A 43,630-nucleotide genomic window follows, 5' to 3' on the forward strand; every position below is an offset into this window, starting at 1 on the left:
CGCGGCGGCCGACGGCTGCGAGCGCGTACGGAACACCGAGGATCAGCAGGGGCAGGCCGTACAGGGTGCTTATGGTCGCCATCGCGATGCCGCCGAGGACGAGTAGGACGAAGCCGACGCCGAAGCAGGAGAAGGCGCGGGACACCTGGAAGACGAACACGGAGAACGCGCGCAGGAACCGCCAGGCGATACGGCCCGGCTGCGCGTACCAGTAGCCGAGCAGCCCCGACCAGGCGTGGCCGCCGACGTGGTGGCCCAGCTCGTGGGCCATGACGGCGGCGAGTTCGCCGTTGGGCAGCTCGTTCATGGCGAAGCGGGTGACGCCGACGATGTGGCCGGCGGCGGCCACCGCGTTCAGGCCGTCGCTGTCCTCGACCCAGAGTTCGTAGTTGCGGCCCTCGACGCCCGCGCGGGCGGTGACCTCGCGCCAGACCGGTTCGAGTTTGGCTCGTTCTTGCGGCGTGGGGTGGCGCAGGTGAAGCAGACGGCGCGCGAGCGCGCTTTCGGTGGGCTTGTGGAAGACGAGTGCGCCGCTCAGGATCCAGGCGATGATCACGAGGAAGGCGAGGTCTCCGAAGAAGAGGGAGAACATGCTGACGACGAGGAGGCTGCAGAGGAAGTTCGGCAGGTAGAGGAGGAGGTTGCCCACGGCGGTGGCGTCGGTACGGCGCTGGTGGGCGGCGATGTGGACGCGGCCGCGGTCGGTGGAGATGTGGTGGGGGTGCTCGGTGGAGTCCGGGACGGGCGGACCGGGCGGGCTGGGGGTGCCGGGGTCGGCCGGGGGCCGCTGAGGGGGCGCGTACTGCGGGGGGATGGGCTGGGCGGTGGCCTGCGGGTACGTCGGTGGAGGCTGGGCCGGGGCCGCGCCCGGGTAGACGGGTGGCTGCTGGGCCGGGTCCAGGGGTGAGCCCGGGTAGGCCGGGGGCTGGGCGGCGTCGGGGTACGGGGGTGCCTGGGCGGCGCCCGGGTACGAGGGCGGCTGGGCCGGGCCCGGGTACGGGGGTGCCGTTGCGGCGCCTGGGTACGGCGGCGGTGCCTGCGCGGGCTGAGCGGCCTGCGGGTGGAAGGGGGAGGGTTGCCCGGGATACGCGGGAGCGGACTGCTCGGGGTACGCGGGGCCGGACTGCGAGGGGTACACGGGAGCGGACCGGTCGGGGTATTCGGGGTATGTCGGCGGGATTGATGGCCGGTCCGCTGCCGGCTCGGGGTACGACGGTGGGGCCGAGCGCCGGTCCGCTGCCGGCTCGGGGTACGGCGGCGGATACAGGGGCTGTTCGGAGGGCTCGGGGTGTTCCGGTGGGGACGACGGTGGGTGGGTCATGGTCTTCCTTCAGGTGCCGGGGTGGTGGCTGAGCGGTCCGAACCTGTTCAGCCGATGAGCAGCGAGGCGGGGAGGAGGAGCGTGCCGGCGCAGAACGAGATCAGGCCGGTACGGATCCACTGGTGCTTGCGCGCGGCGATACGGCTCGTCTCGGTGAGCGCCGAGGTGAGCGCGGCCGTGGGATCGCGCTGGGTGTCGGCGAGCGCGGCCTCCAACTGGCCCAGCCGTACGGCCTGTTGGATGTCGCCGAAGTAGGACAGGGGCTGGCCCGGCGTCCAGGGTTCGGAGCGGTAGCGGGGCAGGACGGCAAGGAGCAGCGAGAACAGGGACAGCACCAGGGACGCGGCCCCGGCGCTCCAGACGACGGTGCCGAACGTCGTCAGCGCGGCCGGGTTCCAGTTCCGCCCGGCGAGCAGTCCGCTGAACACCCCGGCGGTCATCCCGAGTGCGGCCACCAGCACGGATGCCTTGCTGTCGGCCCGGGCGATCTCGGTACGGAGGTCCACGAGGAGGCGCTCGCAGAGCTGGATGCGGTCGGTCGGCGCGGCAGGCCCGGCGGGGGCGGCAGGGGTGCCTGGTGGGGGTGGTGCCGGGTTGGTGGCGGGGTCGAGCGTCGTCACGTGCCGCTGCCCGCCCTGTCTTCCTCCTCCTTGAGCCCGGCACCTGGGTCCTCGGCCGGACCGTCCGCCGGCGCGGTCTGCTGCTCGGGGAGGGTCGGGGTGCTGCCGTAGCCCGGGGGCGGCTGCCAGGCGGGGGCGGCGGCGCCGGGGGTCTGGGGAGCGGGCGGGGTGTACGGCTGCTGGTACGGCGGGGGAGTGGGCGGGGCGTAGGCGGGGATCGTGGGGGCGCCGGGGAAGCCGCCGGGGCCCGGGGTGCCGTATGCGGGGGCTGCTCCGTAGGGCGTGGCGAGGCCGGGGCCGGCGGGCTGCGGATGGGCACCCGGGGCCGGGGTGGCCGGCGGCGTCGCCGGCTGGGCGGGGGGCTGGGTGCCCCAGGCGGGGGCGGTGGCCGGCGGCTGGCCCGGAGCGGCACTCGGAGGCGTCGGGGGCTGGGCCGCCTGGGCCTGCGAGGTGGCGCCTGGCCGCTGATCGGCGGGCTCGGCGGCGGGCCGGCCGAAGGCGTGGCCGGGCTGGGCGTGCGAGGGGGCCGGGCTGACGGGGGTGTGGCCGGGTGAGGCGTACGAGGAGTCGAGGCCGCCTGGGACGGGCGGGCCCTGGACGAATCCCGGCTGGCCTGGCTGGCTCGGCGGGATTCCCGGCTGACCCGGCGGGATTCCCGGCTGACCCGGGGGGATTCCCGGCTGGCCCATGGCGTAGCCCGGGTGCGGCGGGAAGCCGGGGGTTCCGGGGGCCCCGGGGATGCCCTGCCCGTACGCCGGGTCCGTCGGGTCGGTGCCCGGCAGCGGGGGCGGGGTCTGTGGGACTCCCGGAAGGCGCTGGTTCAGGATGTCGCTCACCGTGCGCAGCGCCAGCTGCTTCGGTCCCTCCAGTTCGAACTTCTCCGCGTTGTCGCCGTGCAGCAGGTCCTTCACCAGGTCCATCTGGGCCTGGATCATGCGCAGCTGGTCGTCGCGCATGCTCGTCATGACCAGGCGGGAGTCCTCCGGGTGCTGGGCCAGATGGAGGGCCCACTGCTGGACTCCGCCCTGGGACAGGTGCCACTGGTAGTAGGCGACCTTCTCCGCCTCGATCTTCTGCAACTCCAGTTCCTGGTGGCCCTGTTGGATGGAGAGCTGGTGCTGCTGGCTGCTCTGCAGGGCCGCCTGTTCGTAGTCCCAGCGCTGCTGCTGGAGTGCCAGGTGCTGCTGCTGGGCGCCGTACGACATCGAGCGTTCGATCTGGAGTGCGTCCTGCTGACGGTTGCGGCGGTCCACCTCCACGTCGACCTCGGAGCCGCGCTGGGCCGCCCGTACCTGCTCGGTCGCGCTGTGGTCGATCGCCTGGAGGCGGCGCTGGTGGTCGATGTTCTCCTGGTCGCGGCGCAGCCGCAGGGTCCAGGTCGCCTGGAGGCCGGCCGGGGCGCCCAGCGGGCCCAGGACGTTGATCGCCTGGAGAAGCTCCCCCTCCGCCGCCGCGCTCTCCGCGATCGGGAAGCGCCGGCTCACCGGGCGGGCGGCGCGCTGGAGCTCGCCGATGAGCAGGCCGGGCACGTCCCGGTGCCCGCTCTCCACGAACCGGGCCGGGTCGACGACCTGCCAGGACATGTCGATCTCGGCCGAGAACTCGAACGCGTCGTTGTCACTGGGGAGGGTCAGCGTGCCGGAGAACGGGTGCACGCCCATGTCGATCTCGTACACCGCCGTGTAGTGGCGGGCGGCGATCTCGCTGCGGGTCGGGCGGCGGGGCGGGAGGTAGGACTCGTAGCCGCCCTTGGCGGTCGCGAAGACGAGCGCGTGGTCGATCCGGACCGTCGACTTCAGGGACAGTTCGAAGCGCGACAGCTGCCGCACGGTGAGGACCGGGTCGATCAGCTGGGTGTGCCGGTCCGCGGTCTGCTGCCACTCGGGCGGGCGGTTGAAGGCGGGCATCGTGCGTTGCTCCTCGGTGAGCGGGGACGTGACTTACTGGCGGACGGGGAGCGTCGTGAGGAGGCGGGCTGCCACCGCGGGCGGGGCGGCGCCGTCCTCGCCCGGCATCGTCCGCAGGAGGTGGCCCAGGCGCTGGTACTCCGCCGGGGTGGTGACCAGGGTCGGGAGAAGGGCCGCCAGGGCCCATTCCGTGGTGGTGGAGCGGTCGGCGACGAGGACCCACTCGCGCAGCACGTCCAGGGCGTGCCGGGTCGCGTTCGGGTCGCCCAGCGCCGCCCGCCACAGGAACGGGATGCCGTGGGCGGCGGCCGAGCCCTCGGTGGCCGACCGCGCGTACCAGTCGAGGACCAGCGGATGGCCGTACCGCTCGTCGTCCTGGGTGTGGCGGCAGGCGCTGACGAAGCCGTCGATGGTCAGGTCGTGCACCGGGCGGTCGTCGGGCAGGTGCAGCCGCAGTTCCGCGAGGACGCGGTCGCCGGCCTCGGAGAGGAGCAGCAGGGCGACCGCTTCGGCGAGTTCGCGGGCCATCTCGCGGTCGAAGGCGTCCTGGTCGGCGAGGCCCCGGTACAGGCTGCGGGCCGCGGCGCGCAGGGCGGCCAGGGCCTGTTCGGGACGTTCGGCACCGATCAGCGCGTACGCCCGTACGGCCACCCAGCGCAGCCGCCGGTCCTCGCCCTTGGACCACTCGTCGAGGATGCGCGGGATGTTCGGCGTGTCGATGAGGTGGGCGAGGGTGAGCGCGTTGACGGCCACCAGGCGGTGCCGGAAGCGGTTGGAGATCGCCCAGGGTTCGATGACGAGGGCCATGGCCGAGGGCAGATCCGTGCGGGCGAGGACGGCCACCGTGGACGCGGCCCGGGTACGGACGAGAGGGCGGCCGTCGTCGGCCAGCCGGCGCAGCCAGTCGATCAGCGCGGGGCGCGCGGAGGGGTGGCCCGTCCAGACCTCGCGCAGGAGTACGAGGGAGGCGCGGTCGTCGACGAACGCGGCCTTCCGCTGGGTGACCGGGCCCCACTCGGTGTTCTCGTCCTCCTCGTACAGCCGGGCGCGGGCCAGTTGGAGGCGCTTGCCTATGTGGGTGCCGAACACCGGGACGTCGGCGTGCGTGGCCGGGGACTGGGTCTGCTGGAGGAAGCGGTAGAGCAGGTCGCTGAGCTCGGCGGTGAGGGCGTACGGACCGCCGTCGAACGAGGCCAGCGCGACCAGGAACGCCTTGTCGCGCAGATGGACCGACGCCTCGTCCTCCTCGAACCACTCCTGGACCTGGTTCTCCAGCGAGATCAGGGAGAACTGGCCGACGGCGTCCTCGGTGACCTCGCCGGCCGCGAACCGGCCGAGCAGCTGTGCGAAGGCGGCGACCTCGCGGAGCTGGTGACTGCGGCCGAGGAACTCGGTGACGTAAGGGAGTTCGAGCAGTTTCGCGGCCGTGTCGTTGTCGTCGACGCGGCTGCGGAGATGTGCGGCGAGCACCTCGGCCGGAGGCGGCGACCGCCATTCGACGACGGGTACGTCCTCCAGTACGGCGGTGTGGCCGACGGTGACGACGAGGTACGCGTCCCGCGCGGCCAGCCGGTCGCGGGCGGCGAGGAGGTGGTGCTCTCGGAGAGGGCGGTCACGGCGGGTGGCGAGGTCGGCGAGGACATAGCCGCGGGGCTGGTTCCCGGGTTCCTCCGCGGTGTCCGTCGGCGCGGTGAACCTGTCCGCCAGCCCGCTCGGGTCCGTGTCGCGGTCGATCGTGTGTACGGGGGCTGCGCCGAGCCGGTGCAGCAGGGTCAGGGCCGCCGTACGTCTGCCGGTGAAGCGGGCGCCGGACAGGACGAGGACGCGGTCGCGGCGCAGCCGGGCGAGCAGGTCCTCGACGGTCGCCTCGGCGGCGACGAACGAGGCGGCGAGCCGGTCGAGCGTGGACTGCGGGACCTCGCCGGAGGCGGTGGACGGCGCGGAGAACCCGGGTATCGACCACTGGTGGATCTCCGTCTTGGTACCCATGATCACGTCACCGGTGACCCGGCCCCCGCTGACACCGTGCTGGTCGCCGCCGACCAGGCTGCCGCCGAAGCGGGCACGGTCGCCGACGTTCATGCTCCGGGGGCTGTGGTGGATCAGGTCACGCCGGGCCGACCAGGCGGTCTGGGGCCGCTCCTGTTCCTCCGAGCCCTCGGCGCCCTCGGACTCCTTCGCGTCCTTGGCGGCGCCCTCTCTGCCGTCCTTGCCGTCCTTGCCGTCGTCGGAGGCGGGCGGGTCCTCGGGCCCGGAGCGGACGGGGGCCGGTGCCTCCGGGGTGCTCATGAGGCGTCACCCTTGTTGCTGCCGCCCATGTTGACGTCCCCGGTGACTTGACCGCCGCTGACACCGTGCTGGTCGCCGGCCACCACACTGCCGCCGACGTTCACGGCGCCGTTGAAGTTGAAGACGGCGCCCGGCGCGGGGCGGCTCTCCGGCGCCGGGGAGGTGCCCTGCGCGGGGACCCTGGAGGACTCCGCGGCATCCGGGGCGTGTGGCGTCCGCGGTGTCTGCCGTGTCTGTGGCGCCGGGCGGTCCCCCGAACCGCCCGGCGCCTCCCCCGCCCCCGTGTCACGGTGGTCCTGGTCGGCCGTACCGGCCGGCGCCGCCTGGTGGCCGCTGGGCGGCGGGCCGTGCAGCCACGCCCTCATCGGGCCGTTCTTGGTGTCCACCCCGACCGGGTGGAACTCGCCGGCCGGGATGCCGGGGTGGTCGTGCCGTACGACGCCGGTGTACAGGGCGTCCGACACGATCAGGGCGAGGTCGTCAGGGCGTTCGCGCAGCGCCGCCCGCAGCAGCTGGGCGTCCAGCAGCCTGCAGGCGTCGTTCAGGTCGGTGCCGACCCAGCCGTCGTGCTCGTCCACGGCCACGTAACCGGTGGCCACGACCCCGCGCAGCCGGATCTGGGCCGAGCTGGACGCCATCCGGTTGACGACCTTCAACTGTGCCGGGACGTCCACGAGGAGGGCCCGGAGCAGGGCGGTGACCGGGGCGTTCGCGTCGATGAGCTCCATCACGGAGTCGCCCCGGTCGGCGCGCAGACGGCGGGTCTCGTCGATACCGGCGCTCTCCAGCGCGCGGTCGGTGATGTCGTACAGCATGCGCCGCAGGTACGCCTGCTCGACGTCGTCCCGGTCGCTGAACCTCTCGATGTCCAGCAGCAGGATCGTGCGGCTCAGGGGGTCGGTCATGGTCGCCCTTCGACAATGTGCGGGGTGCTTGCAGCAGCGTGGTGGGTGGGGGTGGTGGGGTGTGAGGGCGGATGACGCAGTCGGAGTGTGACGGTGTGCACATACGCTCCGCGGGGCGGGGGGAGTTGGTGTGGGCGCCGATCCGGGGGCTGCCGCCCCCGGACCCCCGCTCCGGCCCTGAACGGGCCTTGTCCTCAATCGCCGGACGGGCTGAGTTGCCCGCACCGGCGCCAAGAAAGCACCCGCCCGCAGAAGCCACGGCATGCAGCCCCTGCACGGACGCCACGGCATGCAGCCCCCGCACACGGAGGCCACCGCACGAAGCCCCCGCACGGAGGTGCGCCGTACGGAAGCCGCCGGACGGAAGCCCCCGCACGCAGCGGCCCGCACGGAGGTGCGCCGCGCGGAAGCCGCCGCACGAAGCCCCCGCACGGAGGTGTGCCGCGCGGAAGCCGCCGCACGAAGCCCCCGCACGGAGGTGTGCCGCGCGGAAGCTGCCGGACGGAAGCCCCCGCACGCAGCGGCCCGCACGGAAGCCCCCGCACGCAGCGGCCCGCACGGAGGTGCGCCGCGCGGAGGCCACCGCACGAAGCCCCCGCACGGAGGTGTGCCGCACGGAAGCCCCCGCGCACAGCGGCCCGCACGGAAGCCCCCGCACGCAGCGGCCCGCGCGGAGGTGCGCCGCACGAAGCCGCCGCGCCGAGCGCGCCCCCGTATCCCGGCTCACCCCTTCTCATCCCTCCGCCGCGGCGATCCTTCGCAAGATGTCCGGTCTGCGTATCAGCAGTGCCCGCCTCCCCGTCTCCACCGCCTCCTTCTCTCGCAGTTCCCTCAGCAGTCGTTGGACCATCTCCCTCGACGCGCCCACCGAACCCGCCAGTTCCTGCTTGCTCAGGGGGACCGAGAGTTCGATTCCCTCGGGGGTGCGGCGGCCGTGGGTGCGGGCCAGGTCCAGGAGGAGGATCGCGAAGCGTTCTCGGACGTTCATGGACGCGAACTCCAGGCGGCGGCGGTCCGCGGCTCGGGTGCGGTCGGCCGTCAGGCCCAGGAGTGCGAACGAGACGGCTGGTGAACGGCCCAAGAAGTCCTTGAACCGTTCGTGTTCGACCGCCACCGCCCGTACCGCCTCCAGCGCGGTCACCGTGGCCGAGCGGGGGCGGCCGGTGAGCGCCGCCGACTCGCCGACTATGTCGCCGGGGCCACGCAGTGAGAGGAGCGCCTCGTAGCCGTTGGCGGCGGAGGCCGTCACCTTCGTCCAGCCCTGGACGAGGAACAGGACGTGGGAGGAGGGCTCGCTCTGGTGGATCAGGGCGACCCGGGTGGCGAAATTCAGCTCCCGGCCCAGGGACAGGAGCGCCGTGCGGTCGTGCTGTTCGAGGCGGGCGAGGAAGGGCACCCGGTCGTCCAGGCCCCCGTCGTCCAGTGAGTACGCGGCCGTCCTCATCACGCTCTGCCCCCGAATCGTCGCAGCGGACGGATCAAGGTACTGAACGGGCAGCTCCCCGGAGCTGTAAAGGGCGCGATTCAGCCACCTCGGCTCGCAAGCGGCCAAAAGCAGGCGCAAGCTGGCACAAGCAGTCAAAGAAGGGTTCGGAAGTGGCCTCGGGCCCGGCGTGTCGTAGCGGCCTTCATTTGTTTTGACCGAAGTCGTTGAGGTAGGTACGCTCAGACCTTGTGCCTGGGGTGTGCCCTGGCCCTCGTGCGTGCCTTCGAACCGCACGGGGAGCCGTAAGCGGCCACCGCGATCTGCGCCCTTTCCGCCTCGCGGCGGGAATCCGCAGTATCCGACACACCCGACCGCGTGGGTCGGCGACGTTCCAGGTTAGCTTCACCATCGGCACACAGAAACCGGAGAAGTAGTGCCTACGATCCAGCAGCTGGTCCGGAAGGGCCGGCAGGACAAGGTCGAGAAGAACAAGACGCCCGCGCTCGAGGGTTCTCCCCAGCGCCGTGGTGTCTGCACGCGTGTGTTCACGACCACCCCGAAGAAGCCGAACTCGGCCCTGCGTAAGGTCGCGCGTGTGCGTCTGACCAGCGGGATCGAAGTCACCGCTTACATTCCGGGTGAGGGACACAACCTGCAGGAGCACTCCATCGTGCTCGTGCGTGGTGGCCGTGTGAAGGACCTGCCCGGTGTTCGCTACAAGATCATCCGCGGCTCCCTTGACACCCAGGGTGTCAAGAACCGCAAGCAGGCCCGCAGCCGCTACGGCGCCAAGAAGGAGAAGTAAGAATGCCTCGTAAGGGCCCCGCCCCGAAGCGCCCGGTCATCATCGACCCGGTCTACGGTTCTCCTCTTGTCACGTCGCTGATCAACAAGGTGCTGCTGAACGGCAAGCGCTCCACCGCCGAGCGCATCGTGTACGGCGCCATGGAGGGCCTGCGCGAGAAGACCAGCAACGACCCGGTCATCACGCTGAAGCGCGCGCTGGAGAACATCAAGCCGACCCTCGAGGTCAAGTCCCGCCGTGTCGGTGGTGCGACGTACCAGGTTCCGATCGAGGTCAAGCCCGGTCGCGCCAACACGCTCGCGCTGCGCTGGCTGGTCGGTTACTCCCGCGCCCGTCGCGAGAAGACCATGACCGAGCGTCTGCTCAACGAGCTTCTCGACGCTTCGAACGGCCTCGGAGCGGCCGTGAAGAAGCGCGAGGACACCCACAAGATGGCCGAGTCCAACAAGGCCTTCGCGCACTACCGCTGGTAGTCGCTACCCCCATCGAGACCGAGAGAAGACCGAAGCCTTATGGCTACCACTTCACTTGACCTGGCCAGGGTCCGCAACATCGGGATCATGGCCCACATCGACGCGGGCAAGACGACCACCACCGAGCGGATCCTCTTCTACACCGGCGTCAGCTACAAGATCGGTGAGGTCCACGACGGCGCCGCGACCATGGACTGGATGGAGCAGGAGCAGGAGCGTGGCATCACGATCACCTCTGCTGCGACCACCTGTCACTGGCCGCTGGAAGACGTCGACCACACCATCAACATCATCGACACCCCCGGGCACGTCGACTTCACCGTCGAGGTGGAGCGTTCGCTCCGCGTCCTCGACGGCGCCGTCACCGTGTTCGACGGCGTCGCCGGTGTCGAGCCGCAGTCCGAGACGGTGTGGCGTCAGGCCGACCGTTACGGCGTGCCGCGCATCTGCTTCGTCAACAAGCTCGACCGGACCGGCGCGGAGTTCCACCGCTGCGTGGACATGATCAAGGACCGCCTCGGCGCGGTTCCGATCATCATGCAGCTGCCGATCGGCGCCGAGATGGACTTCAAGGGCGTTGTGGACCTGGTCCGCATGAAGGCGCTCGTGTGGTCCGCCGAGGCGGCGAAGGGCGAGATGTACGACGTCGTCGACATCCCCGCCACGCACGCCGAGGCTGCCGAGGAGTACCGCGGCAAGCTGGTCGAGACCGTCGCGGAGAACGACGACGAGATCATGGAGCTGTTCCTGGAGGGCCAGGAGCCCACCGAGGAGCAGCTGTACGCCGCGATCCGTCGTGTCACCATCGCGTCCGGCAAGTCCGACGGCGTCACCGTCACCCCGGTGTTCTGTGGCACCGCGTTCAAGAACAAGGGCGTCCAGCCCCTGCTCGACGCGGTCGTGCGCTACCTGCCGACCCCGCTCGACGTCGAGGCCATCGAGGGTCACGACGTCAAGGACCCCGAGGTCGTCGTCAAGCGCAAGCCGTCCGAGGACGAGCCGCTGTCCGCGCTGGCGTTCAAGATCATGAGCGACCCGCACCTCGGCAAGCTCACCTTCGTCCGGGTTTACTCGGGCCGCCTGGAGACCGGCACCGCGGTGCTGAACTCCGTCAAGGGCAAGAAGGAGCGCATCGGCAAGATCTACCGCATGCACGCGAACAAGCGTGAGGAGATCGACGCGGTGGGCGCCGGCGACATCGTCGCCGTGATGGGTCTGAAGCAGACCACGACCGGTGAGACCCTCTGTGACGACAAGAACCCGGTGATCCTGGAGTCCATGGACTTCCCGGCGCCGGTCATCCAGGTCGCCATCGAGCCGAAGTCCAAGGGTGACCAGGAGAAGCTGGGTGTCGCCATCCAGCGTCTCGCGGAGGAGGACCCCTCCTTCCACGTTCACTCGGACGAGGAGACCGGCCAGACCATCCTCGGTGGTATGGGCGAGCTGCACCTCGAGGTGCTGGTCGACCGTATGAAGCGCGAGTTCCGCGTCGAGGCCAACGTCGGCAAGCCGCAGGTCGCCTACCGTGAGACGATCCGCAAGGTCGTCGAGCGCGTGGACTACACCCACAAGAAGCAGACCGGTGGTACCGGTCAGTTCGCCAAGGTGCAGATCGCGATCGAGCCCATCACCGAGTCCGACGGCCCGGCGTACGAGTTCGTCAACAAGGTGACCGGTGGCCGTATCCCGCGGGAGTACATCCCGTCGGTGGACGCCGGTGCGCAGGAGGCCATGCAGTTCGGCATCCTCGCGGGCTACGAGATGACGGGCGTCCGCGTCACGCTTCTCGACGGTGCCTACCACGAGGTCGACTCCTCCGAACTGGCGTTCAAGATCGCCGGCTCGCAGGCCTTCAAGGAGGCCGCCCGCAAGGCGTCCCCCGTGCTCCTCGAGCCGATGATGGCCGTCGAGGTCACCACGCCCGAGGAGTCGATGGGTGATGTCATCGGCGACCTCAACTCCCGCCGTGGCCAGATCCAGGCCATGGAGGAGCGCAGCGGCGCCCGCGTCGTGAAGGGCCTCGTGCCCCTCTCGGAGATGTTCGGCTACGTCGGTGACCTCCGCAGCAAGACCTCGGGTCGCGCAAGCTACTCGATGCAGTTCGACTCCTACGCCGAGGTTCCCCGGAACGTCGCCGAGGAGATCATCGCGAAGGCCAAGGGCGAGTAACACACCCCGTTTACACGCTTTAGGCTTGACACCGACCGCCGGGGGAAACCCGGGAGGGAAAACCCCGGCGGGCGGCATCCCAGCAAAGATCACCTGGCGCCGATGAGTAAGGCGTACCAGAACCACTCCGCAGGAGGACCCCAGTGGCGAAGGCAAAGTTCGAGCGGACTAAGCCGCACGTCAACATCGGCACCATCGGTCACATCGACCACGGTAAGACGACCCTCACGGCCGCCATTACCAAGGTGCTGCACGACAAGTACCCCGACCTGAACGAGGCCTCGGCCTTCGACCAGATCGACAAGGCTCCTGAAGAGCGTCAGCGCGGTATCACCATCTCCATCGCGCACGTCGAGTACCAGACGGAGGGTCGTCACTACGCCCACGTCGACTGCCCGGGTCACGCGGACTACATCAAGAACATGATCACCGGTGCCGCCCAGATGGACGGCGCGATCCTGGTCGTGGCCGCCACCGACGGCCCGATGCCGCAGACCAAGGAGCACGTGCTCCTGGCCCGCCAGGTCGGCGTGCCGTACATCGTCGTCGCCCTGAACAAGGCCGACATGGTGGACGACGAGGAGATCCTGGAGCTCGTCGAGCTCGAGGTCCGTGAGCTCCTCTCCGAGTACGAGTTCCCGGGCGACGACCTGCCGGTCGTCAAGGTCTCGGCGCTCAAGGCGCTCGAGGGCGACGCCGAGTGGGGTCAGTCGGTTCTCGATCTCATGCAGGCCGTCGACGACGCCATCCCGACCCCCGAGCGTGACGTCGACAAGCCGTTCCTCATGCCCGTCGAGGACGTCTTCACGATCACCGGTCGCGGTACGGTCGTCACCGGCCGTATCGAGCGTGGTGTCCTGAAGGTCAACGAGACCGTTGACATCATCGGCATCAAGCAGGAGAAGACCACCACCACGGTCACCGGCATCGAGATGTTCCGCAAGCTGCTCGACGAGGGCCAGGCCGGTGAGAACGTCGGTCTGCTCCTCCGTGGCATCAAGCGCGAGGACGTCGAGCGCGGCCAGGTCATCATCAAGCCGGGCTCGGTCACCCCGCACACCTCGTTCGAGGCGCAGGCCTACATCCTGTCCAAGGACGAGGGCGGCCGTCACACGCCGTTCTTCAACAACTACCGCCCCCAGTTCTACTTCCGCACCACGGACGTGACCGGCGTCGTGACCCTCCCCGAGGGCACCGAGATGGTCATGCCGGGCGACAACACCGAGATGAGCGTCGAGCTCATCCAGCCCATCGCCATGGAAGAGGGCCTGAAGTTCGCCATCCGTGAGGGTGGCCGGACCGTGGGCGCCGGCCAGGTCATCAAGATCAACAAGTAATCGCTTGTTGGCTTGACAGCCTGACCCGGTAGCTCTCACGAGCTTCCAGAGGAGGCCCGTACGACTTCGGTCGTGCGGGCCTCTTTGCTGTTACGAAACTATTCGGCGCGCACGACCCGTTCCCCCCGCTGGTCACTCCCTTCACTATTTGTCATGCCACTGACCAAATTCGGCGGAGGGGTGGGTACGTTCATGTCTGGGTCCGTCAGCCGCAGGGCTGTGCTCGGTGTGGGGGCCGGTCTCGCGGCGGTGCCGGTGCTGTCGGGGGTCGCGCGGGCCGGGGAGAGTGCGGCGCGGCGCACGGACTCCGGTGCGTACATCTCGTTCACCGGCGGCGCGTTCGCGGTCGTCGGGGCGCCGGTCGTCGTCAGCGCCGAGGACCACCCCGGAGTCGTACGGGTCGCCGGTGACCTGCGGGACGACATCGAACGCGTCACGGGGATACGTCCGGGCGCGACCGTCGCCCGTGAGGTGATCCTCGTCGGCACCATCGGCCGCAGCCCGCTGATCGACGGTCTGATCCGCTCCGGCAAGCTGGACGTCACGGGCATCGCCGGGCGCTGGGAGACCTCGCTGCAGACGGTCGTGGAGCGCCCGATGCCCGGGGTTGAGCGCGCACTTGTCATCGCGGGCAGCGACCCGCGCGGCACGATCTTCGGCGCGTACGACGTCTCGTACGGCATCGGCGTCTCGCCCTGGTACTGGTGGGACGACGTGCCGCCGGTCCACCGCGACGCCGTGTACGTCCTGCCGGGCAGGCACACGCAGGGCACCCCGGCCGTGAAGTACCGCGGGATCTTCATCAACGACGAGAACCCGGCGCTCGGGACCTGGGCGCCGAGGTTCTTCGGCCCCGGAAAGGCCCCCGGCCACCCCGGAGGCTTCAACTCCGCCTTCTTCTCCCGTGTCTTCGAGGTGCTGCTGCGCCTCAAGGCGAACTATCTCTGGCCGGCCGTCTGGGGCCGGGCGTTCGCCGAGGACGACCCGGAGAACCACGCCCGCGCGAAGGCGTACGGCATCGTCATGGGCACCTCCCACGAGGCGCCGATGATGCGGGGCATCGAGGAGTGGAACCGGCACGCGGTACCGGCCGTACGCGACAGCGCGGGGAATGTGGTGACTCCGGGCCGGGACCCGTACGGGGGCACCGGCGAGTGGTCGTACCGCCGCAACGCGGAGGCGATCCGGGCGTACTGGCGCGACGGCATCCGGCGGATGGTCGACCAGGACTTCGAGGGCGTCGTCACCCTGGGCATGCGCGGCAACGGCGACACGAGCCTGCCGGACGGCGACGGCATCGAGCTGATGCGCGAGATCATCGAGACCCAGCGCGGGATCATCGCCGAGGTGACCGGGAAGCCCGTAGGGGAGACCCCGCAGGTGTGGACCCTGTACAAGGAGGTCCAGCGCTACTGGGACCGCGGGCTACGCGTCCCCGACGATGTCACCGTCGTCCTGACCGACGACAACTGGGGCAACATCCGCAAGCACCCCAACCCGGCGGAACCGGCGAGAAGCGGCGGCTACGGCCTCTACTACCACTTCGACTACGTGGGCGTCGGCCGCAACTACAAGTGGGTGGACACCACCAACCTCCACAACCTCTGGGACCAGCTCCACCAGGCCCACGCCTACGGCAACCACGGCCTGTGGGTGGCCAACGTGGGCGACCTGAAGGGCAACGAACTCCCGACCGAGTTCTTCCTGAACTACGCCTGGAACCCGACCCGTTGGGATCTGTCCGACCTGGAGGAGTGGGAACGCCGGTACGCCCGCCAGAACTTCGGCGCCGAGCACGCGACGGCGATCGCCTCCGTCCTCGCCGAGTACGGGCGGCTCCAGGCCCGCCGCAAGCCGGAGCTGCTGAACCGCCGGATCACCCTGAACCCGGCGAAGGACCCGACGAAGGACGAGTCGGCGATCGTCTACGACGACCAGGAGACCCCTTTCGCCTTCGGGCACCGGGAGTTGGAGCGGGCGACGGAGGACTGGCGGCGGCTGGGGAAGGAGGCCGAACGGGTACGCAGGCGCCTGCCCGCCCGGCTCCAGGACGCGTGGTACGAGCTCGTCGGGTACGCGGTGGAGGCGTCCGTCAACCTGTACGGCCTGCGCGAGGCCGAGTTCAAGAACCTGCTGTACGCGGCCCAGGGGCGCGCGGCGACGAACGACCGCGCGGCGGAGGCGGAAGCAGGCCTGGAACGGGACTTCGCACTCGCCGCCCGCTTCAACCACCAGGTGGCGGGCGGCAAATGGGAGGGCTTCCAGACGCAGCCGCACATCGACTACGGGGACGTCGAACGGTACGGACCCAACGCGCCCTGGCAGCAGCCCGAGAAGAACAACGTGGCGCTCCCGGACGTGCTGTTCCCGGCGGTGCGGCGGCTGGAGCTGCCGGAGAGCGCCGAGTTGGGGGTCTCCGTCGACGGGTCCGAGGACTCGGGGGAGTGGTGGCCGGGGGGTTCCTCGGCACCGGCCGCGCTCCCCCTGTTCAGCCCGTACCAGACACGCCCCGACCAGTACATCGAGGTGTTCAACCGGGGGCGTACGCCGTTCGAGTACCGGGTGGAGTCGTCGGCGCCGTGGCTGGTGGTGGACCGGCCGAGGGGGCGGGTCGAGCAGCAGGTGCGGCTGCGGGTGTCGGTGGACTGGGCCCGGGTGCCGGACGGCCGTACGGAGGCCGCGTTGACGGTGTCGGGTGCGGGTGCGGGGGCGTCGGTGACGGTCGCGTGCGTGGCCCAGAAGCCGTCGCGGAGGGAGCGCCGGGGACTGCGGGGGTTCGTGGAGGCCGGGGGTTATGTGGCGATCGATGCCGACAACTACTCGCGGGCGAAGGGGACTTGGCGCCGACTGGACCGCATCGGCCGTACGGGGGCCGGGATGACCCCCTGGCCGGTGACGGCTCCTCGCCAGACCCCCGGTGGGGCATCGGCGGCACGGCTGGAGTACGAGGTCAGCCTGCTGTCGGCGGGCGAGGTGACGGTGTGGGCCTACCTCTCGCCGCGCAACCCGACGCTCGCGACGGGCGGGCTGCGCTACGCGGTCTCGTTCGACGAGGCCGAGCCGCGGCAGGTCGACATCCACGCGGTGACGGGTGCGGACGACGGCCTGATGAACAAGCAGTGGGCGCGCCACACCTCCGACAACGTGAACGTGACGGCGACCAGGCACACGGTGACGGCGCCGGGCGTCCACCGGCTGAAGTTCTGGGCGGTCGACCCGACGGTGGTGGTGCAGCGGCTGGTGATCGACACGGGCGGGCTGACACCGACGTATCTGGGACCGCTGGAGAGCCACCGCGTCCGCTGAGCACGGCAGGCAGTACACCCATATGACAAGTAGTGAGGGGACCCGTACATGAACGTCTTCCGCATGCCCGTTTCCATGGCGGTGCTGGGTGCGACGCTGGCGATCACCGGCGCGGCTGCGCAGCCGGCCTCCGCGCACCCGGATCCCGTCCCGCTGAGGGCGCTGGCGGCCGGCACCGGCGTACGCATCGGCACTGCCGTGGACATGGCGGCGCTGGCCGACGACACGACGTACCGGAGGACGACGGCCCGGGAGTTCAACTCGGTGACCGCCGAGAACGTCATGAAGTGGGAGTCGGTGGAGCCGACCCGGGGGACGTACGACTGGCGGCCGGCGGACGACCTGGTCCGCTTCGCGCGGGCGCACGGGCAGGCGGTACGGGGGCACACGCTGGTGTGGCACAACCAGCTGCCGGGATGGCTGACGACGGGGGTCGCCGACGGCTCGATAGGGGCGCGGGAGCTCCGAGGCATCCTGCGGGACCACATCACCAAGGAGGTGAAGCGGTACAAGGGCCGGATCTACCAATGGGACGTGGTGAACGAGGTGTTCGAAGAGGACGGCTCCCTCCGGAACACGATCTGGCTGCGCGAACTGGGTCCGAACTACATCGAGGACGCCTTCCGCTGGGCCCACGCGGCCGACCCCAAGGCCAAGCTGTTCCTGAACGACTACAACGTGGAGGGCGTCAACGCGAAGTCGACGGCCTACTACGACCTGGCGAAACGCCTCCGGGCGGCCGGGGTCCCGGTCCAGGGCTTCGGCATCCAGGGCCACCTGGCCATCCAGTACGGCTTCCCGGGCCTGGTCGCCGAGAACCTCGCCCGCTTCGAGAAGCTGGGCATGCAGACGGCGTTCACGGAGGTGGACGTACGGATGATCCTGCCGGTGACCGAGGAGAAACTGGCGACGCAGGCGACGTACTTCCGGGGCCTGCTGGACGCGTGCGTCCAGGCGCGCCGGTGCACGTCGTTCACGGTGTGGGGGTTCAGCGACAAGTACTCGTGGGTGCCGGGCGTCTTCGGCGGCCAGGGCGCGGCGACACTGATGGACGAGGGGTACGGACGAAAGCCGGCGTTCGCGGCGGTGGGGGAGGGGTTGGGGGGTGCTTCGCTAAATTCCCGGTAATGATTCACGATCCCCTCTCCTGTGGAGCAGGTTCTGTGTGGCGTGGACGTAGGCCTCCCCGATAACTTCGGTGTCTTGATCGCACTGTTGTTTCACGTGTTCCACGGGGGAACCTCCATGAGTGACCTGCGTCTCGACGACACCATATTCGCGGACCTGAAGAAGACCTTCTCCTCGATAAGCGACCGCGTGGAGGCGACCCGGCGCAGCCTGCGCAGCGCGGACGCCTCGTGCGTCGGCGAGAGCGGGCTGGTCGAGGACGTGCAGGACTTCGCCGACGACTGGGGCTACGGCATCAAGCAGCTCGGCAAGCACACGCAGGGCGCGGTGAAGATGATCAACAAGATCGCCGAGACCTTCGACGGGCTCGACCTGGAACTGGCCGAGTCCCTCAAGGCCGCCAAGGCCTCCAAGAAGGGCAAGTGACGTGGCGGGAACGCGGGTTGTCCCGCCGAGCATAGGTTGGGACCCCACCCCGGGAGACGTCGAGGACACCCGGGAACTCGCCAGGCGGCTCGGCAAGCTGGCAACCGAACTTGGTACGGCGCTGGGGGAGTTGGAGCGGATCGAGTGCGGCGCCTGGAAGGGCAAGACCGCGATCGCGTTCACGGAGTACATCGGCGAGGACGTCACCCCGCTCATCCGCAAGAGCCATGACTCCTTCGACAAGGCCTCGCGTGCACTGCATCGCTGGGCGGGCGAACTCCAGGAGTTCCAGGAGGAGACGGCCCGCCTGGACAAGTCGGCCAAGGAGAAGCTCGAGGCCAAGTCGACGGCCAAGGAGGGCACTGATGAGTACGGCAAGGCCTCCGGTGACGTCAACGGGGTCATCCAGAAGGTCCACGAACTGGAGGAGCGTTACCGGAGGGCCGCCGGCCACATCAGCAAGGAGCTGGACAAGGCCGCCGACATCGCCCCCGACGAGCCCGGCTTCTGGGACAAGCTGGGTACGGGTATCGCCGATGCGTGGGGTGCTACGGGGGACTGGCTCAAGGAGCACGCCGACCTGATCAAGACGATCGGTGACGTGCTGGGCGACGTCACCGCGGTGCTGGGCATGCTGGCCATCGTCACGCTTCCCTTCCCACCCCTGGCGGCCATCTTCGGCACGGCGGCGCTCATCGGCGCGGGGCTGACGCTGGCGGCTCATGGCATCGCCAAGGCGGCGGGGGCGGATGTGAGCTGGATGCAGCTCGGGCTTGATTCTTTGGGGTTGTTGCCGGGGATCGGGATGTTCGGGAAGGGGGTCAAGGTGGTCGGCGAGGCCAAGGCCATTGCCACTGCGGCCAAGCTCGGAAAGGGCTTTGAGGCCACCAAGGTCGCCGGTAGTTCGCGGGTCCTGATGGCTTGGGGCAAGGATGCCACCGCGGGACTCACGGGAGGGCGTGGGTTGGGCAACCTGGTTCGGATCGGGGGTTCTTCTCGCGAGGTGTACGAGGTCGCGCATGCAGGTAGCGGCTTGATGTCCCGTATGGGGGGGCTTTCCGTCGCGGGATATCACCAAGGCCAGTTGATCGGCACCAAGGGGGCCGGCGTCCTGGGGATGAAGCTTGACCCGTTCGGAGCCGGAGGCATAGCTCTCGACGCAGGACTCAAGATTGCGCCCAAGATCTACGCGCACGTGACGGGTGACTAGTGCGTTGGACGCTGTGTGGCAGGGTGACGCGTGGAAGCGCCGTCCCCGTGGTCGCGTCGAGGGAGGACTCGTACGGATATGAGCATCTGGCAACCTGAAGCGGACGAGACGCTGATCGCTCGCGCGCCCGTCGCCTTCGCTACCGGCGAGGCCACGCCTGTCAGTGGAATGCGCTGGTTTCGGGACAACCAGCGCAATGACATTCAGGATGAACTCGCCGGCTGGCCCAAAGGACCTACGTTCACGGCCCGTTCGGCGGGTGACACGGCGGCCCGGAATACCGCCAAGGGAGTCTTGGCGGCCGCAGGCGTTGCCATCAAGGGCTTTCTCTCCTCCCACGGAGGGAGTATCGGCGGCACCCCCGGCCTTGCGGGCAACGGTACGGACATCTCGCACGACCACGCGGATGAAATCGACGACTTCCCCGTCATGTGGGCTGCGCCAGGCACGATCGCCCGCACTCTGCCCTGGCAATTGGACCCTGCCCGCTCCTCCGAGAAGCACTACCGGACACACGCGGTCATCACTGACCGTCGACTCGCGATCGTCGGCTTCCCTTATATCAAGGGCAACGACAGCCTGATTGACGATGAATTGCTGTGGGAGACGCCTCGGTCGAGCATTGAGAGAGTCGAGCTGCGAGATTTCAAGCTCGGACGCGACGCGAAGATTGTCTTTGGTGACGGCTCATGGTGCAGGCTGAAAAGTGTCAACCGAGAACGGCTCACTCGATACCTCATCGAGTCCCTCGACTTCTTTCCACTGGACTCCCTCACCCCGGCGCAGCGGAACACCGCCGAAGCTTTCGCGGCGGCCCAAGCACCGGATGCCGAACTGCCGTTGGTGAAGCGGAATCCGTGTGGATGTTTCCGGATCGAGGTTGTGGCGCTGAGCACGGTTGACGCGTTCTTCGGCCACTCCGGTATCCGCACCGTCATGGATGAGAGCGGTGCCGAAGTCAAGCCCATGGAGCGCCATCCAGAAGACCTGCTGACCTGACACTCCGCCGCACTCGATCAGAACGGCCCTCAACGCCAGATGCTCCCCTCCGCCGACTCCACGAACGCCCAGCACGTCAGTCCCGCCAACGGCGACCTCCCGCCCCTCTGGTTCCTGGCCCCGGAGGGTTTCTTCGCCCTGCCCGTCGCAGCCACCCCCGAAGAACGCGCCGCCCGCGCCCACTCCTTCGTGCGAGAGCTGTACTCCCGGGGCGACGAGAACATCTGGGAGCCCGCCGCCCCGTACTACGAGGCGATAGCCGAGATGATGGGCAACACCGGTGTCTCGTACGCCGCGATGGGTCTGTTCTCCACGGCCGAGGAGGACGACTCCGACGGGACCAGGTACGAGCCTTCCGAAGGCGTCGCCCAGTGTGCCCTCACCGTGGCCATCTCCCCGACAGACCAAGCACCCGGCGACACCGACACGGTCGCCCAGGGCATCCTCGCGACGCTCTCAAACGACCCGTACAACGACGCCATCTGGCTCGACCTGCCGTGTGGACCGGCGGTCTCGTGCATCACGGTGCGCGAGTACGACCTCAACCCGGACATGACGGCCGACGGCCAGGAGGCGAAACTCCTCACCGGACAGATACAGGTCCATGTTCCTTTTCCCACGGGCCCGTTCACCGCGGTTTTCACTCTCTACACGGCATCCATGGACCACTGGAATCAGATCTACGGACTCATGACGGCCATTCTCCAGACCCTCTCGTTCGTCGACCCGGTTGCGGAGCCGGTGGAGAAGAACTGAGGTGCTCATGGACTGGAATCCCCCCGCCGACGAAGACCAGCTCTACCGAATTACCGTCAAGTTCGCGACCGGTGTGGCTCCCGCGGTCTCCGGCAGCAGATGGTTCCGGGACCCCGAGCGCAACGACATCCAGGGTGAACTGACCGGATGGCCTGCGGGCCCCGTTTTCACTCCGCGTACGGCGGGCGATCAGACCGCGCGTCGTGTCGGACGTGGCTTCCTCTCCGCGATCCCCGTGATCGCGAACATCATCGCCAACATCGGCGGAGCCGGCGGCTCGCCCTTTGGCAGCGGTGCTGGATCGGGCAAGCCGGAGGAACCGGAGAACGAGGTCGACGACTTCCCCGTAATGTGGGCCGCCCCGGCGCGCTCGCCCGCGCGGTGCCGTGGGAGCTTGATCCCGGGCGTCGCCCGGAGGGGTACCTCACTGATCTCGTGCTGACCAGTCGGCGACTGCTCTTCCTGGACGAAGTCGGCGTCTTGGCGGAATTTCCACGGGAATCCATCGCCGGGGCCCGGAAAATGGAGTACAGCCGACTCGGTGCGGATATACGGATCACATTTGCCGATGACTCCTGGATTCGCCTCTTCACGGGTAACCCGACAAACGCTGAGAGACTCGCCGGGATTCTCAGCGGAGCGGTACAGGCAGTTCCCGAAAGCGCCCTCACGGAGGCGCAGCGCGAACGGGTGTCCCGCTTCATGGCCAACCTGCGCCGCCCCACACAGCCGCCTGTGTACACCAGGTACCCCAGCGGAATCGTCCGCGTCGAAGTCTGTCTCCGTTCCAAAGCCGGTAAGGATCTCGTCGACGTGACGGGGATCCTGATGGACGACGACGGCGAACCGGCTCCGCCGAAGCCGGGCGATTTGTAGGCGCCCTCACCCCACCCCACACTCCGCCCAAACCGTCTTCCGAGGCCGCGGCCCCAGCTCCACCCCCCACCGCTCCGCCAACGCCCCCACGATCACCAGCCCCCGCCCCGACTCACTCTCCGGCCCCACCACCCGCACCCCCGGCAACACGTCGTCCCGCGTATCCGTCACCTCGATGCGCAGGGTGGCGCCGACGACGTACAGCGCGAGCCGGAAATCGCGGCCCGGTACGCGGCCGTGGGTCACCACGTTCGCCGCGAGTTCGGCGACGAGGTGCTCGGCGGGGTCCAAGGGGAGTCCCCAGTCACGGAGTTGCCGCACGGCGAGTGGGCGGGCCTGCCGGGCTCCACGGGGCGTGGGCGGCAGGAGGGCGCTGAAGTTGCGGAGGGGGCCGGTGCGTTGGGTTCGGTGATCGGCGATTTCTTGGTTCATGTCACTCAGCGTGGCCGATCGTGCTTGCCTTGACGTGCGGTGACGCCGGTGCGTATCCGTGCTGTCCGGTTCTTGTCTCGCACTGTCTCGGCTGTCTCGGGTGACGTGCGGGTACGGGTGCGCGTTGGAGGTGGGTGGGCATGAGCAACGAAGGTATGGACGAGGCTGGCTGGGACATCGAGCCCGGAGACGACAGTGCGCCCTTGATGGAGGGGCTTGGGCGACTCGTCAAGTTCTGCCGGGAGCAGGCCGGGATGCGGGTGGCCGACTTCGCCCAAGCCATGGGGTACGGCGAGGACATGATCCGCAAGATCGAGCGTGGGGCACGGATTCCAAGGGTGGAGTTCCTGGATCATGCTGACGATGTTCTGAACGCGCACGGGCATCTGAGGTCCTTCAAGGAGGACGTGGAGAAGGCTCAGTACCCGAAGAAGGTGCGCGAGCTGAAGAAGATGGAGGACCGGGCCGTCGAGATGTTGCTGTACAGCAACCACAACATCCATGGCCTGTTGCAGACACGGGAGTTCGCGCAGGCGCTGCTCGGGACATGGCGGCCCAAGCTCTCGACGCAGGACCTGGATCGGGCGGTCGCTGGGCGCATGGCGCGGCAGACCGTGTTCCAGCGGGAGCCTGCTGCGGAGCTCAGTTTTGTCCAGGAACAGGTGACTCTCGAACGTCCCATCGGCGGGACAATGGTGCTGCGGCAACAGCTGGAACACCTGCTGGAGGTCGCCCAGTTGCCGAACGTCGAGTTCCAGGTGATGCCGACCGCACGTGCGGATCACCCGGGAACGGGCGGTCGCATCCAGGTGCTGAAATTCGGGGACGGTACGGGAGCGGGGCGCACCGACGACGAGTTCGGCGGACGGCCGGTCTCCAGCCCGAGGCAGCTCCAGATCCTCGAACTGCGGTATGGCATCATCCGAACTCAGGCGCTCTCCCCGGGGGAGTCGCTGGCCTTCATCGAGCAAGCGCTGGGAGCACTATGAGCGCCACGGAACTCAACTGGTTCAAGAGCAGCTACAGCGACAGCAGCAACCCCAGCGACTGCATCGAGATAGCCACCACCCCCACCCTCATCCACATCCGCGATTCCAAATCCCCCCAGGGCCCCCATCTCACCCTCGCCCCCACCGCCTGGGCCGAGTTCATCGATCACACCGCTGTACCCTTTCCGCTCCCATAGGACATCGGAGAGGTGTGCACGAACGCACGAATACGCAGCCGAAGACGGACCGCCGCCGCGATCGCGACAGCCGGAGTCCTCGCGCTCTCGGTGCTCAACGCGCCGGCCGCGCAGGCGAGGGACACGGGCATCGTGCTGTCGGGCCTGGTGATCAACAACGGCAAGCCGATCGTGGTCGGGAATTCGCGGGTGGTGGAACCGCCCACCCGCTTCAACATCGCACTGCCGGCCGGGTACAGCACGGACAACCCGTCCCGCTATGAGGCGCACCCCTTCCTCTACCGGGGAAACATCACGCACGCGGCCGACAGCGGAGACAACTACCTGGGGCCGGGCGGGTACATCTGTTACGAGCTCGACGCCCACAGGGCCCGTTGCGAGGGCGCGATGTACATCGACCCCCCGGCGCGTGACACGATCGCCGACAACAACGACGACGCCACCAAGTGGAAGACCGGGGTGGCCCTCCGTCTGTTCCCGGCCGGCGATGGACCTGTCATCGCCCAGGAGTACGAGACAAGGCCCGGCAGCGTCTCCCTGAGGCGGGCCGCGAAGGTCACCGTCGATGCCACGCCGGAGCCGGTGGCCAAGGGCAGGAAGATCACCGTCAAGGGCAAGCTCACCCGGGTGAACTGGACCACCGGCAGGACCGGCCCCTACGCCGGCAGCACGGTCAGTCTCCAGTTCCGCGCCAAGAACGCCACGACCTTCAAGACGCTCAAGAAGGTCACCACCAACAGCGCGGGTGCCCTTCGCACCACGGTCACGGCCTCCACGGACGGGTTCTTCCGGTGGGTGTTCCTCGGGAACACGACCACCGGGACCGCGACCAGCGGCCAGGACTACATCGACGTGCGCTGAACCAACGACCGACCAACTGGGTGCACCGTCTGTTGAAGCCGCGCCATGTGTGTGCGGCTCCGACAGACGGCGCGCTGCGGTCGGCGGGACTTCGGTTACTGGTCCGCGAAGAGGTCCGCAGCGGAAGTGGCGGTGAGGGCGCGGGTGAGCCAGGTGCGCAGTGTCTCAGTGTCGTCGCAGCTGGTGATCCGGTCACGGATCTCATCGGTCACGTCGACGCCGCGCTGCTCCAGGACGAGCAGTATGGCGGCGGCCTGGCCTTCGGCCTGGCCCTGTGCTCGGCCCTGTGCTCGGCCTTCGTCGCGGATCTCTTCCGCGATGTAGGACTTGTAGAAGGAGAGGTCCACGGCCACCAGTTTCCTCCAGTACTGCCTGGCCGGGCGGTCGCCCATGCCTTGTGCGATGAATTCGATGATCGGGTCGGCGATGTCCTCGGGCTCGCCCTGTAGGGCGGTGGACAGGGCTTTCAGTATGGCAAAGATGTCCGGATCGGTCGCGTGCGTGATGGCGGACAAGGTGGCCAGTGCCAGGTCGGCGCGGGCCTCGGCCGGGTCGGTGACGACGGGGATGTTGTGCGGTCCCACCACGAGGGGCGTGAGGGTGAGCGTGGGCAGTCCGGGCGGGCCGCTGGTCACCGGTTGCTGGGCCCATTTGGCCACGGCGTGGTCCTGGCACACGACCATGAGCGCGGTGGGCAGCTTGTACGTGGTCCACAAGTACGACGTGTAGTACGCCCAGCTCGCGGGCTTGGCGGGGTTCTTCGTCCGCTGGGACTCGATGGCGAGGAGGTAGGAGCCGTGTTCGGCGCTTTTCAGCCGTAGGAGGGTGTCCACGCGGCGTTCGACGGGGTCGGTTTCGGTGAGGTCGGTGGGCATGACGGTGACTTCCACCGGGGTGGGGAGGGAGAAGCCGAGCACTTCGGAGAGGCGGCTGAAGAGGCGTGGATCGTGCTGGAAGATGCGGTGCATCGCCTCGTGGGGCGCGCTGACCATAAGGGTTCCTGGGAGTGTGAGGTCGTACGAGCCATGCGTTGAGAAATTGCCTTTGGCATGTGCCGAGGTGGATCTGGCTGTGAGCGTAGGAGTCCAACAGGGGCTGGCAGCAGCCAAGTTGGTGATGTTCACCCTGACGGGTGGCGGACTCCGAGAGCCGGTCCGCCGTCGAGTTGACGGCCTTCGCCGCATCTGCCGGGCTTCGGACCGCGGAAGGCCCGCTCACAGTCGTCGCAGTTCTGGAGTGGATGCCGGACGGGCGGCGCATGCCCTTCGGCTGGAAGGTCGGAGGTGGCGGAGGCGAGGTGTGCGGAGCGGATCTCCTGCTCATGCCACTGAGCGACGCCGAGGCGCGGCGGACGGACAGACGAGCCGGGGGGCGTCCTCACGTATGCGCGGGCTCCTCCAGCAACAGGCGTACCAGCAAGTCGAGTTCCTCAGCTGCGAGGGAACTGCGGGATCTCGTACGCTTCCGGCGTTGATCGAGCAGCTACCGGAAGAAGGTGTGCATGAACGCAGGTATACGGGGCCGAAGACGTACCGCCGCCGTGATCGCGACAGCCGGAGTCCTCGCGCTCTCGGTGCTCAACGCCCCGGCAGCGCAGGCCAAGGACACGGGCATCGTTGTGTCGAACCTGGTCATCAACAACGGCAAGCCGGTTGTAGTCGGTACGTCGCGGGTGGTGGAACCGTCGTTCACCTTCGATATCGCCCTGCCTCCGGGGTACGACACGAACCACCCGCTCAACTATGACGCGCAGCCCTTCCTGTACCGGCGAAGCGTCATGTCTCCCGAGATAGAGCTGGGCGTCAGAACCTGCTACGAAGTCACTCTCAAGAAGGCCCATTGCGAGGGCACGCTGTTCATCGACCCCGATCCTTCGCAGGGGCAGATCGTCTCCAACAGCGACGCCATCAAGTGGAAGATCGGCGTGGCGCTCGCGCTGTTCAAGGGCAACGGCGAACTCGTCGCCCAGGAGTTCGAGACAAGGCCCGGAGGTGTCTCCCTCAGGCGTGCCGCGAAGCTCAGCGTCGCCGACGCCACCCCCGAGCCTGTCGCCAAGGGCAAGAAGATCACGCTCAACAGCATGCTCACCCGGGCGAACTGGACCACCCACAAGAACGGCCCCTACGCCGGCAGCGCCGTGAGACTCCAGTTCCGCGCCAAGGGTGCCACCACGTTCAAGACGCTCAAGTGGGTCACCACCAACAGCGCGGGTGCCCTTCGCACCACGGTCACGGCCTCCACGGACGGGTTCTTCCGGTGGGTGTTCCTCGGGAACACGACCACCGGGACCGCGACCAGCGGCCAGGACTACATCGACGTGCGCTGATCGTCGTACGACGTCAGCAGGGGCTTATGGGGACACACAGTCAGTGCGTGAGTCGTGGTCCCAGCAGGGGGAGCAGCCGTTCCCGTAGGAGTCCTCGGGCCGGGTCCCAGGACATCCACAGGAGTTTGTGGCGGGTGCCGTCCGTCATGACCACCTCCAGACCGGAGGTGGTCACCCCGCCGTGCAGGCGGGCTGTGGCAATCCTCGAGAACGGGATCAGTTTGTTCGTGGGGTGAGCGGCCAGGACCGTCGTCGGGTCGTGGGCAATGAGTCGGTAAGGTTCCCGGGCCGTCAGGCCGGAGCCGTGGGCGTTGGCCACCGTCTGTATGAAGCCGCTGCGGATGCGCAGCAGCCCCTCGGGGAGCAGCCACAGTTCGCCGTGGATCCAGTCCAGCCAGCCGGTCGTGCAGGTACTGGTCAGCAGGCGGGCCTGCACCAGGCGTACGCGGGAGGCGCGGGCCACCGACTCCGTCAGCAGCGTGCTCCACGCGTCGAGGGACGAGACCCGGTGGCCTTCCCCGACGGAGTCGGCCTGTCCCAGGAAGAGGACATGCGCCCGGCCGGCCCCGAACAGCTGGACGACGAGCTGGACCTGCCAGGACGGAGAGGTGATCCGTAGGTCCAGTGCGGCCAGGTCCGCCGACCACAGGCCGTCCGCGACCTGTAGGCCCTCCGCCCGCCAGGCGCGTATGTGGGATTCCAGGCGGATCGCGGCGGTGTTCAGGTCCATGTCATGCGTCACGTCAGAATCATGGTCGATGCGCCGGCCGGGGGACATGCCTGGCTTCGGTTTGACCTTCGTCACCCTGCGGGTATTCTCTCCGGCTCGATTGGCGGAGCCCCTGCCCCGTATGGCAGACTGTCGGAGTTGCTCGGTCGAGTGTTGATGCTGCGCGCCTCCCGCCGGGAGGACCGAAAGCGAGTCCCACAGTACTCGTCGCCCTATCTGCCGTAAGGCAGCGCTGGGGCGGACGTACGGGAATCTTTCGGGAAGTGTCAGTGCGGCGCCGGCCAGGCACCCGGTGGGTCCGCGTCAGGAACGTCTGGCGCAGTCGCCCTCGGCCTGCGGTTCCGGAAGGGCCGTGTTGTGTCACCCCGTGCAGGGACGTCTCGGATGGGACATCCATGTCGGTGAGAGCGCGACACACCCGACCGCGTGGGTCGGAGAAGCAGGGCGGCGAAGCAGTACGGGACACCGGGTTCCAGAGCGTACGAAGAGACAGGACTACTGAGTAGCCATGGCGGGACAGAAGATCCGCATCCGGCTCAAGGCCTACGACCACGAGGTCATCGACTCCTCGGCGAAGAAGATCGTCGAGACGGTGACGCGCACTGGTGCGTCGGTCGCGGGCCCGGTGCCGCTGCCCACTGAGAAGAACGTGTACTGCGTCATCAAGTCGCCGCACAAGTACAAGGACTCGCGCGAGCACTTCGAGATGCGCACGCACAAGCGCCTGATCGACATCCTCGACCCGACGCCCAAGACCGTTGACTCTCTGATGCGACTCGACCTCCCGGCCGGTGTCGACATCGAGATCAAGCTCTAGGGGACGGTGATCTGAGAATGGCTAAGCAGATCAAGGGCATCCTGGGCGAGAAGCTCGGCATGACGCAGGTGTGGGACGAGAACAACCGTGTTGTTCCGGTCACCGTCGTCAAGGCCGGCCCGAACGTCGTGACCCAGGTCCGTACGAATGACTCCGACGGCTACGAGTCGGTCCAGATCGCCTTCGGCGAGATCGACCCTCGCAAGGTGAACAAGCCCCTCAAGGGTCACTTCGCCAAGGCTGACGTCACCCCCCGCCGCCACCTCGTCGAGATCCGTACCGCTGACGCCGGCGAGTACACCCTCGGCCAGGAGATCACCGCCGAGACCTTCGAGGCCGGCGTCAAGGTGGACGTGACCGGCAAGAGCAAGGGCAAGGGCTTCGCCGGTGTCATGAAGCGTCACAACTTCAAGGGCCTCGGCGCCGGCCACGGTGTCCAGCGCAAGCACCGCTCCCCCGGCTCGATCGGTGGCTGCGCCACCCCCGGCCGTGTGTTCAAGGGCGTCCGCATGGCGGGCCGCATGGGCAACGAGCGGGTCACCACCCAGAACCTGACCGTCCACGCCGTTGACGCGGAGAAGGGTCTGCTGCTCATCAAGGGCGCTATCCCTGGTCCGAACGGCGGCCTCGTCCTGGTCCGCACCGCGGCCAAGGGGGCCTGAGGTACCGATGAGCACTGTTGACATCCTTTCGCCCGCTGGCGAGAAGACCGGTAGCGTCGAGCTCCCCGCGGAGATCTTCGACGTAGAGAAGATCAGCGTCCCGCTGCTTCACCAGGTCGTCGTCGCACAGCTGGCCGCTGCCCGTCAGGGCACGCACAAGACCAAGACCCGCGCCGAGGTCCGTGGTGGTGGCCGCAAGCCGTACCGCCAGAAGGGCACCGGCCGCGCGCGCCAGGGTTCGACCCGCGCCCCGCAGTTCGCCGGTGGTGGCGTCGTGCACGGTCCCGTGCCGCGTGACTACTCGCAGCGGACCCCGAAGAAGATGAAGGCCGCGGCCCTGCGCCACGCCCTCACCGACCGGGCCCGCAACGCTCGCATCCACGTCGTCACCGGCGTGATCGAGGGCGAGACCCCCTCCACCAAGGCCGCGAAGAGCCTGCTCGCCAAGATCAGTGAGCGCAAGAACGTGCTGCTGGTCATCGAGCGCTCCGACGAGGCCGGGCTGCTCTCCGCCCGCAACCTGCCCCAGGTGCACATCCTGGAGCCGGGCCAGCTGAACACGTACGACGTTCTCGTCTCGGACGACGTGGTCTTCACCCAGGCCGCTTTCGAGTCCTTCGTGTCCGGCCCCAAGGCCACTGACACCGAAGGGAGCGAGGTCTGATGGCCATCCGTCACCCCGCCATTGCCTCCAAGGCGGCCAAGGCCGCCAAGGCCGCGCGCGTCGCCAAGGCGAAGCGCCACGAGGCCGAGGGCAAGAACACTGTCGTCACGCCGGCCAGCAAGTCGTACACGGACCCCCGTGACGTCCTGCTGAAGCCCGTCGTGTCCGAGAAGAGCTACGCGCTCATCGACGAGAACAAGTACACGTTCATCGTCGCGCCCGGCAGCAACAAGACCCAGATCAAGCAGGCCGTCCAGGCGGTCTTCTCGGTCAAGGTCACCGGGGTCAACACGATCAACCGCATCGGCAAGCGCAAGCGCACCAAGAGCGGTTTCGGTAAGCGCGCTGACACCAAGCGCGCGATCGTGACCCTCGCCGAGGGCGACCGTATCGACATCTTCGGCGGTCCGGCCGCGTAAGCGGGTCGGATCGTCCGATATCGGACGAGGACTGAGAAATGGGAATCCGCAAGTACAAGCCGACTACGCCGGGCCGCCGTGGCTCCAGCGTCGCCGACTTCGTCGAGGTCACGCGGTCCACGCCGGAGAAGTCGCTGGTTCGCCCCCTGCACAGCAAGGGCGGCCGTAACAATTCCGGTCGTGTGACCGTTCGCCACCAGGGTGGCGGACACAAGCGCGCCTACCGCGTGATCGACTTCCGTCGTCACGACAAGGACGGCGTGCCGGCGAAGGTCGCGCACATCGAGTACGACCCCAACCGCACCGCGCGCATCGCGCTGCTGCACTACGCGGACGGCGAGAAGCGCTACATCCTCGCCCCCCGCAACCTGTCGCAGGGTGACCGCGTCGAGAACGGTCCCGGGGCCGACATCAAGCCGGGCAACAACCTGGCGCTCCGCAACATCCCGGTCGGTACCACGATCCACGCGATCGAGATCCGTCCCGGTGGCGGCGCCAAGTTCGCCCGCTCCGCCGGTGCCTCGGTGCAGCTGCTGGCGAAGGAGGGCACGATGGCCCACCTTCGTATGCCCTCCGGTGAGATCCGCCTGGTCGACCAGCGCTGCCGCGCCACGGTCGGCGAGGTCGGCAACGCCGAGCAGAGCAACATCAACTGGGGCAAGGCCGGCCGCAAGCGCTGGCTGGGCGTCCGCCCGACCGTCCGCGGTGTGGCGATGAACCCGGTTGACCACCCGCACGGTGGTGGTGAAGGCAAGACCTCCGGTGGTCGTCACCCGGTCTCGCCGTGGGGTCAGAAGGAGGGTCGTACTCGTTCGCCGAAGAAGGCTTCGAACAAGTACATCGTCCGCCGCCGCAAGACGAACAAGAAGCGCTAGGAGCGGGTTTAGATGCCGCGCAGTCTCAAGAAGGGGCCCTTCGTCGACGACCACCTGATCAAGAAGGTGGACGCCCAGAACGAAGCCGGTTCCAAGAACGTCATCAAGACCTGGTCCCGTCGCTCGATGATCATCCCGGCCATGCTCGGCCACACGATCGCGGTGCACAACGGCAAGACCCACATTCCGGTGTTTGTCACCGAGTCGATGGTCGGCCACAAGCTCGGCGAGTTCTCGCCGACGCGCACCTTCCGGGGTCACGTCAAGGACGACCGGAAGTCGAAGCGCCGCTAACGCGGGGTGGAATCGACCATGACAGACACTGGAAGGACAACCATGGAAGCCAGGGCCCAGGCGCGGTACATCCGCGTTACGCCCATGAAGGCCCGCCGCGTGGTGGACCTTATCCGTGGCATGGATGCCACGGAGGCTCAGGCGGTCCTGCGTTTCGCCCCGCAGGCCGCGAGCGTGCCGGTCGGCAAGGTGCTTGACAGCGCCATTGCCAACGCCGCGCACAACTACGACCACACCGACGCCGACAGCCTCTTCATCTCCGAGGCGTTCGTCGACGAGGGCCCGACCCTGAAGCGGTTCCGTCCGCGTGCCCAGGGCCGCGCCTACCGGATCCGCAAGCGGACCAGCCACATCACCGTGGTCGTCAGCAGCAAGGAAGGTTCCCGGTAATGGGCCAGAAGGTAAACCCGCACGGGTTCCGACTCGGCATCACCACCGACTTCAAGTCGCGTTGGTACGCCGACAAGCTGTACAAGGACTACGTCGGAGAAGACGTCGCCATCCGTCGGATGATGACGTCCGGCATGGAGCGCGCCGGTATCTCGAAGGTTGAGATCGAGCGCACCCGCGACCGCGTCCGCGTCGACATCCACACCGCGCGTCCGGGCATCGTCATCGGCCGCCGCGGCGCCGAGGCCGACCGTATTCGTGGCGACCTGGAGAAGCTGACCAAGAAGCAGGTCCAGCTCAACATCCTCGAGGTCAAGAACCCGGAGACGGACGCTCAGCTGGTGGCCCAGGCCGTCGCCGAGCAGCTCTCCTCCCGCGTCTCCTTCCGTCGGGCCATGCGCAAGAGCATGCAGTCCGCCATGAAGGCCGGCGCCAAGGGCATCAAGATCCAGTGCGGTGGCCGTCTCGGCGGCGCCGAGATGTCCCGCTCGGAGTTCTACCGCGAGGGCCGTGTGCCCCTGCACACGCTCCGCGCGAACGTCGACTACGGCTTCTTCGAGGCCAAGACGACCTTCGGCCGTATCGGTGTGAAGGTCTGGATCTACAAGGGCGACGTCAAGAACATCGCCGAGGTCCGCGCCGAGAACGCCGCTGCCCGTGCGGGTAACCGCCCGGCCCGTGGTGGTGCCGGTGGCGGCAGCGACCGTCCGGCCCGTGGTGGTGGCCGTGGTGGCGAGCGTGGCGGCCGCGGCCGCAAGCCGCAGCAGGCTCCCGCTGCCGAGGCCCCCAAGGCCGAGGCCCCGGCGGCTGCCGCTCCGGCTGAGAGCACCGGAACGGAGGCCTGACCGAAATGCTGATCCCCCGTAGGGTCAAGCACCGCAAGCAGCACCACCCGAAGCGTCGTGGCATGTCCAAGGGTGGTACGACGGTCGCGTTCGGCGAGTACGGCATTCAGGCCGTCACGCCGGCGTACGTGACCAACCGCCAGATCGAGGCGGCCCGTATCGCGATGACCCGCCACATCAAGCGTGGCGGCAAGGTCTGGATCAACATCTACCCGGACCGCCCCCTCACCAAGAAGCCTGCCGAGACCCGCATGGGTTCCGGTAAGGGTTCCCCCGAGTGGTGGATCGCGAACGTGCACCCCGGTCGGGTCATGTTCGAGCTGTCCTACCCCAACGAGAAGATCGCCCGTGAGGCCCTCACTCGCGCAGCCCACAAGCTGCCGATGAAGTGCCGGATCGTCAAGCGCGAGGCAGGTGAAGCGTGATGTCGGCCGGTACCAAGGCGTCCGAGCTGCGCGAACTGGGTGACGAGGAGCTTCTCGCGAAGCTCCGCGAAGCCAAGGAAGAGCTGTTCAACCTCCGCTTCCAGGCGGCGACCGGTCAGCTCGAGAACCACGGTCGGCTCAAGGCCGTCCGCAAGGACATCGCGCGGATCTACACCCTGATGCGTGAGCGCGAGCTGGGCATCGAGACGGTGGAGAGCGCCTGATGAGCGAGAGCAACGTGACTGAGCAGAGCACCGAAGCCCGCGGCTTCCGCAAGACCCGTGAGGGTCTCGTCGTCAGCGACAAGATGGACAAGACCGTCGTCGTCGCCGTCGAGGACCGCGTGAAGCACGCGCTGTACGGCAAGGTCATCCGCCGTACGAGCAAGCTCAAGGCTCACGACGAGCAGAACGCCGCCGGCGTCGGCGACCGCGTCCTCCTCATGGAGACCCGGCCGCTGTCCGCCACGAAGCGGTGGCGCATCGTCGAGATCCTCGAGAAGGCCAAGTAATACCTCCTGCGGGCATCCCCGCAGGACAGTTCCGCCAGGCTCGGTGGGGGCCTCGTACTCGTCAGAGATATGAGTCCCCCGCCGGGAACCGGCAGACAATCAGGAGATAGACGTGATCCAGCAGGAGTCGCGACTGCGTGTCGCCGACAACACTGGTGCGAAGGAGATCCTTTGCATCCGTGTCCTCGGTGGCTCCGGTCGCCGCTACGCGGGCATCGGTGACGTCATCGTCGCCACCGTCAAGGACGCGATCCCCGGCGGCAACGTGAAGAAGGGTGACGTCATCAAGGCGGTCATCGTTCGCACCGTCAAGGAGCGCCGCCGTCCGGACGGCTCGTACATCCGCTTCGACGAGAACGCCGCTGTCGTTCTGAAGAACGACGGCGACCCTCGTGGCACCCGTATCTTCGGCCCGGTCGGCCGGGAGCTGCGCGAGAAGAAGTTCATGAAGATCATCTCGCTCGCGCCGGAGGTGCTGTAAGCATGAAGATCAAGAAGGGCGACCTGGTTCAGGTCATCACCGGTAAGGACAAGGGCAAGCAGGGCAAGGTCATCGCGGCCTTCCCCCGCGAGGACCGCGTCCTGGTCGAGGGTGTCAACCGGGTCAAGAAGCACACCAAGGCCGGCCCGACCGCTCGCGGTTCGCAGGCCGGCGGCATCGTCACGACCGAGGCGCCCGTCCACGTCTCCAACGTCCAGCTGGTCGTTGAGAAGGACGGCAACAAGGTCGTCACGCGTGTCGGTTACCGCTTCGACGACGAGGGCAACAAGATCCGCGTTGCCAAGCGGACGGGTGAGGACATCTGATGGCTACCACCACCACTCCGCGTCTCAAGACGAAGTACCGCGAGGACATCGCGGGCAAGCTGCGTGAGGAGTTCTCCTACGAGAACGTCATGCAGATCCCCGGCCTCGTCAAGATCGTGGTCAACATGGGTGTGGGCGACGCCGCCCGCGACTCCAAGCTGATCGAGGGCGCCATCCGCGACCTCACCACGATCACCGGGCAGAAGCCGGCCGTCACCAAGGCCCGCAAGTCCATCGCGCAGTTCAAGCTGCGTGAGGGCCAGCCGATCGGTGCCCACGTCACGCTCCGTGGCGACCGCATGTGGGAGTTCCTGGACCGCACCCTGTCGCTCGCGCTGCCGCGCATCCGCGACTTCCGTGGTCTGTCCCCCAAGCAGTTCGACGGCCGTGGCAACTACACCTTCGGTCTCACCGAGCAGGTCATGTTCCACGAGATCGACCAGGACAAGATCGACCGTACCCGGGGCATGGACATCACCGTGGTGACCACGGCGACCAACGACGCTGAGGGCCGCGCGCTCCTTCGTCACCTCGGCTTCCCCTTCAAGGAGGCGTGAGCGAGATGGCGAAGAAGGCTCTGATTGCCAAGGCTGCTCGTAAGCCCAAGTTCGCGGTGCGTGGCTACACCCGCTGCCAGCGGTGCGGCCGTCCGCACTCCGTGTACCGCAAGTTCGGCCTGTGCCGCGTGTGCCTCCGTGAGATGGCTCACCGTGGCGAGCTGCCGGGCGTGACCAAGAGCTCCTGGTAATCCCGTTTTCTAGGGATTCCCGAAGCTCTCGGTAAGCAATGGGTTGGTCAGGTGCCCACCCCTCCATGGCTTAGGCTGGGAGGGTTGGGCGCTTGACGCCCGTACGACTTACTACGCCGTAGGTCCCCCGCACCGCACCCGTCCCGCCACTGAGTGAGTGGGGAGAGGGATGGCGCATCCAGGAAACCCCGGCGAGAGAGGCCGAAGGCCAATTCATGACCATGACTGATCCGATCGCGGACATGCTGACTCGTCTGCGTAACGCGAACTCGGCGTACCACGACAGCGTGGGTATGCCGCACAGCAAGATCAAGTCGCACATCGCGGAGATCCTCCAGCAGGAGGGCTTCATCACGGGCTGGAAGGTCGAGGACGCCGAGGTCGGCAAGAACCTCGTTCTCGAGCTGAAGTTCGGCCCGAACCGTGAGCGCTCCATCGCGGGCATCAAGCGGATCTCCAAGCCCGGTCTCCGGGTGTACGCGAAGTCCACCAACCTGCCGAAGGTGCTCGGCGGCCTGGGCGTGGCGATCATCTCCACGTCGCACGGTCTCCTCACCGACAAGCAGGCCGGCAAGAAGGGCGTAGGCGGAGAAGTTCTCGCCTACGTCTGGTAGCGGAAGGGAACGGAGGAAACAGCTATGTCGCGTATTGGCAAGCTCCCCATCACGGTTCCCGCCGGCGTGGACGTCACCATCGACGGCCGTACGGTTTCGGTGAAGGGCCCCAAGGGCTCTCTCTCCCACACCGTCGCTGCGCCGATCGACATCGCCAAGGGTGAGGACGGCGTTCTCAACGTCACCCGCCCCAACGACGAGCGTCAGAACAAGGCCCTGCACGGCCTGTCCCGCACGCTGGTGGCGAACATGATCACCGGCGTGACCGAGGGTTACGTGAAGAAGCTCGAGATCAGCGGTGTCGGTTACCGCGTGGCGGCGAAGGGCACGAGCCTCGAGTTCGCGCTCGGCTACAGCCACTCGATCACCGTCGAGGCGCCCGAGGGCATCTCGTTCAAGGTCGAGAACCCGACCCGCTTCTCTGTCGAGGGAATCGACAAGCAGAAGGTCGGCGAGGTTGCGGCCAACATCCGCAAGCTGCGCAAGCCCGACCCGTACAAGGCCAAGGGTGTCAAGTACGAGGGCGAAGTCATCCGCCGCAAGGTCGGAAAGGCGGGTAAGTAAGCCATGGCATACGGTACGAAGATCGCTAAGGGCGACGCTTACAAGCGTGCTGCCATCAAGCGGCGTCACATCCGCATCCGTAAGAAGGTCAACGGAACGGCTGAGCGTCCCCGCCTGGTTGTGACCCGCTCGAACCGCCACATCGTGGCCCAGGTCATCGACGACATCCAGGGTCACACCCTGGCGTCGGCGTCGACCCTGGACGCTTCGATCCGCGGTGCCGAGGGCGATGACAAGTCGGCGCAGGCCGGCAAGGTCGGCGCACTGGTCGCCGAGCGTGCCAAGGCCGCAGGTGTCGAGGCCGTCGTGTTCGACCGTGGTGGCAGCCGGTACGCCGGTCGCATCGCCGCCCTGGCCGACGCCGCCCGCGAAGCCGGGCTCAAGTTCTGAGCCGCCCGTCGCGCTTGCGGCCTTGTGCCGCGGCGCAGCGTAGCTAGCGGAAAAAGAGAGAGGTAATCCAATGGCTGGACCCCAGCGCCGCGGAAGCGGTGCCGGTGGCGGCGAGCGGCGGGACCGGAAGGGCCGTGACGGCGGCGCTGCTGCCGCCGAGAAGACCGCGTACGTTGAGCGCGTTGTCGCGATCAACCGCGTCGCCAAGGTTGTGAAGGGTGGTCGTCGCTTCAGCTTCACCGCGCTGGTCGTGGTGGGCGATGGCGATGGCACCGTAGGTGTCGGTTACGGCAAGGCCAAGGAGGTGCCGGCCGCGATCGCCAAGGGTGTGGAAGAGGCCAAGAAGCACTTCTTCAAGGTCCCCCGTATCCAGGGCACCATCCCGCACCCGATCACGGGCGAGAAGGCCGCGGGCGTCGTCCTGCTCAAGCCTGCCTCCCCCGGTACCGGCGTTATCGCCGGTGGCCCGGTGCGTGCTGTCCTGGAGTGCGCCGGCGTTCACGACATCCTGTCGAAGTCGCTCGGCTCGTCCAACGCGATCAACATCGTGCACGCGACCGTGGCGGCCCTCAAGGGCCTGCAGCGTCCCGAGGAGATCGCGGCTCGCCGTGGTCTGCCCCTCGAGGACGTCGCCCCCGCGGCTCTGCTCCGTGCGCGTGCGGGAGCGGGTGCGTAATGGCTCGCCTCAAGGTCACGCAGACGAAGTCGTACATCGGCAGCAAGCAGAACCACCGTGACACTCTGCGGTCCCTTGGTCTCAAGGGGATCAACACCGTGGTCGTCAAGGAGGACCGCCCCGAGTTCCGCGGAATGGTGCACACCGTCCGCCACCTCGTGACGGTTGAGGAGGTCGACTGATCATGGCGGAGAACAACCCGCTCAAGATCCACAACCTCCGTCCCGCCCCGGGCGCCAAGACCGCCAAGACCCGTGTGGGTCGTGGTGAGGCGTCGAAGGGTAAGACGGCTGGTCGTGGTACCAAGGGCACCAAGGCCCGTTACCAGGTTCCGGAGCGCTTCGAGGGTGGGCAGATGCCCCTCCACATGCGTCTCCCGAAGCTCAAGGGCTTCAAGAACCCGTTCAAGACCGAGTACCAGGTCGTGAACCTCGACAAGCTGGGCGCGCTGTACCCGGAGGGTGGCGAGGTCACCGTCGAGGGTCTCGTCGCCAAGGGTGCCGTTCGCAAGAACAGCCTCGTCAAGGTCCTCGGCCAGGGCGAGCTCTCCGTGGCGCTGCAGGTGACGGTCGACGCCGTCTCCGGCTCCGCCAAGGAGAAGATCACCGCCGCCGGCGGTACCGTCACCGAGCTCGTCTGAACACCACAGGCGTCTCGATGACTTGAGCGATCCCTGCCGGGGATACCCCACAAATGGGGTATCCCCGGTTGGTCGTTCCTAGGGAGGCATGGTCGCCGGTAAGGTGGCCAGGCACTGTCAACCTGAGTCCGGTGTGCTGATGAGGAACTCCGGACCCCTCTTGGCTGTTAGTTATCTGTCAACGTATTCGTCGAACCTCAAGACCGTCACCTCTGACGCAGTAGCGCGGGGGTCGCAGGAGGCACCGTGCTTACCGCGTTCGCCCGGGCGTTCAAGACGCCCGACCTGCGCAAGAAGCTGCTCTTCACGCTCGGCATCATCGTGGTTTATCGGGTGGGTACGCACATCCCGATCCCCGGTGTCGACTATCAGAACGTCCAGACGTGCATCGACGTCGCGAAGGGCGGAAGCCAGGGCCTGTTCGGTCTGGTGAACATGTTCAGCGGCGGGGCGCTGCTGCAGATCACGATCTTCGCGCTGGGCATCATGCCGTACATCACGGCGAGCATCATCCTGCAGCTGCTGACGGTGGTGATCCCGCGTCTGGAAGCCCTCAAGAAGGAGGGCCAGGCGGGCACAGCGAAGATCACGCAGTACACCCGTTACCTGACAGTGGCTCTCGCCATCCTCCAGGGCACCGGTCTGGTCGCCACCGCGCGCAGCGGTGCGCTCTTCAGCGGTTGCCAGGTCGCCAGCGAGATCGTCCCGGACCAGTCGATCTTCGTGACCATCACCATGGTCATCACCATGACCGCCGGTACGGCCGTCGTCATGTGGCTCGGTGAGCTCATCACCGACCGCGGTATCGGCAACGGCATGTCCATCCTGATGTTCATCTCGATCGCGGCCACCTTCCCGTCCGCGCTGTGGGCCATCAAGACCCAGGGCGACCTGGCGGACGGCTGGATCGAGTTCGGTACGGTCATCGCGGTCGGCCTCGTCATGGTCGCGCTGGTGGTCTTCGTCGAGCAGGCGCAGCGCCGTATCCCGGTCCAGTACGCGAAGCGCATGATCGGCCGCCGCTCCTACGGCGGTACGTCGACGTACATTCCGCTCAAGGTCAACCAGGCCGGCATCATCCCTGTGATCTTTGCCTCCTCGCTGCTCTACATTCCGGCGCTGATCGCGCAGTTCTCCGGCGGAAACTCCGGCTGGAAGACGTGGATCGAGCAGAACCTGACCAAGGGTGACCACCCGATTTACATCACCACCTACTTCTTGCTGATCGTTTTCTTCGCCTTCTTCTATGTCGCCATCTCCTTCAACCCCGAAGAAGTAGCCGACAACATGAAGAAGTATGGTGGCTTCATCCCGGGCATCCGGGCTGGTCGGCCGACCGCTGAGTATCTGAGCTACGTACTCAACCGGATCACCTGGCCGGGTTCGCTGTACCTGGGTCTGATCGCTCTCGTACCGACGATGGCGTTGGTAGGTTTCGGGGCAAACCAGAACTTCCCGTTCGGCGGGACCAGCATCCTCATCATCGTGGGTGTCGGTCTTGAGACCGTGAAGCAGATTGAGAGCCAGCTCCAGCAGCGCAATTACGAAGGGTTCCTCCGCTGATGCGAATCGTCCTCGTCGGGCCGCCTGGTGCCGGGAAGGGAACGCAGGCCGCGTTCCTGGCAAAGAATCTGTCGATCCCGCACATCTCCACGGGCGACCTCTTCCGGGCCAACATCAGCAAGCAGACGGAACTCGGGAAACTCGCGAAGTCCTACATGGACGCGGGCAACCTGGTGCCGGACGAGGTCACGATCGCGATGGCCAAGGACCGCATGGAGCAGTCCGACGCGGTGAACGGCTTTCTGCTCGACGGCTTCCCGCGGAACGTCTCGCAGGCCGAGGCGCTGGACGAGATGCTCAAGGCCGAGTCCATGAAGCTGGACGCGGTCCTCGACCTGGAGGTCCCCGAGGACGAGGTGGTCAAGCGCATCGCCGGCCGCCGCATCTGCCGTAACGACTCGGCGCACGTCTTCCACGTGACGTACCAGGCGCCGAAGGCCGAGGGTGTCTGTGACACCTGCGGCGGCGAGCTGTACCAGCGGGACGACGACTCCGAGGAGACGGTCCGCAAGCGGCTGGAGGTCTACCACACCCAGACCGAGCCGATCATCGACTACTACAAGGCCCAGGGCCTCGTGGTGACGATCTCGGCGCTCGGCAAGGTGGAGGACGTCACCGGCAAGGCGATGGCCGCGCTGAAGGGCGAGGGCGAGGGCGAGTAGTCCTTCCGGGTCCTTCTGGGTCCTTGTGGGTCCTCTCGGTCCCTCCTGGTCTCTTCTGTTTGTACGTCGGACAGCCGCGGTTTCCCGTCAGGGGACCGCGGCTGCTGCGTGTGCGCCGGGCCCCGTATCGTTGACCCGTTACCCGCGTTCAGCCAGTCCGGTCGGTCCGGTCGGTCCACGAAAGGCCGTAGTCCCCATGGTGCAGATCAAGACCCCCGAGCAGATCGCCAAGATGCGTGAGGCGGGGCTTGTCGTCGCCGCCATCCACGCGGCCACCCGTGAGGCGGCCGTGCCGGGCGCGAGTACGAACGATCTGGACCAGGTCGCGCGGAAGGTGCTCGCGGAGCACAACGCGAAGCCGAACTTCCTCGGGTACGGCGGCTTCCCGGCCACCATCTGCACCTCCGTCAACGAGGTCGTCGTCCATGGCATCCCGTCCGACGAGGTCGTGCTGAAGGACGGGGACATCATCTCCATCGACTGCGGCGCGATCGTCGACGGCTGGCACGGGGACGCGGCGTACACGGCGTTCGTGGGGTCCGGGCACGCGCCCGAGATGATCGAGCTGTCGCGGGTGACGGAGGAGTCGATGTGGGCCGGGATCGCCGCGATGAAGCTGGGGAACCGGCTGGTCGATGTCTCGCGGGCGATCGAGACGTACATCCGGCGCCAGCCCAAGGCGGGGGGCGGGCGGTACGGGATCATCGAGGACTACGGCGGGCATGGCATCGGGACCGAGATGCACATGGATCCGCATCTGCTGAACTATGTCGAGCGCAGGCGGGGGAAGGGGCCGAAGCTGGTTCCCGGGTTCTGTCTGGCGATCGAGCCGATGGTGTCTCTGGGTACGCCGAAGACCGAGGTTCTTGCTGATGACTGGACGGTCATCACCACGGATGGGACATGGTCGTCGCACTGGGAGCATTCTGTGGCGTTGACGGAGGATGGGCCGTTGGTGCTTACGTCTCCCGACGGGGGTAGGGCGAAGCTGGCGGAGCTTGGGGTTACCGCGGCGCCGGATCCGCTGGCGTAGGGCGTTTTCTCGCCCCCGCCGCCCCTACCCGTCCCATCCCGTTCCTGGGGGCTGCCGCCCCCAGACCCCCGCTTCGGCCTGGACGGCCTCGTCCTCAAACGCCGGACGGGCTGATGGTCGCCCGGGTTAAGGATCAGCTCTGTGGGGCATTCTTTCTCGATTCGTCTTTCCGGGTGTGCTGTCGTAGACTGACTCGTCGGCTCTCGTGCACCCGCATGTCCGCATGCGTCCCTCTGGGGAACGCAAGGGAGTCGATCAAGGTAGTCGATTCGAAGGGCGAAGCGTGGCCAAGAAGCAAGGTGCCATCGAGATCGAGGGCACTGTCGTCGAGTCTCTTCCGAACGCCATGTTCAAGGTTGAGCTCCAGAACGGCCACCAGGTCCTGGCACACATCAGCGGCAAGATGCGTATGCACTACATCCGCATCCTCCCTGACGACCGGGTCGTGGTGGAGCTGTCTCCGTACGACCTGACTCGTGGCCGGATCGTCTACCGGTACAAGTGAGCTTGGGCGAGTCCCGTACTTGCCTCGGCGGCCGGGAGGGTCGTCGCCGGACAGGTCTCACCTGTCAAACTCTCCGGAGCGATCCAGGGGAGAGTCTTTCTGATCAGTCGGGAAGAGAACTCCAACGATACAAGTAGATCTTTATTCTCGCCCTCCGTCTGCACCTGGCGTGGGGGCACTGACCCGGAGAACCTCACCCCATGAAGGTCAAGCCGAGCGTCAAGAAGATCTGCGACAAGTGCAGGGTGATCCGCCGTCACGGTCGGGTCATGGTCATCTGCGAGAACCCGCGCCACAAGCAGCGCCAGGGCTGACGCACGACCCCCTTCTGCACCCGCAGAACTTCGCGCGACGCGAGCAGTAGTACATGTTCATACGCAGAGCCCAGGTCTGGAGTTCCCGAGGACCTGATACCCCCGGTCGGAGGCCGGGGACCCAGTTCGTACCTAGTACGGCGGCTGGGAAATGGCTTTGTGGAAGACCTCCGAACGACAACTGGAGCCATTGAATGGCACGCGTTTCCGGTGTTGACATCCCGCGCGATAAGCGTGTGGAGGTCGCCCTCACCTACGTGTTCGGCATTGGCCGGACCCTCTCCCAGCTGACGCTGGCGGAGACTGGCGTGGACCCGAACACCCGTGTTCGGGACCTCTCCGAGGAGCAGCTCGTCGCGATCCGCGAGTACGTGGACGCCAACATCAAGACCGAGGGTGACCTCCGTCGCGAGATCCAGGGCGACATTCGCCGCAAGATCGAGATCGGCTGCTACCAGGGTATTCGCCACCGCCGTGGCCTGCCCGTCCACGGTCAGCGCACCAGCACGAACGCTCGTACCCGCAAGGGCCCGCGTCGCGCCATCGCCGGCAAGAAGAAGCCGGGCAAGAAGTAGTCCTCAGCGGACAACGCTTCATCAGCGGTCTTCGCTGTAGGACCGACCACCTCCCCGTAGGAGAAGTAGATGCCCCCCAAGGGTCGTCAGGGCGCTGCCAAGAAGGTGCGCCGCAAGGAAAAGAAGAACGTCGCTCACGGGCACGCTCACATCAAGAGCACGTTCAACAACACGATCGTCTCGATCACGGACCCCGCGGGCAACGTGATCTCCTGGGCCTCCGCCGGCCACGTCGGCTTCAAGGGCTCGCGCAAGTCCACCCCCTTCGCCGCGCAGATGGCCGCCGAGTCGGCCGCCCGCCGCGCGCAGGAGCACGGCATGCGCAAGGTTGACGTCTTCGTCAAGGGCCCGGGTTCGGGTCGCGAGACGGCCATCCGTTCGCTGCAGGCGACCGGTCTTGAGGTCGGCTCCATCCAGGACGTCACCCCCACCCCGCACAACGGTTGCCGTCCGCCCAAGCGCCGTCGCGTCTGACGCACCGGTTCAGGTTGGCTCGGCTGCTGTCGGCTGGGGGTGTGGGGGTCGTCCCCCACATGGTCGCAGCACGGTTGCCGTCCGCCCAAGCGCCGTCGCGTCTGACGCACGGTTCGCCGGTGCGTCTGATCTGCTGATCTGACGTTCGGGTTTCGCTTGGCGGTTTGAGGTTTTCGGGCGGTATGGCTCTTCGGGGCCGTATCGCCCGTACCCTTGTAGTACTAGTCGGGCATCAAATAGCGGGTGCCCATGACTGAAGGATCACAGCATGCTGATTGCTCAGCGTCCCTCGTTGACCGAAGAGGTCGTCGACGAGTTCCGCTCCCGGTTCGTCATCGAGCCGCTGGAGCCGGGCTTCGGCTACACCCTCGGTAACTCGCTCCGCCGGACCCTTCTCTCGTCGATCCCGGGTGCGGCTGTCACCAGCATCCGTATCGACGGCGTTCTGCACGAGTTCACCACCGTGCCGGGTGTCAAGGAAGACGTCACCGACCTCATCCTCAACATCAAGCAGCTCGTCGTCAGCAGTGAGCATGACGAGCCTGTCGTGATGTACCTGCGCAAGCAGGGTCCGGGTCTGGTCACCGCCGCCGACATCGCGCCGCCGGCCGGTGTCGAGGTGCACAACCCCGACCTCGTCCTCGCCACGCTCAACGGCAAGGGCAAGCTGGAGAT

Annotated in this window: 53 protein-coding genes and 1 pseudogene (1 of these 54 running past the window's edge); 45 read left to right on the forward strand and 9 right to left on the reverse strand. The window is 67.6% G+C overall.

The window, feature by feature from the left end; all coding sequences use genetic code 11:
• From ABZ855_RS03440 to ABZ855_RS03465, 6 genes are all read right to left on the reverse strand, one after another.
• Window positions 1–1,321, reverse strand: the 5' portion of a protein-coding gene (locus ABZ855_RS03440; protein WP_360800133.1) for a M48 family metalloprotease. The gene continues 230 nt to the left of window position 1, outside the view; only the first 1,321 of its 1,551 coding nucleotides appear in the window; the start codon lies at window positions 1,319–1,321; the stop codon falls past the left edge of the window.
• A gap of 47 nt (window positions 1,322–1,368) precedes the next feature.
• Window positions 1,369–1,941 (reverse strand): Pycsar system effector family protein, encoded by a 573-nt coding sequence (locus ABZ855_RS03445; protein ID WP_360800136.1) that lies wholly within the window; start codon window positions 1,939–1,941, stop codon window positions 1,369–1,371.
• Window positions 1,938–3,848, reverse strand: coding sequence for a hypothetical protein (locus ABZ855_RS03450; protein ID WP_360800139.1), 1,911 nt, complete (start codon window positions 3,846–3,848; stop codon window positions 1,938–1,940). Before ABZ855_RS03450 ends, ABZ855_RS03445 begins: the two co-directional genes overlap by 4 nt.
• Window positions 3,849–3,881: 33 nt before the next feature.
• The gene (locus ABZ855_RS03455) at window positions 3,882–6,137 is read right to left on the reverse strand and encodes a hypothetical protein (protein ID WP_360800142.1); all 2,256 of its coding nucleotides are present in this window, start codon (window positions 6,135–6,137) and stop codon (window positions 3,882–3,884) included.
• Window positions 6,134–7,042 (reverse strand): hypothetical protein, encoded by a 909-nt coding sequence (locus ABZ855_RS03460; RefSeq protein WP_360800145.1) that lies wholly within the window; start codon window positions 7,040–7,042, stop codon window positions 6,134–6,136. Before ABZ855_RS03460 ends, ABZ855_RS03455 begins: the two co-directional genes overlap by 4 nt.
• A gap of 733 nt (window positions 7,043–7,775) precedes the next feature.
• Entirely contained in the window at window positions 7,776–8,486 is a 711-nt protein-coding gene (locus ABZ855_RS03465) for a Crp/Fnr family transcriptional regulator (RefSeq protein WP_360800148.1), read from the reverse strand.
• A gap of 415 nt (window positions 8,487–8,901) precedes the next feature.
• On the opposite strand from ABZ855_RS03465, the gene rpsL reads away from it, so the two are divergent.
• The 12 genes from rpsL (at window position 8,902) to ABZ855_RS03525 (ending at window position 21,953) form a co-directional block, all read left to right on the forward strand.
• A complete protein-coding gene (rpsL, locus tag ABZ855_RS03470) occupies window positions 8,902–9,273 on the forward strand; it encodes a 30S ribosomal protein S12 (protein WP_003948652.1) in 372 nt (123 codons plus the stop codon).
• Between the two features lie 2 nt (window positions 9,274–9,275).
• The gene (rpsG, locus tag ABZ855_RS03475) at window positions 9,276–9,746 is read left to right on the forward strand and encodes a 30S ribosomal protein S7 (protein ID WP_005481264.1); all 471 of its coding nucleotides are present in this window, start codon (window positions 9,276–9,278) and stop codon (window positions 9,744–9,746) included.
• A 39-nt stretch (window positions 9,747–9,785) separates the two neighbouring features.
• Window positions 9,786–11,915: an elongation factor G gene (gene fusA, locus ABZ855_RS03480; RefSeq protein ID WP_360800151.1), complete on the forward strand. Its 2,130-nt coding sequence runs from the start codon at window positions 9,786–9,788 to the stop codon at window positions 11,913–11,915.
• A gap of 143 nt (window positions 11,916–12,058) precedes the next feature.
• On the forward strand, window positions 12,059–13,252 hold the full coding sequence (tuf, locus tag ABZ855_RS03485) for an elongation factor Tu (protein ID WP_360800154.1): 1,194 nt from the start codon (window positions 12,059–12,061) through the stop codon (window positions 13,250–13,252).
• A 192-nt stretch (window positions 13,253–13,444) separates the two neighbouring features.
• Window positions 13,445–16,558: a glycosyl hydrolase 115 family protein gene (locus ABZ855_RS03490; protein ID WP_360800157.1), complete on the forward strand. Its 3,114-nt coding sequence runs from the start codon at window positions 13,445–13,447 to the stop codon at window positions 16,556–16,558.
• Window positions 16,559–16,606: 48 nt separating this feature from the next.
• Window positions 16,607–17,686 carry an endo-1,4-beta-xylanase gene (locus ABZ855_RS03495; protein ID WP_360800160.1) on the forward strand — a complete coding sequence of 360 codons (1,080 nt, stop codon included), beginning with the start codon at window positions 16,607–16,609 and terminating at the stop codon, window positions 17,684–17,686.
• 117 nt (window positions 17,687–17,803) lie between these two features.
• Window positions 17,804–18,112 carry a hypothetical protein gene (locus ABZ855_RS03500; protein ID WP_360800163.1) on the forward strand — a complete coding sequence of 103 codons (309 nt, stop codon included), beginning with the start codon at window positions 17,804–17,806 and terminating at the stop codon, window positions 18,110–18,112.
• A 1-nt stretch (window position 18,113) separates the two neighbouring features.
• Window positions 18,114–19,322, forward strand: a complete 1,209-nt coding sequence (locus tag ABZ855_RS03505; protein WP_360800166.1) for a putative T7SS-secreted protein — start codon at window positions 18,114–18,116, stop codon at window positions 19,320–19,322.
• Window positions 19,323–19,400: 78 nt separating this feature from the next.
• Window positions 19,401–20,321: a hypothetical protein gene (locus ABZ855_RS03510; protein ID WP_360800169.1), complete on the forward strand. Its 921-nt coding sequence runs from the start codon at window positions 19,401–19,403 to the stop codon at window positions 20,319–20,321.
• A gap of 39 nt (window positions 20,322–20,360) precedes the next feature.
• Window positions 20,361–21,077 carry a hypothetical protein gene (locus tag ABZ855_RS03515; RefSeq protein ID WP_360800172.1) on the forward strand — a complete coding sequence of 239 codons (717 nt, stop codon included), beginning with the start codon at window positions 20,361–20,363 and terminating at the stop codon, window positions 21,075–21,077.
• Between the two features lie 7 nt (window positions 21,078–21,084).
• Complete coding sequence (locus ABZ855_RS03520) at window positions 21,085–21,519, forward strand: hypothetical protein (protein WP_360800175.1); 435 nt, start codon at window positions 21,085–21,087, stop codon at window positions 21,517–21,519.
• Window positions 21,513–21,953, forward strand: a complete 441-nt coding sequence (locus tag ABZ855_RS03525) for a hypothetical protein (protein ID WP_360800178.1) — start codon at window positions 21,513–21,515, stop codon at window positions 21,951–21,953. Before ABZ855_RS03520 ends, ABZ855_RS03525 begins: the two co-directional genes overlap by 7 nt.
• A gap of 6 nt (window positions 21,954–21,959) precedes the next feature.
• Here ABZ855_RS03525 and ABZ855_RS03530 read toward each other — a convergent pair whose 3' ends face one another.
• Window positions 21,960–22,385, reverse strand: a complete 426-nt coding sequence (locus ABZ855_RS03530; RefSeq protein WP_360800181.1) for an ATP-binding protein — start codon at window positions 22,383–22,385, stop codon at window positions 21,960–21,962.
• A 140-nt stretch (window positions 22,386–22,525) separates the two neighbouring features.
• On the opposite strand from ABZ855_RS03530, the gene ABZ855_RS03535 reads away from it, so the two are divergent.
• From ABZ855_RS03535 to ABZ855_RS03545, 3 genes are read left to right on the forward strand one after another with little or no spacing between them, the layout of a single operon-like run.
• On the forward strand, window positions 22,526–23,374 hold the full coding sequence (locus tag ABZ855_RS03535; RefSeq protein WP_360800304.1) for a helix-turn-helix transcriptional regulator: 849 nt from the start codon (window positions 22,526–22,528) through the stop codon (window positions 23,372–23,374).
• Window positions 23,371–23,571: a DUF397 domain-containing protein gene (locus ABZ855_RS03540; protein WP_360800184.1), complete on the forward strand. Its 201-nt coding sequence runs from the start codon at window positions 23,371–23,373 to the stop codon at window positions 23,569–23,571. Before ABZ855_RS03535 ends, ABZ855_RS03540 begins: the two co-directional genes overlap by 4 nt.
• 12 nt (window positions 23,572–23,583) lie before the next feature.
• Window positions 23,584–24,432: a hypothetical protein gene (locus ABZ855_RS03545; RefSeq protein WP_360800187.1), complete on the forward strand. Its 849-nt coding sequence runs from the start codon at window positions 23,584–23,586 to the stop codon at window positions 24,430–24,432.
• Window positions 24,433–24,527: 95 nt separating this feature from the next.
• On the opposite strand, the gene ABZ855_RS03550 is transcribed toward ABZ855_RS03545, so the two are convergent.
• Window positions 24,528–25,424 (reverse strand): hypothetical protein, encoded by an 897-nt coding sequence (locus tag ABZ855_RS03550; protein WP_360800190.1) that lies wholly within the window; start codon window positions 25,422–25,424, stop codon window positions 24,528–24,530.
• Between the two features lie 509 nt (window positions 25,425–25,933).
• Here ABZ855_RS03550 and ABZ855_RS03555 point away from each other — a divergent pair.
• Window positions 25,934–26,758 (forward strand): hypothetical protein, encoded by an 825-nt coding sequence (locus ABZ855_RS03555; RefSeq protein WP_360800193.1) that lies wholly within the window; start codon window positions 25,934–25,936, stop codon window positions 26,756–26,758.
• A gap of 40 nt (window positions 26,759–26,798) precedes the next feature.
• Here the strand turns inward: ABZ855_RS03555 and ABZ855_RS03560 are convergent, their stop codons facing one another.
• Window positions 26,799–27,500, reverse strand: a complete 702-nt coding sequence (locus ABZ855_RS03560) for a hypothetical protein (protein ID WP_360800196.1) — start codon at window positions 27,498–27,500, stop codon at window positions 26,799–26,801.
• Between the two features lie 496 nt (window positions 27,501–27,996).
• Between ABZ855_RS03560 and rpsJ the strand changes: the two genes are divergently transcribed.
• The 29 genes and pseudogenes from rpsJ to ABZ855_RS03705 all read left to right on the forward strand — a co-directional run.
• Window positions 27,997–28,305, forward strand: coding sequence for a 30S ribosomal protein S10 (gene rpsJ / locus ABZ855_RS03565; RefSeq protein WP_003948644.1), 309 nt, complete (start codon window positions 27,997–27,999; stop codon window positions 28,303–28,305).
• A 17-nt stretch (window positions 28,306–28,322) separates the two neighbouring features.
• Window positions 28,323–28,967: a 50S ribosomal protein L3 gene (rplC, locus tag ABZ855_RS03570; RefSeq protein WP_360800199.1), complete on the forward strand. Its 645-nt coding sequence runs from the start codon at window positions 28,323–28,325 to the stop codon at window positions 28,965–28,967.
• A gap of 7 nt (window positions 28,968–28,974) precedes the next feature.
• Entirely contained in the window at window positions 28,975–29,631 is a 657-nt protein-coding gene (gene rplD, locus ABZ855_RS03575) for a 50S ribosomal protein L4 (protein WP_360800202.1), read from the forward strand.
• Window positions 29,631–30,050: a 50S ribosomal protein L23 gene (gene rplW / locus ABZ855_RS03580; RefSeq protein WP_319206656.1), complete on the forward strand. Its 420-nt coding sequence runs from the start codon at window positions 29,631–29,633 to the stop codon at window positions 30,048–30,050. The genes rplD and rplW overlap by 1 nt, the downstream gene beginning before the upstream one ends.
• Before the next feature lie 38 nt (window positions 30,051–30,088).
• On the forward strand, window positions 30,089–30,925 hold the full coding sequence (gene rplB, locus ABZ855_RS03585) for a 50S ribosomal protein L2 (protein WP_006376052.1): 837 nt from the start codon (window positions 30,089–30,091) through the stop codon (window positions 30,923–30,925).
• Window positions 30,926–30,937: 12 nt separating this feature from the next.
• Entirely contained in the window at window positions 30,938–31,219 is a 282-nt protein-coding gene (rpsS, locus tag ABZ855_RS03590; protein WP_010986346.1) for a 30S ribosomal protein S19, read from the forward strand.
• A 42-nt stretch (window positions 31,220–31,261) separates the two neighbouring features.
• Window positions 31,262–31,609: a 50S ribosomal protein L22 gene (gene rplV / locus ABZ855_RS03595; protein ID WP_319206659.1), complete on the forward strand. Its 348-nt coding sequence runs from the start codon at window positions 31,262–31,264 to the stop codon at window positions 31,607–31,609.
• Window positions 31,609–32,454: a 30S ribosomal protein S3 gene (gene rpsC / locus ABZ855_RS03600; protein ID WP_319206660.1), complete on the forward strand. Its 846-nt coding sequence runs from the start codon at window positions 31,609–31,611 to the stop codon at window positions 32,452–32,454. Before rplV ends, rpsC begins: the two co-directional genes overlap by 1 nt.
• A 5-nt stretch (window positions 32,455–32,459) precedes the next feature.
• On the forward strand, window positions 32,460–32,879 hold the full coding sequence (gene rplP / locus ABZ855_RS03605) for a 50S ribosomal protein L16 (protein ID WP_319206662.1): 420 nt from the start codon (window positions 32,460–32,462) through the stop codon (window positions 32,877–32,879).
• Window positions 32,879–33,103 (forward strand): 50S ribosomal protein L29, encoded by a 225-nt coding sequence (gene rpmC, locus ABZ855_RS03610; protein WP_003998824.1) that lies wholly within the window; start codon window positions 32,879–32,881, stop codon window positions 33,101–33,103. The genes rplP and rpmC overlap by 1 nt, the downstream gene beginning before the upstream one ends.
• On the forward strand, window positions 33,103–33,390 hold the full coding sequence (gene rpsQ / locus ABZ855_RS03615; RefSeq protein WP_360800210.1) for a 30S ribosomal protein S17: 288 nt from the start codon (window positions 33,103–33,105) through the stop codon (window positions 33,388–33,390). Before rpmC ends, rpsQ begins: the two co-directional genes overlap by 1 nt.
• A 112-nt stretch (window positions 33,391–33,502) precedes the next feature.
• The gene (gene rplN, locus ABZ855_RS03620) at window positions 33,503–33,871 is read left to right on the forward strand and encodes a 50S ribosomal protein L14 (RefSeq protein ID WP_006376015.1); all 369 of its coding nucleotides are present in this window, start codon (window positions 33,503–33,505) and stop codon (window positions 33,869–33,871) included.
• Window positions 33,872–33,873: 2 nt separating this feature from the next.
• Window positions 33,874–34,197 carry a 50S ribosomal protein L24 gene (gene rplX, locus ABZ855_RS03625; RefSeq protein WP_052839850.1) on the forward strand — a complete coding sequence of 108 codons (324 nt, stop codon included), beginning with the start codon at window positions 33,874–33,876 and terminating at the stop codon, window positions 34,195–34,197.
• Complete coding sequence (gene rplE / locus ABZ855_RS03630; protein ID WP_319206666.1) at window positions 34,197–34,754, forward strand: 50S ribosomal protein L5; 558 nt, start codon at window positions 34,197–34,199, stop codon at window positions 34,752–34,754. Before rplX ends, rplE begins: the two co-directional genes overlap by 1 nt.
• A gap of 5 nt (window positions 34,755–34,759) precedes the next feature.
• Window positions 34,760–34,945 carry a type Z 30S ribosomal protein S14 gene (locus ABZ855_RS03635; protein WP_049567381.1) on the forward strand — a complete coding sequence of 62 codons (186 nt, stop codon included), beginning with the start codon at window positions 34,760–34,762 and terminating at the stop codon, window positions 34,943–34,945.
• 215 nt (window positions 34,946–35,160) lie between these two features.
• Window positions 35,161–35,559: a 30S ribosomal protein S8 gene (rpsH, locus tag ABZ855_RS03640; protein WP_043443042.1), complete on the forward strand. Its 399-nt coding sequence runs from the start codon at window positions 35,161–35,163 to the stop codon at window positions 35,557–35,559.
• A 24-nt stretch (window positions 35,560–35,583) separates the two neighbouring features.
• Entirely contained in the window at window positions 35,584–36,123 is a 540-nt protein-coding gene (gene rplF / locus ABZ855_RS03645; protein ID WP_360800216.1) for a 50S ribosomal protein L6, read from the forward strand.
• Window positions 36,124–36,126: 3 nt separating this feature from the next.
• A complete protein-coding gene (rplR, locus tag ABZ855_RS03650; RefSeq protein WP_319206671.1) occupies window positions 36,127–36,513 on the forward strand; it encodes a 50S ribosomal protein L18 in 387 nt (128 codons plus the stop codon).
• A gap of 70 nt (window positions 36,514–36,583) precedes the next feature.
• Complete coding sequence (gene rpsE, locus ABZ855_RS03655) at window positions 36,584–37,189, forward strand: 30S ribosomal protein S5 (RefSeq protein WP_006376045.1); 606 nt, start codon at window positions 36,584–36,586, stop codon at window positions 37,187–37,189.
• Window positions 37,189–37,371 carry a 50S ribosomal protein L30 gene (rpmD, locus tag ABZ855_RS03660; protein WP_006376032.1) on the forward strand — a complete coding sequence of 61 codons (183 nt, stop codon included), beginning with the start codon at window positions 37,189–37,191 and terminating at the stop codon, window positions 37,369–37,371. The genes rpsE and rpmD overlap by 1 nt, the downstream gene beginning before the upstream one ends.
• A gap of 2 nt (window positions 37,372–37,373) precedes the next feature.
• A complete protein-coding gene (gene rplO / locus ABZ855_RS03665) occupies window positions 37,374–37,829 on the forward strand; it encodes a 50S ribosomal protein L15 (RefSeq protein WP_360800222.1) in 456 nt (151 codons plus the stop codon).
• A 246-nt stretch (window positions 37,830–38,075) separates the two neighbouring features.
• The gene (gene secY, locus ABZ855_RS03670; RefSeq protein WP_360800225.1) at window positions 38,076–39,392 is read left to right on the forward strand and encodes a preprotein translocase subunit SecY; all 1,317 of its coding nucleotides are present in this window, start codon (window positions 38,076–38,078) and stop codon (window positions 39,390–39,392) included.
• Window positions 39,392–40,054, forward strand: coding sequence for an adenylate kinase (locus tag ABZ855_RS03675; RefSeq protein ID WP_360800228.1), 663 nt, complete (start codon window positions 39,392–39,394; stop codon window positions 40,052–40,054). Before secY ends, ABZ855_RS03675 begins: the two co-directional genes overlap by 1 nt.
• Before the next feature lie 196 nt (window positions 40,055–40,250).
• Window positions 40,251–41,087 carry a type I methionyl aminopeptidase gene (gene map, locus ABZ855_RS03680; protein ID WP_360800231.1) on the forward strand — a complete coding sequence of 279 codons (837 nt, stop codon included), beginning with the start codon at window positions 40,251–40,253 and terminating at the stop codon, window positions 41,085–41,087.
• 283 nt (window positions 41,088–41,370) lie between these two features.
• Window positions 41,371–41,592, forward strand: a complete 222-nt coding sequence (gene infA, locus ABZ855_RS03685) for a translation initiation factor IF-1 (RefSeq protein WP_003948620.1) — start codon at window positions 41,371–41,373, stop codon at window positions 41,590–41,592.
• A gap of 200 nt (window positions 41,593–41,792) precedes the next feature.
• The gene (gene rpmJ, locus ABZ855_RS03690; RefSeq protein ID WP_003998809.1) at window positions 41,793–41,906 is read left to right on the forward strand and encodes a 50S ribosomal protein L36; all 114 of its coding nucleotides are present in this window, start codon (window positions 41,793–41,795) and stop codon (window positions 41,904–41,906) included.
• A gap of 194 nt (window positions 41,907–42,100) precedes the next feature.
• Complete coding sequence (gene rpsM, locus ABZ855_RS03695) at window positions 42,101–42,481, forward strand: 30S ribosomal protein S13 (RefSeq protein WP_360800234.1); 381 nt, start codon at window positions 42,101–42,103, stop codon at window positions 42,479–42,481.
• Window positions 42,482–42,550: 69 nt separating this feature from the next.
• A complete protein-coding gene (gene rpsK / locus ABZ855_RS03700) occupies window positions 42,551–42,955 on the forward strand; it encodes a 30S ribosomal protein S11 (protein WP_006376016.1) in 405 nt (134 codons plus the stop codon).
• Window positions 42,956–43,223: 268 nt separating this feature from the next.
• Window positions 43,224–43,630: pseudogene (locus tag ABZ855_RS03705) on the forward strand (DNA-directed RNA polymerase subunit alpha); the annotation flags it as partial.

It is taken from the genome of Streptomyces sp. NPDC047042, assembly GCF_040644035.1.
GTDB lineage: Bacteria > Actinomycetota > Actinomycetes > Streptomycetales > Streptomycetaceae > Streptomyces.

Coding starts and splice junctions, on each gene's coding strand:
- ABZ855_RS03455 (WP_360800142.1), bottom strand. CDS start 6,137: ATGAGCACCCCGGAGGCACCGGCCCCCGTCCGCTCCGGGCCCGAGGAC.
- ABZ855_RS03635 (WP_049567381.1), top strand. CDS start 34,760: ATGGCGAAGAAGGCTCTGATTGCCAAGGCTGCTCGTAAGCCCAAGTTC.
- rplX (WP_052839850.1), top strand. CDS start 33,874: ATGAAGATCAAGAAGGGCGACCTGGTTCAGGTCATCACCGGTAAGGAC.
- rpsC (WP_319206660.1), top strand. CDS start 31,609: ATGGGCCAGAAGGTAAACCCGCACGGGTTCCGACTCGGCATCACCACC.
- map (WP_360800231.1), top strand. CDS start 40,251: ATGGTGCAGATCAAGACCCCCGAGCAGATCGCCAAGATGCGTGAGGCG.
- rplR (WP_319206671.1), top strand. CDS start 36,127: ATGGCATACGGTACGAAGATCGCTAAGGGCGACGCTTACAAGCGTGCT.
- ABZ855_RS03495 (WP_360800160.1), top strand. CDS start 16,607: ATGAACGTCTTCCGCATGCCCGTTTCCATGGCGGTGCTGGGTGCGACG.
- ABZ855_RS03530 (WP_360800181.1), bottom strand. CDS start 22,385: ATGAACCAAGAAATCGCCGATCACCGAACCCAACGCACCGGCCCCCTC.
- ABZ855_RS03520 (WP_360800175.1), top strand. CDS start 21,085: ATGGACTGGAATCCCCCCGCCGACGAAGACCAGCTCTACCGAATTACC.
- rpsE (WP_006376045.1), top strand. CDS start 36,584: ATGGCTGGACCCCAGCGCCGCGGAAGCGGTGCCGGTGGCGGCGAGCGG.
- rpsQ (WP_360800210.1), top strand. CDS start 33,103: ATGAGCGAGAGCAACGTGACTGAGCAGAGCACCGAAGCCCGCGGCTTC.
- rpsM (WP_360800234.1), top strand. CDS start 42,101: ATGGCACGCGTTTCCGGTGTTGACATCCCGCGCGATAAGCGTGTGGAG.
- ABZ855_RS03465 (WP_360800148.1), bottom strand. CDS start 8,486: ATGAGGACGGCCGCGTACTCACTGGACGACGGGGGCCTGGACGACCGG.
- ABZ855_RS03500 (WP_360800163.1), top strand. CDS start 17,804: ATGAGTGACCTGCGTCTCGACGACACCATATTCGCGGACCTGAAGAAG.
- ABZ855_RS03515 (WP_360800172.1), top strand. CDS start 20,361: ATGCTCCCCTCCGCCGACTCCACGAACGCCCAGCACGTCAGTCCCGCC.
- rplF (WP_360800216.1), top strand. CDS start 35,584: ATGTCGCGTATTGGCAAGCTCCCCATCACGGTTCCCGCCGGCGTGGAC.
- rpsG (WP_005481264.1), top strand. CDS start 9,276: ATGCCTCGTAAGGGCCCCGCCCCGAAGCGCCCGGTCATCATCGACCCG.
- rplW (WP_319206656.1), top strand. CDS start 29,631: ATGGCCATCCGTCACCCCGCCATTGCCTCCAAGGCGGCCAAGGCCGCC.
- rplP (WP_319206662.1), top strand. CDS start 32,460: ATGCTGATCCCCCGTAGGGTCAAGCACCGCAAGCAGCACCACCCGAAG.
- ABZ855_RS03550 (WP_360800190.1), bottom strand. CDS start 25,424: ATGGTCAGCGCGCCCCACGAGGCGATGCACCGCATCTTCCAGCACGAT.
- rpsJ (WP_003948644.1), top strand. CDS start 27,997: ATGGCGGGACAGAAGATCCGCATCCGGCTCAAGGCCTACGACCACGAG.
- rpmC (WP_003998824.1), top strand. CDS start 32,879: ATGTCGGCCGGTACCAAGGCGTCCGAGCTGCGCGAACTGGGTGACGAG.
- ABZ855_RS03675 (WP_360800228.1), top strand. CDS start 39,392: ATGCGAATCGTCCTCGTCGGGCCGCCTGGTGCCGGGAAGGGAACGCAG.
- ABZ855_RS03510 (WP_360800169.1), top strand. CDS start 19,401: ATGAGCATCTGGCAACCTGAAGCGGACGAGACGCTGATCGCTCGCGCG.
- ABZ855_RS03490 (WP_360800157.1), top strand. CDS start 13,445: ATGTCTGGGTCCGTCAGCCGCAGGGCTGTGCTCGGTGTGGGGGCCGGT.
- ABZ855_RS03555 (WP_360800193.1), top strand. CDS start 25,934: ATGAACGCAGGTATACGGGGCCGAAGACGTACCGCCGCCGTGATCGCG.
- rpmJ (WP_003998809.1), top strand. CDS start 41,793: ATGAAGGTCAAGCCGAGCGTCAAGAAGATCTGCGACAAGTGCAGGGTG.
- rpmD (WP_006376032.1), top strand. CDS start 37,189: ATGGCTCGCCTCAAGGTCACGCAGACGAAGTCGTACATCGGCAGCAAG.
- rplV (WP_319206659.1), top strand. CDS start 31,262: ATGGAAGCCAGGGCCCAGGCGCGGTACATCCGCGTTACGCCCATGAAG.
- ABZ855_RS03535 (WP_360800304.1), top strand. CDS start 22,526: ATGAGCAACGAAGGTATGGACGAGGCTGGCTGGGACATCGAGCCCGGA.
- ABZ855_RS03540 (WP_360800184.1), top strand. CDS start 23,371: ATGAGCGCCACGGAACTCAACTGGTTCAAGAGCAGCTACAGCGACAGC.
- rpsS (WP_010986346.1), top strand. CDS start 30,938: ATGCCGCGCAGTCTCAAGAAGGGGCCCTTCGTCGACGACCACCTGATC.
- rplD (WP_360800202.1), top strand. CDS start 28,975: ATGAGCACTGTTGACATCCTTTCGCCCGCTGGCGAGAAGACCGGTAGC.
- ABZ855_RS03460 (WP_360800145.1), bottom strand. CDS start 7,042: ATGACCGACCCCCTGAGCCGCACGATCCTGCTGCTGGACATCGAGAGG.
- rplC (WP_360800199.1), top strand. CDS start 28,323: ATGGCTAAGCAGATCAAGGGCATCCTGGGCGAGAAGCTCGGCATGACG.
- rplO (WP_360800222.1), top strand. CDS start 37,374: ATGGCGGAGAACAACCCGCTCAAGATCCACAACCTCCGTCCCGCCCCG.
- fusA (WP_360800151.1), top strand. CDS start 9,786: ATGGCTACCACTTCACTTGACCTGGCCAGGGTCCGCAACATCGGGATC.
- rpsH (WP_043443042.1), top strand. CDS start 35,161: ATGACCATGACTGATCCGATCGCGGACATGCTGACTCGTCTGCGTAAC.
- rplB (WP_006376052.1), top strand. CDS start 30,089: ATGGGAATCCGCAAGTACAAGCCGACTACGCCGGGCCGCCGTGGCTCC.
- rplE (WP_319206666.1), top strand. CDS start 34,197: ATGGCTACCACCACCACTCCGCGTCTCAAGACGAAGTACCGCGAGGAC.
- rpsK (WP_006376016.1), top strand. CDS start 42,551: ATGCCCCCCAAGGGTCGTCAGGGCGCTGCCAAGAAGGTGCGCCGCAAG.
- ABZ855_RS03450 (WP_360800139.1), bottom strand. CDS start 3,848: ATGCCCGCCTTCAACCGCCCGCCCGAGTGGCAGCAGACCGCGGACCGG.